44 protein-coding genes (2 of these 44 cut by a window edge) are annotated in these 57671 nt (G+C 47.8%); 9 read left to right on the plus strand and 35 right to left on the minus strand.

Annotation, left to right across the window (positions count from 1 at the left end; genetic code table 11):
• Nucleotides 1-1401, minus strand: the 5' portion of a protein-coding gene (locus GA0116948_RS08425) for a peptide chain release factor 3 (protein WP_089711028.1). Its footprint begins 183 nt before the window's first position; 1401 of the gene's 1584 nt are visible here — the first part of the coding sequence; its start codon is at nucleotides 1399-1401; the stop codon falls past the left edge of the window.
• A 203-nt stretch (nucleotides 1402-1604) separates the two neighbouring features.
• On the opposite strand from GA0116948_RS08425, the gene GA0116948_RS08430 reads away from it, so the two are divergent.
• The 3 genes from GA0116948_RS08430 (at nucleotide 1605) to GA0116948_RS08440 (ending at nucleotide 4752) form a co-directional block, all read left to right on the plus strand.
• A complete protein-coding gene (locus tag GA0116948_RS08430; protein ID WP_089711030.1) occupies nucleotides 1605-2858 on the plus strand; it encodes an ABC transporter permease in 1254 nt (417 codons plus the stop codon).
• Nucleotides 2859-2893: 35 nt separating this feature from the next.
• Complete coding sequence (gene tsaD, locus GA0116948_RS08435; RefSeq protein ID WP_089711032.1) at nucleotides 2894-3892, plus strand: tRNA (adenosine(37)-N6)-threonylcarbamoyltransferase complex transferase subunit TsaD; 999 nt, start codon at nucleotides 2894-2896, stop codon at nucleotides 3890-3892.
• 140 nt (nucleotides 3893-4032) lie between these two features.
• Nucleotides 4033-4752 (plus strand): tRNA1(Val) (adenine(37)-N6)-methyltransferase, encoded by a 720-nt coding sequence (locus tag GA0116948_RS08440; RefSeq protein WP_089711034.1) that lies wholly within the window; start codon nucleotides 4033-4035, stop codon nucleotides 4750-4752.
• Between the two features lie 387 nt (nucleotides 4753-5139).
• Here the strand turns inward: GA0116948_RS08440 and GA0116948_RS08445 are convergent, their stop codons facing one another.
• Nucleotides 5140-6354, minus strand: a complete 1215-nt coding sequence (locus tag GA0116948_RS08445) for an NAD(P)-dependent oxidoreductase (protein WP_089711176.1) — start codon at nucleotides 6352-6354, stop codon at nucleotides 5140-5142.
• A 333-nt stretch (nucleotides 6355-6687) separates the two neighbouring features.
• Nucleotides 6688-7146, minus strand: coding sequence for a hypothetical protein (locus GA0116948_RS08450; protein WP_123891715.1), 459 nt, complete (start codon nucleotides 7144-7146; stop codon nucleotides 6688-6690).
• 361 nt (nucleotides 7147-7507) lie between these two features.
• Here GA0116948_RS08450 and GA0116948_RS08455 point away from each other — a divergent pair, with 361 nt between their 5' ends.
• The gene (locus GA0116948_RS08455; protein ID WP_089711038.1) at nucleotides 7508-10261 is read left to right on the plus strand and encodes a PAS domain S-box protein; all 2754 of its coding nucleotides are present in this window, start codon (nucleotides 7508-7510) and stop codon (nucleotides 10259-10261) included.
• Nucleotides 10262-10335: 74 nt separating this feature from the next.
• Here GA0116948_RS08455 and GA0116948_RS08460 read toward each other — a convergent pair whose 3' ends face one another.
• Nucleotides 10336-10785: a KTSC domain-containing protein gene (locus tag GA0116948_RS08460; protein WP_089711178.1), complete on the minus strand. Its 450-nt coding sequence runs from the start codon at nucleotides 10783-10785 to the stop codon at nucleotides 10336-10338.
• Between the two features lie 142 nt (nucleotides 10786-10927).
• Entirely contained in the window at nucleotides 10928-12199 is a 1272-nt protein-coding gene (locus tag GA0116948_RS08465) for an AfsR/SARP family transcriptional regulator (protein ID WP_089711040.1), read from the minus strand.
• 246 nt (nucleotides 12200-12445) lie between these two features.
• Between GA0116948_RS08465 and GA0116948_RS08470 the strand changes: the two genes are divergently transcribed.
• Genes GA0116948_RS08470 through GA0116948_RS08480 form a run of 3 tightly spaced genes read left to right on the plus strand, consistent with a single transcriptional unit; the run spans nucleotide 12446 to nucleotide 18357 of the window.
• Nucleotides 12446-15649 carry a SusC/RagA family TonB-linked outer membrane protein gene (locus GA0116948_RS08470; protein ID WP_205686066.1) on the plus strand — a complete coding sequence of 1068 codons (3204 nt, stop codon included), beginning with the start codon at nucleotides 12446-12448 and terminating at the stop codon, nucleotides 15647-15649.
• 23 nt (nucleotides 15650-15672) lie between these two features.
• Nucleotides 15673-17457, plus strand: a complete 1785-nt coding sequence (locus GA0116948_RS08475; RefSeq protein WP_089711044.1) for a RagB/SusD family nutrient uptake outer membrane protein — start codon at nucleotides 15673-15675, stop codon at nucleotides 17455-17457.
• A 27-nt stretch (nucleotides 17458-17484) separates the two neighbouring features.
• Nucleotides 17485-18357 (plus strand): endonuclease/exonuclease/phosphatase family protein, encoded by an 873-nt coding sequence (locus tag GA0116948_RS08480; RefSeq protein ID WP_089711180.1) that lies wholly within the window; start codon nucleotides 17485-17487, stop codon nucleotides 18355-18357.
• Between the two features lie 361 nt (nucleotides 18358-18718).
• Here GA0116948_RS08480 and GA0116948_RS08490 read toward each other — a convergent pair whose 3' ends face one another.
• From GA0116948_RS08490 to GA0116948_RS08535, 10 genes are all read right to left on the minus strand, one after another.
• A complete protein-coding gene (locus GA0116948_RS08490; RefSeq protein WP_089711048.1) occupies nucleotides 18719-19423 on the minus strand; it encodes a sulfite exporter TauE/SafE family protein in 705 nt (234 codons plus the stop codon).
• A 7-nt stretch (nucleotides 19424-19430) separates the two neighbouring features.
• The gene (locus GA0116948_RS08495; protein WP_089711050.1) at nucleotides 19431-19853 is read right to left on the minus strand and encodes a FixH family protein; all 423 of its coding nucleotides are present in this window, start codon (nucleotides 19851-19853) and stop codon (nucleotides 19431-19433) included.
• Nucleotides 19854-19868: 15 nt separating this feature from the next.
• Nucleotides 19869-21251, minus strand: a complete 1383-nt coding sequence (gene ccoG / locus GA0116948_RS08500; RefSeq protein ID WP_089711052.1) for a cytochrome c oxidase accessory protein CcoG — start codon at nucleotides 21249-21251, stop codon at nucleotides 19869-19871.
• A gap of 2 nt (nucleotides 21252-21253) precedes the next feature.
• Nucleotides 21254-22267, minus strand: a complete 1014-nt coding sequence (locus tag GA0116948_RS08505) for a cbb3-type cytochrome c oxidase N-terminal domain-containing protein (RefSeq protein WP_089711054.1) — start codon at nucleotides 22265-22267, stop codon at nucleotides 21254-21256.
• Between the two features lie 2 nt (nucleotides 22268-22269).
• Nucleotides 22270-22434 carry a CcoQ/FixQ family Cbb3-type cytochrome c oxidase assembly chaperone gene (locus tag GA0116948_RS08510; RefSeq protein ID WP_089711056.1) on the minus strand — a complete coding sequence of 55 codons (165 nt, stop codon included), beginning with the start codon at nucleotides 22432-22434 and terminating at the stop codon, nucleotides 22270-22272.
• A gap of 2 nt (nucleotides 22435-22436) precedes the next feature.
• Nucleotides 22437-24614: a cytochrome-c oxidase, cbb3-type subunit I gene (gene ccoN / locus GA0116948_RS08515; protein ID WP_089711059.1), complete on the minus strand. Its 2178-nt coding sequence runs from the start codon at nucleotides 24612-24614 to the stop codon at nucleotides 22437-22439.
• Nucleotides 24607-24783 (minus strand): cbb3-type cytochrome oxidase assembly protein CcoS, encoded by a 177-nt coding sequence (ccoS, locus tag GA0116948_RS08520; protein ID WP_240619154.1) that lies wholly within the window; start codon nucleotides 24781-24783, stop codon nucleotides 24607-24609. The genes ccoN and ccoS overlap by 8 nt, the downstream gene beginning before the upstream one ends.
• Before the next feature lie 56 nt (nucleotides 24784-24839).
• Complete coding sequence (locus GA0116948_RS08525; RefSeq protein ID WP_089711061.1) at nucleotides 24840-27260, minus strand: heavy metal translocating P-type ATPase; 2421 nt, start codon at nucleotides 27258-27260, stop codon at nucleotides 24840-24842.
• A 1-nt stretch (nucleotide 27261) separates the two neighbouring features.
• Nucleotides 27262-27801, minus strand: a complete 540-nt coding sequence (locus GA0116948_RS08530; RefSeq protein ID WP_123891714.1) for a hypothetical protein — start codon at nucleotides 27799-27801, stop codon at nucleotides 27262-27264.
• A gap of 99 nt (nucleotides 27802-27900) precedes the next feature.
• Nucleotides 27901-28611, minus strand: coding sequence for a Crp/Fnr family transcriptional regulator (locus GA0116948_RS08535; RefSeq protein WP_089711065.1), 711 nt, complete (start codon nucleotides 28609-28611; stop codon nucleotides 27901-27903).
• 69 nt (nucleotides 28612-28680) lie between these two features.
• On the opposite strand from GA0116948_RS08535, the gene hemN reads away from it, so the two are divergent.
• Nucleotides 28681-30117 carry an oxygen-independent coproporphyrinogen III oxidase gene (gene hemN, locus GA0116948_RS08540; RefSeq protein WP_240619153.1) on the plus strand — a complete coding sequence of 479 codons (1437 nt, stop codon included), beginning with the start codon at nucleotides 28681-28683 and terminating at the stop codon, nucleotides 30115-30117.
• Nucleotides 30118-30251: 134 nt separating this feature from the next.
• Here hemN and GA0116948_RS08545 read toward each other — a convergent pair whose 3' ends face one another.
• The 9 genes from GA0116948_RS08545 to GA0116948_RS08585 form a co-directional block, all read right to left on the minus strand.
• Complete coding sequence (locus GA0116948_RS08545) at nucleotides 30252-30815, minus strand: cysteine hydrolase family protein (protein ID WP_089711069.1); 564 nt, start codon at nucleotides 30813-30815, stop codon at nucleotides 30252-30254.
• A gap of 27 nt (nucleotides 30816-30842) precedes the next feature.
• Nucleotides 30843-32120, minus strand: a complete 1278-nt coding sequence (locus tag GA0116948_RS08550; protein WP_089711071.1) for an MFS transporter — start codon at nucleotides 32118-32120, stop codon at nucleotides 30843-30845.
• Nucleotides 32121-32190: 70 nt separating this feature from the next.
• On the minus strand, nucleotides 32191-32847 hold the full coding sequence (locus GA0116948_RS08555) for a TetR/AcrR family transcriptional regulator (RefSeq protein WP_123891713.1): 657 nt from the start codon (nucleotides 32845-32847) through the stop codon (nucleotides 32191-32193).
• Between the two features lie 171 nt (nucleotides 32848-33018).
• The gene (locus tag GA0116948_RS08560; protein ID WP_089711076.1) at nucleotides 33019-34134 is read right to left on the minus strand and encodes a TlpA disulfide reductase family protein; all 1116 of its coding nucleotides are present in this window, start codon (nucleotides 34132-34134) and stop codon (nucleotides 33019-33021) included.
• A 25-nt stretch (nucleotides 34135-34159) separates the two neighbouring features.
• Nucleotides 34160-35266: a TlpA disulfide reductase family protein gene (locus GA0116948_RS08565; RefSeq protein WP_089711078.1), complete on the minus strand. Its 1107-nt coding sequence runs from the start codon at nucleotides 35264-35266 to the stop codon at nucleotides 34160-34162.
• 15 nt (nucleotides 35267-35281) lie between these two features.
• Nucleotides 35282-36736 carry a RagB/SusD family nutrient uptake outer membrane protein gene (locus tag GA0116948_RS08570; protein ID WP_240619152.1) on the minus strand — a complete coding sequence of 485 codons (1455 nt, stop codon included), beginning with the start codon at nucleotides 36734-36736 and terminating at the stop codon, nucleotides 35282-35284.
• An 11-nt stretch (nucleotides 36737-36747) separates the two neighbouring features.
• Nucleotides 36748-40302, minus strand: coding sequence for a SusC/RagA family TonB-linked outer membrane protein (locus GA0116948_RS08575; protein ID WP_165798359.1), 3555 nt, complete (start codon nucleotides 40300-40302; stop codon nucleotides 36748-36750).
• Nucleotides 40303-40568: 266 nt separating this feature from the next.
• Nucleotides 40569-41699 carry a FecR family protein gene (locus GA0116948_RS08580; protein WP_089711082.1) on the minus strand — a complete coding sequence of 377 codons (1131 nt, stop codon included), beginning with the start codon at nucleotides 41697-41699 and terminating at the stop codon, nucleotides 40569-40571.
• A 96-nt stretch (nucleotides 41700-41795) separates the two neighbouring features.
• A complete protein-coding gene (locus GA0116948_RS08585) occupies nucleotides 41796-42362 on the minus strand; it encodes an RNA polymerase sigma-70 factor (protein ID WP_089711084.1) in 567 nt (188 codons plus the stop codon).
• Between the two features lie 32 nt (nucleotides 42363-42394).
• Between GA0116948_RS08585 and GA0116948_RS21240 the strand changes: the two genes are divergently transcribed.
• Nucleotides 42395-42562: a hypothetical protein gene (locus GA0116948_RS21240; RefSeq protein WP_165798358.1), complete on the plus strand. Its 168-nt coding sequence runs from the start codon at nucleotides 42395-42397 to the stop codon at nucleotides 42560-42562.
• Nucleotides 42563-42824: 262 nt separating this feature from the next.
• Here the strand turns inward: GA0116948_RS21240 and GA0116948_RS08590 are convergent, their stop codons facing one another.
• The 11 genes from GA0116948_RS08590 to GA0116948_RS08645 all read right to left on the minus strand — a co-directional run.
• Complete coding sequence (locus GA0116948_RS08590) at nucleotides 42825-43838, minus strand: glycosyl hydrolase family 18 protein (RefSeq protein ID WP_089711085.1); 1014 nt, start codon at nucleotides 43836-43838, stop codon at nucleotides 42825-42827.
• A gap of 85 nt (nucleotides 43839-43923) precedes the next feature.
• Nucleotides 43924-44703: a LamG domain-containing protein gene (locus GA0116948_RS08595; protein ID WP_089711087.1), complete on the minus strand. Its 780-nt coding sequence runs from the start codon at nucleotides 44701-44703 to the stop codon at nucleotides 43924-43926.
• A 59-nt stretch (nucleotides 44704-44762) separates the two neighbouring features.
• Complete coding sequence (locus GA0116948_RS08600; RefSeq protein ID WP_165798357.1) at nucleotides 44763-46304, minus strand: SusD/RagB family nutrient-binding outer membrane lipoprotein; 1542 nt, start codon at nucleotides 46302-46304, stop codon at nucleotides 44763-44765.
• A 10-nt stretch (nucleotides 46305-46314) separates the two neighbouring features.
• Complete coding sequence (locus GA0116948_RS08605; RefSeq protein ID WP_165798356.1) at nucleotides 46315-49554, minus strand: SusC/RagA family TonB-linked outer membrane protein; 3240 nt, start codon at nucleotides 49552-49554, stop codon at nucleotides 46315-46317.
• 229 nt (nucleotides 49555-49783) lie between these two features.
• The gene (locus GA0116948_RS08610; protein WP_089711094.1) at nucleotides 49784-50749 is read right to left on the minus strand and encodes a FecR family protein; all 966 of its coding nucleotides are present in this window, start codon (nucleotides 50747-50749) and stop codon (nucleotides 49784-49786) included.
• 45 nt (nucleotides 50750-50794) lie between these two features.
• On the minus strand, nucleotides 50795-51352 hold the full coding sequence (locus tag GA0116948_RS08615; RefSeq protein ID WP_089711096.1) for an RNA polymerase sigma factor: 558 nt from the start codon (nucleotides 51350-51352) through the stop codon (nucleotides 50795-50797).
• A 232-nt stretch (nucleotides 51353-51584) separates the two neighbouring features.
• On the minus strand, nucleotides 51585-52742 hold the full coding sequence (locus tag GA0116948_RS08620) for an alginate lyase family protein (RefSeq protein ID WP_089711098.1): 1158 nt from the start codon (nucleotides 52740-52742) through the stop codon (nucleotides 51585-51587).
• 457 nt (nucleotides 52743-53199) lie between these two features.
• Entirely contained in the window at nucleotides 53200-54462 is a 1263-nt protein-coding gene (locus tag GA0116948_RS08630; protein ID WP_089711102.1) for an NRAMP family divalent metal transporter, read from the minus strand.
• A gap of 113 nt (nucleotides 54463-54575) precedes the next feature.
• Entirely contained in the window at nucleotides 54576-55481 is a 906-nt protein-coding gene (locus GA0116948_RS08635) for a hypothetical protein (protein ID WP_089711105.1), read from the minus strand.
• Between the two features lies 1 nt (nucleotide 55482).
• Nucleotides 55483-56790, minus strand: coding sequence for an NrfD/PsrC family molybdoenzyme membrane anchor subunit (nrfD, locus tag GA0116948_RS08640; RefSeq protein ID WP_205686065.1), 1308 nt, complete (start codon nucleotides 56788-56790; stop codon nucleotides 55483-55485).
• 33 nt (nucleotides 56791-56823) lie between these two features.
• Nucleotides 56824-57671, minus strand: partial view of a 4Fe-4S dicluster domain-containing protein gene (locus GA0116948_RS08645; protein ID WP_089711107.1) — the 3' portion only. Its footprint extends 91 nt past the window's final position; 848 of the gene's 939 nt are visible here — the last part of the coding sequence; its start codon lies beyond the right edge, outside the window; the stop codon is at nucleotides 56824-56826.

The following is a 57671-nucleotide window of genomic DNA, read 5'->3' on the forward strand; positions in this document are numbered from 1 at the left end:
TTTGAAGAAGGGGAGGCTATTAAAAACGCAGGAGGCACCGTACTCCTGGAGTAGCCGGTATTGGATTACCTCAAACTGGAGGTCGCCCACGCAGCCGATAATCTTACGGTTGCCGCCATGTTGGGTAAAGAGCTGGGCTACGCCTTCGTCGGTAAGCTGGTTGATGCCTTTTTCCAGTTGTTTAGTCTTAAGCGGGTCTTTATTCACCAGTTCCTTAAACAGTTCTGGAGAGAAGCTTGGGATACCAGTAAAATAGAAGTTTTCACCTTCCGTGAGTGTATCGCCGATCTTAAAGTTGCCGGTATCGAACAGGCCTACTACGTCGCCGGGGAAGGCATCGTCCACTATATTTTTTTCCCGGGCCAGGAAGCTGTAAGGGTTTGCGAAACGTACATCCTTGTTTAAGCGTACATGGTGGAAGAATTTATTCCTTTCGAATTTGCCGGAACACACGCGGAGGAACGCGATACGGTCGCGGTGTCGGGGGTCTAGGTTGGCATGGATCTTAAAAATAAACCCGCTGAATTTGTCTTCATGCACATCGATCTCGCGGGTGTTGGCCGGTCTGTTGCGGGGTGCGGGGCCTATTTCCACAAAGGCGTCCAGCAGGTCTTTCACGCCGAAGTTGTTTACGGCGCTGCCAAAAAACACCGGGGCCAGTTTGCCTTCCAGGTAAGGTTGTTTGTCAAATTCATCATACACGCCTTCTATCAGTTCCACATCATTGCGCAGCTGGCTGGCGTCTTTTTCATTGAAGTATTCATCTACAAAATTGCTGCGCAGGTCGGGGAGGGGAACAATGTCTTCGTCGGTAGCTTTGCGGTTGGGGGCAAAGGCTACGAAGCTTTTTTCATAAAGGTTATACACGCCCCGGAAATCGGTGCCGCCATTAATGGGCCAGCTCAGGGGGCGTACGCGGATGTTGAGTTTTTCTTCCAGTTCATCCAGCAAGTCGAATGGATTTTTACCGTCGCGGTCCATTTTGTTTACGAAAATGATCACCGGGGTATCCCGCATACGGCATACTTCCATAAGGCGTTCGGTTTGTTCTTCCACGCCTTTTACGCAGTCTATCACCAGCACAACGCTGTCTACTGCGGTAAGGGTGCGGTAGGTATCTTCGGCAAAATCCTTGTGACCGGGGGTATCCAGCAGGTTCACCAGGATATCGCGGTACTCGAAGGTCATCACGGAGGTGGCCACCGAGATACCTCTCTGGCGTTCAATCTCCATGAAATCGGAGGTGGTGTGTTTCTTAATTTTGTTGGATTTTACCGCACCGGCTGTCTGAATAGCGCCGCCAAACAGGAGGAACTTTTCTGTGAGCGTGGTTTTACCGGCATCCGGGTGGGCGATAATGGCAAATGTTTTCCTTTTATCGATCTCGAGGTCGTACTTCATTGTTTTAAAAATAGGTGCAAAGGTACTTAAATGTATCAAGTATTAGGTAGGTGGTATTCCGCATGCGGTGGCAGGAGGGGTGGGGGCAGGTTGTTTTTATGCTAATCTTTTCTTGTAAGCCCTTTCTGGCGGCTCATTTTAACCGCTTGCGTAACATAGACATATAACGGGGATACATTATTCATTTTTCAGTAAATTTGGTCATGTTCTCCACCCTGAAGATTTTATCCAGTAGCCTGGTGATGGCTGTGCAGGAAATGTGGGCCAATAAACTCCGCACCTTTTTGTCGTTATTGGGCGTTACGATTGGCATTTTCTGCATTACGGCCGTGTTGACCCTTACCGCCAGTCTTGAATACAATGTGCGCCGGGACGTGGCAGCCCTGGGCAGTGATGTGATCTATGTGCAGAAATGGCCATGGGGCGGTGGGGGAGAGTATCCCTGGTGGAAGTACATGAACCGGCCGGAACCCAAGTATGCCGAGTTAAAAAACTTGCAGGCTAAAGTGTCGGGGGCGGAGGCTATTACTTTCATGTTTTCGGCTTCGGGCAAAAAAATTGAATATGGGGATGCTTATGTAGACCAGGTGGAGATGGATGCGGTGACCCAGGATTTTGACCATATCCAGGAAATGAAAATTAATGGTGGCCGTTATTTTTCTCCAATGGAGGTTAGCAGCGGGGCCAATGTGGTGGTAATAGGGGGCAATGTAAGGGAGGCGTTATTTTCCACGCCGGAGCAGGCCATCGGTAAAATAGTCCGGTTTGCCGGTCGTCCCTGCCGGGTGGTGGGTACGCTGGTAAAAAAGGGTTCCAGCCTGGTAGGGGGCATTAATTTCGATAATTCAGGGATCGTACCTTATTTCTTTGGCCGCACCATCGTAGACGAGCGGCAAAATGCGGATCCTTTTATCATGGCTAAAGCCAGGGCCGGCACGCCGGTGGAGCAACTAAAGGATGAACTACGAGGCACCCTACGGGCGGGTCACCGGTTAAAACCCCGGCAGGAGGATGATTTTGCGTTAAATGAAATATCCACGGTGAGTAGCCAGTTAAATGACATTTTCGGCAACATTAACCTGGGCGGTATTTTTATCGGCGGTTTTGCATTGATTGTAGGCGGTTTTGGGATTGCCAATATTATGTTTGTAACGGTAAAAGAGCGTACCAAGATCATCGGGTTGAAAAAGGCAATAGGAGCGCGGCAGCGTATTATCTTGTCTGAATTTTTGCTGGAATCTATCATGCTTTGCCTGGTGGGCGGAACGCTGGGCATTCTTATTATCTGGGGGCTTACTGCACTGGTAAATAAATTCACCTCATTTGAGCTGATCATGACGGCGGGCAATATTATCCTGGGGCTGCTGGTATCTGTGATCACCGGTATATTATCAGGTTTTATCCCGGCATTTAACGCCTCCCGGCTCAATGCGGTAGTGGCCATCCGGAGCAACTGAGTTCTGGGATACTACATTTTGTTACCTTTGCGGGCATGTCTATTAATATTCTGGCTATAGAATCTTCCTGCGATGAAACCAGCGCTGCTGTGATTAAAGACGGCAGGATTTATTCCAATTTCATTGCCAACCAAACGGTACATGAGCAATATGGCGGGGTGGTGCCGGAGCTGGCTTCCCGCGCTCACCAGGAAAATATAGTGCCTGTGGTGGATCAGGCTTTGAAAACAGCTGGTATTGCAACTTCGGATCTTACGGCTATTGCTTTTACCCAATCGCCTGGCCTTATTGGTTCCTTGTTGGTAGGCAGTTGTTTTGCCAAGGCCATGGCTCTTGCGCTGAACCTTCCCCTTATTGCCGTACAACATATGGATGCCCATGTGATGGCAAATTTTATTGAAGCTCCTACACCTGCTTTTCCCTTCCTTTGCCTGACAGTTTCCGGTGGCCATACCCAAATTGTGTTGTGCAAGGATTACCTGCATATGGAGATCATCGGCAAGACGTTAGATGATGCTGCCGGCGAGGCTTTCGATAAGAGCGCCAAGCTGCTGGGACTACCTTACCCTGGTGGCCCCTTAATTGATAAATATGCACAACTGGGCAATGCCCACCGCTTTAAATTTACCGAACCACAGATACCTGGGCTAGACTTTTCTTTCAGCGGATTAAAGACGGGCATCCTGTATTTTTTACAGGAGAATTTACAAAAGGATCCTTTATTTATTGAACATCATTTGCATGATATCTGCGCCAGCATCCAGGAAAGGATTGTTAGTATTTTGTTGAATAAACTACGGAAGGCCGCACAGGAAACCGGCGTTCGGCAAATAGGCATTGCAGGCGGCGTAAGTGCCAATAGTGGCTTGCGCAAGGCTATTTTAGCCATGGGTGCAGCGCAAGGATGGCAAGTGTTTATTCCTAAGTTTGAATATTGTACAGACAATGCAGCGATGATTGCCATTACCGCGCATTATAAGTATCTGGCCGGAGAGTTTGTTGGGCTGGATGTGGTGCCGAGTCCACGTACCTAATTATGAATTATGAATTATGAATTATGAATTCTTAATTATGAATTGTGAATTATGAATTATGAATTATGAATTGTGAATTATGAATTTATAATTATGAATGTTGGGGGGAGTTGCTGGTTGTTATTTTTTTAGGATGGGTTATGGGCAATCATTATTTTAAGTTTAAGCAGTTTGTGGTAATGCAGGAGCGCTGTGCGATGAAGGTTTGTACGGATGCTTGTTTGTTGGGGGGTTATAGTGCGCGGTATTTGAGGGGAAGTAAGGGAGTAGAAAGGGTGTTGGATATTGGGACGGGTACAGGGTTACTGAGTTTGATGGGGGCGCAGCAAAGCGGGGCTTCTTTTGTAGGGGTGGAAATGGATGCAGTTGCTTGCCTTCAGGCGAAGGAGAATTTTGCGGCGTCGCCGTGGAAGGAACGGCTGGAGGCGGTTTGTGGGGATGTTCGCTCTTTCGTGGCCCCTGCGCCGTTTGATTTTATTGTTACAAATCCACCTTTTTATGAGGATGATCTGAAAAGTGGCGATGCCTTGCGTAATCAGGCCATGCATGCTACCCGTTTACGGTTTCCCGAATTGCTGGGGGTAATAAAATTGCAACTGCGTGCGGGCGGAGCATTCGCGGTGCTGTTGCCAAACATTTCTTTTGCTACATTTCAAGCGCTGGCGATGGCAGAGGGTTATCATTTACAACGGGCTTTACATATTCGGAATAGGATGGGGGCGCCGTTGTTCCGTAGCATTGGAATTTTTACGGATAGGGCCGTGGAGGCGGCAGTAGAGGAGATGGAGATTTACGGGGAAGCCAGGCAATATACGCCGGCATTTACAGATTTACTGAAGGATTATTATTTGTATTTGTAAGTTGGCTTGCTATGAGAGTAAGGATCATGCATTATAAAAGCAGATCTAGTTTTACTGTATTTTTCGTACTGGATCATTTTTAAACGGCGCGCCTGCGCCAACTTTATCCTGTCAAAAACAAAAGGACAATTTTATGGAACAACCACTAAAAGCCAGCGTAGCCTTTGTTATATAAAACCGTAAAAAAAATTGGTAAGATGGAATATTGTTTACCAACTGCTGTGTATGTGGTGCATCGCTGGTTGTTGTACGGAGGTGATGTTTGACCAGGTGAGCAATATTAATTAAAAAAACACTTTTTTCGGTGCAGCTTTATTGCTGGATGTGGGTATAAGTTTTTTATAAAGGTTTACCCTCCAGGGGCTTTTTTCCTGGAGGGTTTTTTTATTACTGGCGGTTTGACAGGTAATCTTGCAGGTAGCTAAACACTGGGGTAAGGCTACCTTTTTTTATAATAGTAGCCCGCTGTAACAATTCTGATTTGGGCAAGAGCAATTCATCAAAAACATATTTCATTAATTGGTCGCCGAAATAGTGAGAGGCATCGCGGGGCAATTCGTTGGGCAGGTTACCTACACACATCATGTCTACGCTGCCAGCCAGGTGGGGAGCGGTTTTGCTGCGTTGCTGGCGGTTTACGCCGTACACGGGTGCATCGATAGTGCCATCGCCCAGGTTGCAGGGAATGGAGCCGCTGGCATCGTCGGTGATGTCGGCGATCACTTGAATGCGGAAGTGAGGGCTTTTCAGGTCTTCCCAACTGAATAATGGCTCCATGCGCTCGTCCCAGTAAATACCGTTGATCAACAGGTCGGCGGCTCGTACGAAGGGGCGGAAGCGGCATTCGTAATTTTCGGGGTGGTGGTGAAAGTCCAGCCGGTTGTAGGTTTTGTCCTTCCTGTGAAGATATAGCTCCCCTGCTTTAAGCTGGGTGTATACGGGGTATTCGAAATCCTGCATGAGCAGGGCATCGGGTGTTACATATTTAATGCCCAGGAGCCCCATAATTTCCAATGTGCCTGCAGTAACGCGGCCTGATCCGGTGATGGCGATTTTCATGGGAGGTAGTTTTACGCCAAAGTAGTGACTGATCAGTTCTTGGAAGTCGTGGCAGGCATGTACCCGTTTGAGGTGAAAGGTGCCGGTGCGCTGCCCATAGGTCATGAGGCCATTGTGTGCGCCTACAACGCCGGCAAAAAAACCGAAACCCAACATGCGCTGTCCGTCGCTGTGGGTGAGGCATTCATAATCGACAAGGGTAATGTTTTTTGATGCGATGGTTTGCAACAGCTGCTGGTTATAAGGTTGTTTTTTCTTAGTGTGGGAAAAAAACAGGTAGGTTTTGCCAGCTATTAGCAGTTCGGGTGGTACTTCTTTTATACCTAATAAAATGTCGCAGTGCTCCATATCGTCGGCTACTTCAATGCCGGCGGCGGTATATTCAGCATCGGTATAGCAACGATGGGGCGAGGGTTGTGCGATCATTTTTACGTGGGGGTAGTGCTGCTGTATCCAGTGGCATTGCAGGGGGGTAAAGGCTACCCGGTTATCTTGTGGAATTTTGGCCTCCCGGATCAGCCCTATGCGAAATTGTTTTTCCATCTGGTAATTTAAGGAGAAAAAGTATAGCATGTATGGGGTACAAGGAAGCAAAAAAGAGGGAGGCATTCTTTCGCCCTTTGAGGCGGAAGAATGCCCAAGGATAACCGGCACTTATTCAATCGTGTAATGTTCAAAATCTGCTTTGGCTAATTGTTTAGTTGTTTTTGTTTTTTTGCCGATCTGTTTAAGGTAGCGATACCCGATTTCGGTGCGATTGTGGAGGTTCCAGTGGCGCACACCGTCGTATTCAAAGGTGGTGTATACTTCGAAGTGCAGGCTGCCGAAGCCGCTTTGCTCGGCCAGGGTGAAAGTGCCATGTTGTATGATAAATTTTCAGAAAGGATCTATACCACTAGCCCCGCCTTCTTCCTTGTTGGCCAGGCAATGGTTGTTTTTCATTACTTCCCTCAGCTTGCCGTTAGCGCCCCGAATGAGTAGTTTTACTGTCCTGGGTTTTAGCGTCAGATCGCGGTAGTTGCTATCGGCTTCCTGGGTATCGGTGAGCAAAATCAGCGCGTCTCGTTTGTTATTGTCTGCGTCGAGGTCGCCGTATTGCCAGCGGGTGATGGTAAAACTGGCTTCATTAAATTGCTGCAATTCGGAAGGGGCGGCTTCATTAGTGTGTGGTGGCTGCCTTTTAACGGCTGTGCGGGGGTTACACTGCTTCGGCTTTTTGGGCGAAGATTTTAGGGCAACAGCATGTTTTTCCTGGAAATCGTAGTTGGACGCATGTGGCCCGGGTTTCATAGCCATGCAATAAAGCAATAGCGGGAACAAGCAAATCTTTTTCATGGTCTTTCTGGTATTTGGATAAAATAAGTTGCTGGCAAATTTAGCTGTGAAAAGAGGGGAAATGGCGTATGTGTATAAAATTATAAGGAAATGTGTAAAAATATTAAAATATATATCAGGTGGTTGTTCAGTGGAAATTGCGGGTTGTAAGGGTTATGGGCTAACCAGCATCCTTCATTTAAAAATCAGATAAATACAGGCATGGAATGGAGCAAAATATTTAGTAATGCCAGGAAGCAGGAGGTGGCGCCGTTGCGAACATGGGCAGCCGTAAAAGCTGGATAGTGGCTATATTCCACGAAACGTGCAGCATAAGGAATAGGCACAGGATTTGGTATTTTGCATTAAATTTTAAATAGACATGCCTGAGAATGATTTGCTGGCTGGTGAAGACCAACTCCGTTATGTGCTGAATGCAGCTGGTATTGGTACCTGGGATGTGGACGTTGCCCGCAATAGAGTATTCTGGGATGAACGCTGCAAGGTATTGTTTGGATTTACTTCTACTGACCACGCAAGTTTCACAGACACCTTTCAATATGTACAAAATGACGACCGGGAAGCGGTTCGGCAAGCTATAAATACCGCTTTGCATCCATCATCTGGCGGGTATTACGACATGCGCTACCGCACTGTAAATCCGGATACAGGCAAAGAAACCTGGTTACAGTCGCAAGGGCGTGCCATTTTTAACGAAAAAGGCGAGGCCGTTAGATTCTCCGGTATTGCGCGCGACATTTCCGAATCCATCCGGACTATGGAAAAAATGGAGATTGCAGAAAGGCACGCCCAGCTTGCGCTGGAAGCTGCCGGTGCAGGTTCTTTTTCTATAGATTTTATGACGGGGCAGATAATGAGTTCTTCTTCTGTTGCCTACCTGCTCACGGGCGATCCGGATGCCGAGGCTACCAGGGAAATGTTCTTTGAACAGGTGCATCCAGACGACCGGTCTGTACAGGAAAAGGCTTATGCTATTGCCATCGAAACTTTGCGGTTGCGCTATGATGCACGGTTTGTGTGGAAAGACGGATCTGTTCATTGGATAAAAGTAGTGGGCCAGTATTATAAAGATTCACATGACGAGCTAACTTCTTTTCATGGCATTGTGATCAACATAGAGGCGGAGGTGAAGGGACGGAAGGAACAGCAAAAATTAGTAACGCTGGTAGAAAAGAGCAGCGACATTATCCTCACGGTGGATCTTCTTTTGAACATTACCTATGCGAATGCCACAGCCATAGAAGTTTTGGGGTTGGGCAGTAAAGAGGAGGGCCTTTCTCGAAACCTTAAAGATCTTTGCCGGGCATTTAAAGGGAATGAGATAGAAGCTGCATTGCAGGATGCAAAGTGGGAAGGTATGCAGCATTATAGCAACCTGAAAACGGGTGAATGTATTCCTGTGCATTCCCATATTTTCAGGCTGGATAGTCCGCTAAACGGCAGGCCTATTGCACTGGCCATGGTGGCGCGTGACATGCGCAGCGAGCTGGCTTCGCAGGAAGCATTGCGCAATAGTGAGACGCTGTTCCGTACTATATTGAAGCAGGCACCGGTAGGTATTTCTTTGCTCAAAGGCCGGGATTTAATTATTGAAACGGCCAACCTGCATATATTGGATTTATGGGGTAAAAATGAATCTATCATAAATTTGCCATTATTAGAAGGATTGCCGGAGTTAAAAACGCAGGGGATCTTTTCCTTGGTGCAAAATGTGTATGACACCGCCCAGCCCTATCATGGTTATGAATCAAAAATAATGTTACAACGTAACGGGGTTCTGGCGGATGCCTACTTTAATTATGTAATGGCTCCTTTGTTAGAACCAGACGGAAAGCCCCGCGGTGTAATGGTAGTGGCCATTGATGTAACCGGGCAGGTATTGATGCGGCATAAAGAAATGGAGGCGCAAAAAACCTTGCAAAGTGCTGTGGAAATTGCGAATTTGGGTACCTGGCAATATCATCCTCTTACCGATAAATTCACGTGTTCTAACAGGATAAGGTCGTGGATGGGTGTTCCGGCATTCCAGGAAGTGCATTTGCAAGACGTGTACCATGGCATGAACGATCCTGGAAAGTTGCAAGAAGCCCTTACCAAAGCTATGAAACCTGGCAGCGACGGACGTGTGAATGTGGAATATGAAATGCATAATATCAAGACCGGCGATTTCTATTTCATGCATACCCAGGGCCAGGCATTTTTTAACGAAGAAGAGCAATGTTACCTTGTATTGGGTACTACACAGGATATAACCATTCAGCGGGAAGCAGAGCGTATGCTGGAACGGGAGGTAGCGGAGCGCACAGAAGAACTGGCCGCATCTACAGAAGAACTGGCGGCATCCAATGAAGAACTGGCGGCCACGAATGAAGAATTGCAGGAAAGCAATGACAACCTGTTGCGGTCTAACCTGGAACTGGAACAATATGCATATGTGGCTTCTCACGACTTACAGGAGCCGCTCCGAAAAATACAAGTATTCAGCAGCATGCTGCTTTCCCGTGAAAACTTGTCTGACGATGTAGAACCGTTGGTGGATAAGATCATTTTTTCTGCGCAGCGCATGGCTTTGCTAATTAAGGACTTGTTGGAATTTTCTCGCCTGTTGAAGTCGGACCCTGTTTTTAAGCCTACCAATCTTACCCGTATTATGATGGCGGTGGAGAATGATTTTGAACTGATAATAAAGGAAAAAAAAGCCTATGTTCATATTGGCAAACTGCCTACTATACGGGCTTCCAGCCTGCAAATGAACCAATTGTTTTACAACTTGCTAAGTAATGCATTAAAATTTACTGATCCAGGCAGGCACCCTCATATTGAAATTCATGGCCGTCCTATTTCGCACGATGAGGTGTCAAAGTATGTGAAACCTGACACGTTATCTAACTACTACGAGATTACGTTTACGGACAATGGAATTGGCTTTGAGGTGCAGTATACCGAGCAGATTTTCGAAGTATTTAAACGCCTGCATGGGCGGGAAATTTACCCGGGTTCGGGCATTGGCCTGGCATTGTGCCGGCGTATAGTGACCAACCACGGCGGGTATTTATTTGCGGAATCAGAACCGGGGCATGGCACTACTTTTCATGTAATTTTGCCAGACCGTTAACGGGTAGGTATATATGAAAATGGCCGGGAACAATTTCCGGCCATTTTTATTGATTACAATTGCTATGATTGGATTTATACTTCCATGGCCTTAGCCACTTTGCGGTAAACGTATTCATGAAATACGTGGCGGCGGCAGAAGCGGCCGGGCGTGTCTGAGTTGATCAACTTCACATAAATGGCTTTTGGCACATCAAAATATTCGTAGCTGCTGCCGTCCTGGAAAACCAAAGTGAGCGTGGATTTAGTGAAAGAGAAGTCGGCCACGGGCGAAGCATTCACCGTTTCGGTGTATTGGGGTAATGCCTGTTCTATGGTTTCTGGAGCTACGCTTACGAGAAAGTTGTAGGCTTCGATCAGTTCCTTGCTTTTGGCTTCAGCTTCCAGTTTGGCGGCTTCTGCTGCGGTGGCAAATTTGTCGGGATGCCATTCTTTCATCAGGTTGCGGTAAATGGTTTTCAATTCCTTTACCTCGGTCGTTTTACTAACGCCCAATAATTTGCGGTATGCTGTTATGTTACTCATGATTTGTTTAATGCCGCGCAAATGTACTGTAAATACGGCAGTTCTCCCAGGCTGGTATGTCAGGAGATGGTAATCCTTTTAAGGGCAGGCTTTTAAAGACTAGCATGCGGTAGTGAAAAAGGAGCCTCTGCCGGGGCTGGCATTATATTTCCCCTGTGAGCGCCTGCGTATATTCGCGCTCAAATTTCTCTCCGTAGATGGCCTGGTATTCTTCCTGGAAATGCTGGTACAGCTTCCGGGCAGATGCGTGTTGGTGAAGCTGCACCAGTGCGCGGCATTTGTATAGGACGGCTTCTTCGCTGAGAGCATCGAAATGCAGCAGGCAGTTGCAGATGTCGATTACAGTAGATGGTAGGGCAGCTGCTGCGTGGAGATGCAGGTAGGCGTCTAGTTGGGTAATGACCTGCTGGTTTATTTCCTGTTTATAGTTATCCAGCCAACTGTATTCCATGCCTTCCAGGAAGAGGCCCCGCTGCAGGAATCTGATGTGTGCCGAGTTGTTTTGATCCAGGGGCGGTAATTGTTGCCAGGCTTGGACGTCTATCTGTATGCTGTCTGCATCAAATAGCAATTGCCACCTTCCTTTTTCCTTGATCAGGCTGCAGTTGCCTATCTTTTCGAGAATGCCTCTTAGTTTAGCGATGTTTACCGATCTGTTATTCTTTGCTGCTGCGGGCGTCATATTGGGCCAAAGTATTTCCGACAGTCTTTCTGAAGTAATGCCTGCATGTCCGGTAATGTTGGGCAATAATAGGAGCAGGAAAAGTTCTTTTACCAATGGGCTGAATAAACGGGTAATGTCTTTTCCTGTATTATCGAGTATGGTAAACGGGCCGAAGAGATGAATAGTAGCTGCCGGCGCGGGCGTATTGATCGCAATGTTATGCACCGCGATGGGGGCTGGCGTAACAGCTTGTGTTATCAATGGTTCCTGCACCGTGGGGATAGGCGGTATGGTATCTGCTAGGGGGCTGGCTATGATCTTGCGCCTACGCAGCAGGTACAGGCCGGCCAGCAGCAGCAGCAGTATTGCGCCGGTGAAGCGCATGCTATTTGGTATAAGCCACCAGGGCCTATTTTGATGGTATTGTTGTAAGATGCTTACCGGCATGAGTAAGGGATACCTTTTTATCTTAATCACCCTGTTATCTGGCGTATAGTAGGTTACCGCTACCAGTTCGCCAGTTTGTGTGCAATAATAAAGCCCTGCATCATTATTGGTGTTAATGAAAGGCAAGTTGATGGGGGCGTTTAGCCGCTGACAGGCCGGGTGTTTCCCGCTTATCTCCAGCGCGGATCGATTTTCGGGAACCCTATTTTTGTCAGAAAATTTTACGCCGTATCCTTCCTGGGCACAGGCAATGACCGGTAGTAGATAATAGAAAATATGGCGGATATAGCTGAAATACTTCACGACTCAAAATAACCGCTTTCTACCTAAGGTTGGGTAGGTATCAATGTTAACTTTACTTTAAGAAAAGCCCGCATCCTCCACCGGTTAATGGGGGTTAACGCCCTGTAAATGGCCACTAGTAAGGGTTTTGTTAGGCGTGTCCTGCGCCTTGTTAATCACCCGTTATCCCTTTCGTTAATACCCTGTTCCTTATTTCGCACCATCAAATTTTTGTTTTTCCAACTTCTCTTAAACAACAAAAGCACCATGAAAAAATGGTTTTGTATGCTTTGCCTGGCTGGCGGTGTGGTAGGCGCGAATGCGCAGATCCACAAAGCCACTGGCAGGGTAGCCGATCAAAGCGGCCAGGGATTGCCCGGCGTTTCGGTAAAAGTATTAGGTACTAATCTTGGCACCAGCACAGATGCAAAGGGCAACTTTAGCATTAGTGCCGGTGCAGGGGCGCAACTGGTGTTCAGCTATGTTGGCTTTACAAATGACACCTTGCCTGCCAGTGAACAGGTAACGATGGATGTGAAAATGAAAATCCGGATTGCTTCCCTCAACGATCTGGTAGTAGTGGGTTACGGCACACAGAAAAAAGCGAACCTTACCGGGGCGGTAGCGCAGGTGAGTGGGGAAGTGTTGAGCAACCGTTCTATTCCTAATATTACCCAGGGACTACAGGGTGCTATTCCCAACCTGAACCTGGTGATGGGCGATGGTAAGCCTATTCAATCTCCCTCGTACAACATACGCGGTAATACTTCCATTGGCCAGGGCGGTAGCGCGCTGGTGCTGATAGACGGTGTGCAGGGCGATCCCAGCCTGATAAACCCGAACGACGTGGCCAGTGTTACGGTATTGAAGGATGCTTCTTCCGCCGCCATTTACGGCGCACGTGCAGCCTTTGGCGTGGTACTCATCACCACGAAGAACCCTACGAAAGACAAAACTTCGGTGACTTATTCTTCTAATTATTCGCTTAAAAGCCCTACTTCTGTTCCTGACATTGTGAGCAATGGGTATGAATATGCCACCCAATTTAATAATGCATGGTCTGCCTGGAACGACTATTCCCAATCGCCGCAAAACATAAATAAAACCCAGCCCATTTCGGCGGCCTACCTCGCGGAGTATAAAAACCGTAACGATAATCCCAACCTGCCCAAAACCGTGGTGGGTACCGATGGTAACTATGTTTATTATGGAAATACCGATTGGTATAAATTGTTGTATAAAAATCACAGTTTCTCTACAGACCAGAACCTGTCTGTATCTGGCAGCAGTGCCAAAGCGAGTTACTACATCACAGGCCGTTATTATGGGCAGGAGGGACTGTTCCGTTACAACTCCGACAACTATAAGATGTACAACTTCCGTGCAAAAGGGAGTGTACAGGTATTGCCCTGGCTACAGGTGAACAACAGCACCGACTTTGCGTCCCGATCTTACCACAACCCGCTGAACGTGGGTGAATCTGGCGGCATCTGGCGAAATATGGCCGATGAGGCGCATCCATCTGCCGTGCTTTTTAACCCGGATGGCTCGCTCACTTTTTCGGCTGCTTACACAGTAGGTGATTTTGTGTATGGTAAAAACGGTATAGACACTACCAACCAGCAAATCCGTAACACCACTGGTTTTGAGGCGAAATTTAACCATGATCATTTCCGTGTTAAGGGCGACTTCACCTTCCAGATTTTCAATAATGGCGAAACCCAGCGCCGTGTGCCGGTGCCTTACAGCACTGCGCCGGGCGTAACGGCCTATGTGGGCACGGCTTATAACGATTTGCAAAATCTCTCTGCCCGTACGCAGTACACGGCCACCAATATTTATGGTGAGTATGAAAATCATTTTGGAGGGCATTACATTAAAGCCCTGGCCGGCTACAATTACGAGCAGTCTGTATTTTCCAGCTTTTCTGCTATGCGCAATGGGCTTGCATTTTCCGGAGCTGATAACCTGAACCTTGCATTGGGTCAAAACATAAACACGATAGGGGCTTACGACAAGTGGGCTATACTGGGTGGTTTTGGCCGCCTGAACTATGCTTATAAAGACCGCTACCTGGTGGAGTTTAACGGGCGTTATGATGGTTCTTCCAAGTTTCCAGCCAACCAGCGTTATGCCTTTTTCCCTTCGGTATCTGCCGGTTGGCGGCTTTCGCAGGAGCCTTTCTGGCACCTGTCTCCGAAGATCATTTCCGACGTGAAGATCCGCGGTTCTTTCGGATCGTTAGGTAATGGTAATATTGCTTCTTATGCCTACCAGGAAGTATTTAATATAGCCCAATCCAGCCGGGTAATCGGTGGTGTATTGCCGCAGAAAACGGCACAGCCAAATGTAGTACCCGATGGACTTACCTGGGAAACCGCCCGCACGGTGGATGCGGGGCTGGACCTGGCTTTGCTGTCGGACCGCCTCACTTTCAGCGGTGATATTTACGAGCGCAAGACCACGAATATGTTTACGGTAGGTCCCACCTTGCCAGATGTATTTGGTACCAGCACGCCGAAGGGCAATTATGCTGATATGAAGACCTTGGGCTGGGAAGCCAATCTTACCTGGACAGATCATTTCCAGGTGGCAAATAAGCCTTTTCATTATAGCGCGGGCGTGTGGATGTCTGACTACCATGCTACTATTTTGCGTTACAACAATGCTACCGGTACCCTTTCTGATTATTATGCCGGCGAGCACCTGGGAGAGATTTGGGGTTTAGTGAACGACGGTTTCATGACGGCCAAAGATGCGGATTACGCCAACAGTGCGCAAACTCAGACCCAATATAAATCTTCCACCACCGGTCATTGGCTGGAGGGGGATCTGAAATTTAAGGATCTGAACGGCGATAATAAGATTAATAACGGGGCCAACACTAAAAGTAATCCTGGCGACCAGCGCATCATAGGCAACAGTACGCCGCGTTACACCTATGGTATTAAACTGGATGCTTCATGGAACAATTTCTCCATCGGTGCATTCTTTCAGGGAGTGGGTAAACAGGATTGGTTTCCAGGTGGAGAAGCAGATGCTTTCTGGGGGCAGTACAACCGTCCTTACAACTATGCGCTGAAATACCAGCAGGGCAAGATCTGGACAGCAGACAATCCGAACGCTTACTTTCCGCGTTACCGTGGTTATGTGGCACAGGGTGGGGGCGAGCTGGCAATCGCACAGAACAAGTATTTGCAAAATGTACGTTACATCCGCCTTAAAAACCTGCAAGTGGGCTACAACCTGCCACTGTACATGGTTTCAAGGGTTCACCTGCAAAGCGCCCGTTTTTTCCTTTCCGGAGAAAACCTGTGGACGGCTTCTCCGCTGTATAAACTTACCCGTAACATAGACGTAGAGAATATTGGTAAATCTGACGTATTACTCACGGGTGGTAGTAACACCGGTAATGGTAATAACTATCCGATCCTGAAGAGCTTTACGTTTGGCTTACAAGTTTCTTTATAACCTACTTTTCAAAATTTAGTGTAATGCATATACCATATAAAAAACAATGGGCTGCCGTGATACTGGGCGCCGCCGTGCTGGCCGGCTGTACGAAAAGCCTGGATCAGACGCCACAGTCCAGTGCTTCCAGCGACGCGGTGTTTAGCAGTGAGGCAGGTCTGAAATTATACACCACCTCTTTTTACGATTTCCTGCCAGACATAAATACCCCTTATAAAACCGATTGTTCGTTGTCTGACTACGGTGCGGTAACTGCTGTGCCGGACTTCATCCGTGCCAACGTGTACACGTCCCGCCTGGAAAATAGCTGGAGTTGGGGTAATTTGCGCAACGTCAATTATTTCATTGTTAACAATAACAATTCCGCGGTGCCGCAGGCCATCCGCGATAATTACCAGGGGCTGGCCCGTTTCTTCCGTGCTTATTTTTATTTCGATAAAATAAAACGCTATGGTGATGTACCCTGGATAGGCCACCCGCTGGCGGTGAACGACAGCGCCCTGTATGCCGGCCGCGATTCCCGGGTGCTGGTGATGGATTCCGTGATCGCAGACCTGGACTATGCCGCCTCTCATATTACGGCTACCGACGACGCTACCCGCAGCACCATTACCCAGGCTGTTGTATATGGTTTTAAATCACGCGTGTGTCTTTTTGAAGGTACTTACCGCAAATACCGCCATGATTCGCTGCCCGGCTCTAATGAACTGCTGCAACAGGCTGCTGCTGCGGCCAAGGCTGTGATAGACGCTGGCCGTTATTCGCTTAACCAGGGCACTATGTCCTACCGCAACCTGTTTATCAGCGCATCACCGGTAGCAAATGAGGTAATGCTGGCCAACATTGCCAGCAGCACGTTGGGAAAAATGAATGATGCCAACTGGTATTTCACCAGCGCAACGTATGGTCCCCGGTTTAGCTTCACGCGCGATTTTATAAACACCTACCTGAATATAGATGGCACTCCATTTACCAGCGTGCCGGGCCATGATACCATGACGCTGGCACATGAGACCCAGCAGCGCGACCTGCGCCTGGGCCAAACCATCCGCCTGGCAGGGTATACCCGTACTAACAGTGGTAAAGTAGTAGCTGGGCCGCCGGTATTTTCTTATACTTACACCGGTTACCAGCCTATTAAATGGTGCCTGGATGATATGTACTATGATGCAGGCGCTAATAACACGAATAGTATTGAGCTCATGCGGTATGCAGAAATATTGCTGAACTATGCAGAAGCCAAGGCCGAGTTGGGCGAAATGGACGGTACTGTTTGGTCGCAGACCATTGGCGCCCTGCGTAGCCGCGCTGGTATTGCCAATGCCAATACCCTGCCCACGATAGTAGATCCTTATATGCATACCCGTTACTATCCCGACATCAATGATCCTGTGCTGTTGGAAATACGGCGGGAGCGCGCCATTGAGCTGGCCCTGGAAGGCTTTCGCTATTATGACCTGGTGCGTTGGGCGCACGGCGACCTGCTACTGAACAAATGGAATGGCATGTATGTGCCGGCCCTGAATGTACCTATGGACCTGAACGCAGACGGTGTGCTGGATGTATGCTTTTACCAGGATACAGCGCCTACCAACCCGGTAGCCGGCGTTACTTACATTAACGTAGGCGCCATGGTGGGCGGCGTAACTAACCCGCAACAACTGGCTGATGGCACCGCTGGAGAACTGCACTGGCAGGATGCCACACTGCGCCAGTTTGAAAACTTTATGTATTTATATCCCATCCCGTATGCTGCCATCCAGTTGAATAGTAACCTGCAACAAAATCCGGGTTGGGAAAATCGTTAATTTTATGTTCTACAATAAATGATTATTATGAAAAAGAGTTTTTGGATAAGCCTGGTTTGTGTGATTTTCGGATGGCAAGCCGCAGGGGCGCAGCAATTTACAGTAGGTACCTACAACCTGCGTAACGATAATAAAGAAGATGTAAACAATGGCAATGGGTGGCAACAAAGATACCCGGTGATTGCCCACCTGTTGCGCTTTCACGGGTTTGATATCTTTGGTACCCAGGAAGGGTTGAAACACCAGTTAGATAACCTGAAAGACAGCCTGCAGGGTTTTGATTACATAGGTGTAGGCCGCGACGATGGGAAAGACGGGGGCGAACACTCCGCTATTTTCTACGACACCCGTAAATTTAAAGTAACGCAAAAAGGCGATTTCTGGTTATCGGAAATCGAAGACCGTCCTAACAAAGGATGGGACGCCGTGCTGCCACGCATTTGCTCTTGGGGCTTGTTTAAAGAAATTAAAACCGGCTACACTTTCTACATGTTTAATCTGCACATGGACCACATTGGAGTAAAGGCCCGTGCGGAAAGCGCCAAGCTGATCTTGAAAAAGATCAAAGATATGACCCACGGCCGTCCTGTGATCCTGACCGGTGATTTCAATGTGGACCAGACCAGTGAATCGTACCAGTTGCTGGCCACCAGTGGGGTATTGTTTGATGCTTATGAAACAACCCTGTTTAGATATGCGTTGACAGGATCTTTCAATGGTTATAAGCCCAACCTGGTGACGAATAGCCGTATTGATCACATCTTCCTGACGAAAGATTTTACCGTACAACGGTATGGTATCCTGGATGACACGTACCGCAGTAAGGAGGGCGATACCGGCACGGTGCGGATGCCTTCTGATCACTTCCCGGTATTGGCCGATGTGACCCATGGTAAGTGAATTTCTAATGAATAAAATAGGCCCACTGTAATTTTTTGCAGTGGGCTTTTTTTATGGGGTTGGGACCTGTAAGGAAAGATCTGTAGACATTGTTGTTTTGTGGCTGTACCTGGCTCAAAGCAAGCCTAATATGAACAATACAAAAGCTGAAAATGAGATGGTTTGCCTGGAACCGTTCTTTTACTTTTAACAAAAAATAGTTCTATGAAAAAAATTGTCATGGCGCTGGCTCTGCTCTGCCACGGCCGGAGAGTGGCATAGAGCAACCTGATGCCAAAGGCTAAGTATACATTAGCAAGGAAAAATAACATCAGGGATTTTGTGCAGATCTGAGTACTGAAAAAGATGGAAGGTTGGAGTATCAGTATCTTTTTTGCGGGGCGCAGGTAATAAAATGCCGCAGCAGGAAATGCGGTGTATCCGGGTACAGCCCGCGGGCAATCAGTAAAGTAGCCAGCAGCAAGCCTGCATAAGGGGCCAACCTGCGGAGGTATTGCCGCCAGGTGGCGCTTATCTTCCAACTGGCCAGGGATAATAATAACAGGGCAGGTAAAGTGCCTGCGCCATATGCTGTCATGAAGATCATTCCATTGGTTAACCCCCCAAGTACCAATGCGCCTGCAATGGCCATGTACACCATGCCGCAGGGGAGCAACCCGTTGAGTGCGCCGAGTACAAGCATGGAAACCGGCCGGGGATGGCGCAACAGCCGGAGGATGAGGGATTGTAAAAAACGTTGCCACGATGGCAGCCCTTGTGTCCAGTGGAACCATTGCGGCAGTAAGGCCGACAAGGCAAACAATAATAAAAGAACACCTGCCACCACGGATAATAGTTGTTGCCATCCGGCCAGGTAAAACTGGGTTCCCACCAGTCCGAAAGCGGCACCCAGTAAGGTATACATGGCTATGCGGCCGCTGTGGTACAATAGTAGCCCACTCATTTTACGGGCAGGGGGTAGTAATTGCAGCGGCAGGGCCATGACCAGCGGGCCGCACATACCCACACAGTGGGCGCTGCTCACAAAACCCAACACCAAAGCGCCTGCTATAATACCTACGTTCATTGTTGCATTAATTGATTTTAAATTCCTGTTCTGTATAATAAAACTGGGTGTCGGTTTTCCATTGCAGCTTTACCCAGCAATGGCCTTTTTGCAATTGTGATTTGGCAATACGTTGTATACCATTAGCCGTTGCAATGGCAAAGTGCCGGTCGTGCTGTGCGTTGGTAGGGTAGTAAAACCAGGCCTGCCCGCTGGGCAGGCTGTCAGGAAATTGCAGGGTAACCGCCTGGTTGTCTTGGGAGATGGTTACAGCAGTGCGTTTGGCCGCATTGCGGGCGCGGTCTATCTGTTGCTGAAAGTGAATTTCATCGTCGTAATATTTTTCAGACACCAACTCAAATTTAGTGTGGGTGGCCTTGTACACGAGGGTGCCTATCAGCAAGGCGAAACCGCAAAAAGCCATCGTTAATCCGTAACCCCAGTTCATCATTGTGTGATTTAAATGTTATTGTACCGGGCCGATAAAGGCCGTAGTTTGTGTGCCAATTTTTTTTCCATTCGCATACATGCCCAGCCGCACCATGGTCTTTTGCTGCCGGATGATACGGGCGGGCAGCACGATAAAAAAGGTGCCGGCACCCTGCGTTTCCGCTTTTACCAGTACGGCAGGTTTGCCGATCATTTGTACCTGTCCGCCAGCAGGACTTTCTACCCGTATGGTGAGCGGCACATTTTGCGTGGTTTTGTTAACGGCAGTGAGATTATACAGATTGCTCACACTGTCTGTTCCCCTTTCCTGGTATAGCAGGCCGGGTGTACGCATGATAGTAGTATCTACTGCCTTGCGGCTGAGTAGCAGGAAGCTATCCAGACAAAGAATAAGCAGGCAAAGCAGGGTGTAGGTTTTCATACGCGGTGTGTACCGCAGTGGAGCATTTTCTGCGATGCCGTATTCCGATGCGTAGCTGATCAGCTTTGTAGGTTTGCCAATTTTTTCCATCACATGGTCGCAGGCGTCTATGCAGGCGGTGCAGCCTACGCACTCCATCTGCAAGCCATTGCGTATATCTATGCCCGTGGGACAAACCTTTACACACTGGAGGCAGTCTATGCAATCGCCAAAGTGGCTGGCAGCGGTTTTGGCGGGTTTGTGCCGGGGTTCCCCCCGTTTATAGTTATAGGCTACGATAAGGCTGTTTTTGTCCTGTAATACGCCTTGTAGCCGGCCATAGGGGCATACCACGGTACATACCTGCTCGCGAAAAAAAGCATATACGCCGTAGAACACGGCGCTGAATAATAGGATAGCCAAAAAGCCACCCAGGTGATCCGACAGGGGAGCGGTGACGATTTTCCACAGCGCCGGCAGTCCGATAATGTAGGCCAGGAAGAAATTGGCAATGATAAAAGACAACCAGAAAAACACGGTATGTTTAAAGATCATCACCTTTATTTTCCGGGCGGTCCAGGGTTGTGCGCGGAGGGTGCGTTGCTCATTGGCATTGCCTGCTATCCAATATTCCACGCGTCGAAAAAGCAGTTCCATAAAATTAGTCTGCGGGCATACCCACCCACAAAACAAACGTCCGAAAGCAGCGGTGAAAAGAATGATGAAAAAAATAAACGTGATCATCAACAATCCCAGCACAAAAAAATCCTGTGGCCAGAAGATCTTGCCAAACAGGATAAAACGGCCTGCGGGTATGTTGATCATTAAAAAGGGCTGCCCATGCACTTGTATAAAAGGCAGCCCCAAAAAAATCAGGAAGTAAACGTAACTAAGTGTTTTGCGATAACGATAAAAACGGCCCTTGGGTTGCTGCGCAAAAATCCATTTGCGTTTTCCCTGTTCATCCATCGTGGCGAGGTGATCCCGAAAACTTTCCATGGCTATTCGTTTGTCAATGTACCCTGCGGTTCCTTTGGTGCAGCGGGTTTGCTACCATGCAGCGATTTTACGTAACTCGCAATTTGTGCTATTTGCTGGGGCGAGTAATCATCTTTCCAGCTTTTCATGCCCTTGTCGGGCCAACCATATTTAATGGTTTTAAAAATAGACTGTAAGTCGCCGCCATGCAGCCAGTAGTTGTCGGTCAGGTTGGGGCCTACGCCGCCGCCGCCATCTGCGCCATGGCAGGCAAAGCAGGTAGTGGTGAATACCTTTTTGCCTGCGGCGAGGTCGCTGGCGTCAGTAAGTAGTTTCACGGTATTTTCATCTACCTGGTTAGCGGCTTTGGCAAGGTAGGCTGCTTTTGCTGCTGCGGCATCTGCCACGGAAATCTGGTATTCTTCTGCACTTAAGGGAGCGTTGTGCGATACGTGGTAGCGCCATAAATACGCCATGGCGAAAACCATGCAGGCATAAAACCCGTACAGCCACCAGCCGGGCAGGCGGTTGTCCAGTTCACGAATGCCATCGTAGTCGTGGCCTGTATCGAGCGTGGCCTCTTCCTGCATGGGTTTAAATCGGTTTATCTTGAACCATAGTTGCTTCCATTGGTGGGCTGGCACCGGTATGGCTTGTTTTATTTTTTCTACATGCAGGAGGTTGCGCAGCAAAAACAACAATACCAGCACTACCCCTATTTCAAAAGCGATGACCAGCACCAGTGTATAATAAATAAAAGGCGGAAGGCCAGAAAAGGAATGCACTATGGGGGCGGGTTCTGCTACATCAGCCAGGATGGGAGCCAAGAGCAGCAGGGCTGTGGGCGGAACGTTGCCGGCGGCTGCTTTTTCTTTTTGTTTTTCATTTTCACGGTACACCTCAGCCGCGCCGTTCAGTACATAGGCCAGCAGTACGATGATGAGGCCAAGGGCCATGATCACGCAGGTAAGCACTACCCCCAGTGGATTGTGCAGCGCATCGGCCGATAGCAAGGGTAATAATAATGTAGGTCGCATGCTTATTGATTATCGAGCGGTAAGGAATTGATCTTGGTAAGGAGCTGGCGGTCGGCTTTGAAGGCCCATATGGCCATCACTATAAAAATGGTAAAAAAAATACCGAAGGCACTCATCGCATAAATATCTACACCGGTAATTTTTTCGAGGTAGTTGATGAATTTCATGATTAAGGTTTTACAGATTTGATATCGGTACCCAGGCGTTGCAGGTAGGCGATAACGGCTAGTATTTCTGCATTGGGTGCAGTTTTGATCTTGTCCTTTGCCAACTGTTCGCGGATGCCGCGGGCCTGTGTTTGCAGGTCTGTATTGGCCAATGCATCATATCCACTGCGGTAAGGCACACCCAGGGATTGCATGGCCCTTATCTTGGCGGCGGTGGATGCCGTATCAATTTCATTGGAGAGCAGCCAGGGATAATTGGGCATAATGGAACCTGGGCTCATAATGCGGGGATCCATCATGTGGTTATAGTGCCAGCTGTCGGGGTATTTGCCGCCCTCCCGCGCCAGATCCGGACCGGTGCGCTTGCTGCCCCACTGGAAGGGATGGTCGTATACAAATTCTCCTGCTTTGCTATAATCGCCATAACGGGCCACTTCATCCCGGAAGGGGCGTATCATTTGCGAGTGGCAGTTATAGCAGCCTTCGCGGATATAAATATCACGTCCCTGTAGCTCCAGTGGGGTGTATGGTTTCACGGCAGCGATGGTGGGAATGTTACTTTTAATTAAGAAGGTAGGTACCATTTCCAGGATACCGCCGATGGCCACGGCCACTAGGCTAAGTACCAGCATTTGCACAGGTCTTCTTTCTATCCAGCGGTGCCAGTGTTCTTTACCATGGGTGGTGATCGCCTTGGGCAGTGGGTAGGCAGAGGTGGCTTCATCCTTAACAAGGTGTCCGGCCTTTACGGTTTTATAAAGGTTGTATACCATGATTAGCACACCGGAGAGGTAGAGAGTGCCGCCTATGCTGCGTGTAATGTATAGGGGGATGATTTGCGTAACTGTTTCCAGGAACTGGTATTTTAATTGTCCTTCTTCGGTGAATGACTTCCACATCATACTTTGCGTAAAACCTGCCCAGTACAGTGGTACCGCATACAGCACTATGCCGATGGTCCCAAACCAAAAGTGGGTGCCTGCCAGTTTTTTAGAATAGAGCGGGGTGTTGTAAATACGGGGCAGTATCCAGTACAATACACCGAAGGTGAGAAATCCGTTCCATCCCAGTGCGCCAATATGTACGTGTGCAATGGTCCAATCGGTAAAGTGGGAAATAGCGTTCACGCTTTTCAAACTGAGCATAGGTCCTTCTAAAGTGGCCATGCCATAACAAGTTACGGCTACCACCATAAACTTCAGGATAGGATCTTCCCGCACTTTATCCCAGGCGCCGCGCAGGGTAAACAATCCATTGAGCATGCCGCCCCAACTGGGAGCAATGAGCATTACGCTGAACACCACGCCCAGGCTTTGCGCCCAGTCTGGCAGGGCGGTGTAGAGCAGGTGGTGAGGCCCGGCCCAGATATAAATAAAAATGAGTGACCAGAAGTGAATGATGGACAGGCGGTAGCTATATACCGGCCGGTTGGCAGCTTTGGGCAGGAAATAATACATGAGTCCCAGGTAGGGCGTGGTCAGGAAAAAAGCTACTGCATTATGTCCGTACCACCACTGCACGAGCGCATCCTGCACGCCGGCATACCAACTGTAGCTCTTGAACCAACTGAAGGGCCGTTCAAATGAATTTACGATATGTAGCATGGCCACCGTTACCCAGGTGGCTATATAAAACCAAATGGCTACATAGAGATGGCTTTCCCTTCTTTTTAAAATGGTGCCAAAGATATTAATGCCGAAGATTACCCATATAAAGGTGATAGCGATGTCTACCGGCCATTCCAGCTCTGCATATTCCTTACCGGAAGTATAACCTGCCAGCAGCGATACGGCACCCACTACGATAATGGTTTGCCAACCCCAGAAATGAATGCGGCTCAGCTTATCGCTGAACATGCGCGCCTTGCAAAGCCTTTGCAAAGAATAATACACGCCCATAAAAATACCATTGCCCACGAAGGCAAAGATCACCGCATTGGTATGCACCGGCCTTACGCGGCCAAAGGTGGTAGCAGGTAAATTAAGGTTTGCACCTGGGTAATATAGTTCTACGGCGGCCAGTAAACCAGCCAGCATACCGATGACGCTCCAGAATATGGTGGCAAAAGCAAAGAGCTGTACTGACTTGTTGTCGTAGGAGAATTGTTCTACCTGGAGGGATTTGTGGCCCATGTCTGGTGGCTGCGACGGGCTGTCGGCAAGGGATACATTTTCATTCATGATCTAAAATATTGTCGGCTGTTTTAGAGGAAGGATCAAAGAGGATTCTTACGGGTGGACTATCTGCATCGTCGTATTGGCCACTTTTTACACTCCACAGGAAACCCGCCAGGAATAAAGCGGCAACGCTTATGCTGGACAAGAGTAAAAGAATAATGACACTCATCATGCACTGATTTAGGGCGTAAAATTAGCCTGTTGCAGCACGGAGGGCAATGAGTTTATTTATGCAGCTGTATGACTTTCGTCAGTTGGTTTATTGAGCAGTGTCAGGCGGGCCAGCCCGTTGCTGAAACCTGCCGTAATAGCTACGATGCTGATGCTGCTGCACGGCATAAGTATGGCCGCAATCATAGGAGAGAGGCGTGCCGTAACTGCAAAGTAAATGCCGGCGAGGTTATAAAGGATGGATATGAAAAAAGCAAACAGGATGATGTATCGGTTGGCCCTGCAAAGCCGCAGTAGTTGCGGCAGGAGGGGGAGCGATGCAGCGGCAATAATGGCATCGCTGGCGGGTGTAAAGTTGTTGTGATGATCGCTTACCGAAATGCCGGTGTGGGCCTGCTTGAGCGCACCTGCATCATTAAGCCCGTCGCCCACCATAATTACCTGGTGTCCTTTGGCCTGAAGGGATTGGATAAATCGCAGTTTACTGGCTGGTGTTTGACGAAAACGTATATCCGTTCCCGTGCCTAGCAGTTGTTGCAGTGGATAAGCTTCGCCGTTGTTGTCGCCACTGATTACAGCCAGGCGGAAATTTTTTTTGAGTTGCAGCAGGCATTGGTCTATGCGGATACGGTATTGATTATGTATGCGGAAGCATCCTAACAAATGCCCACCTATGGAGGCGTATACGGAGGTGTTGGGGTCGGAAGGGGTGGCGTCTCCCACGATAAATTTGCGCGCGCCCATGGCTACCTGTTCTTCACCGCGTCCCATGAGCATGCCTTCTCCTGGGATTTCCAGGAAACCGGTTATGGTGCTGCGGGCAGGCATATTTAGATGAGCCACAATGGCCCTGCTAAGTGGATGGCCCGACTGTGCAGCCAGGGTGGCGAGTTGTAGCTTTTGCTGGTAGGTGAGTTCATCCCCTTCGAAGTGTACCTGCTGCTGCCGCGTATCCGTTAGTGTACCGGTTTTGTCGAATACGATGAAGTCGCTCTTGGCCAGGTTTTCTATCACCTGTGCATTGCGCAGGTAAAAGCCATGATGACCCAGCAGGCGCAGTATATTACCGTTGGTGAAAGTATTGCTCAGCAATAACGCGCAGGGGCAGGCCACGATAAGCACTGCGGTAAATACATTCCAGGCCTTGGCGGCATTATGCAGTTGCCAGTACAGGGCGGCGGCAGTGGCAATGGCAAATACTCCTGCGGTAAAATATTTACTGAGCAGGTGTACGAATGATTTTTGGACAGGGGGTGTTTCCTTCATTTCGGCTTTGTTCCACAAGCTGGTAAGATAACTTTGGGCTACGGGTTTTATGACCAGCAGTTCTACTACACCTCCCATGGATTTGCCGCCAGCGTATACGATCTCCCCTGCTTCTTTCAGCACGGGCATGCTTTCGCCGGTTACAAAACTATAATCGATCTGGCTATTGCCAGACATGATGATGCCATCGGCGGGAATGAGCTCTCCATGATGGATGCGCAAGGTGTCGTTTACGTGGATGTCTGGCAGGGCTACGGCTCTTTCCTGCCCCTCACTTAGCCGGGTTACCGCTACGGGGAAATAGGCAGTATAATCTCTTTCAAAATTAAATTGCTGGTAGGTTTTATCCTGCAATACCCGGCCCACCAGCATGAGGAATACAATGCCGCTCATAGAATCGAAGTAACCGCCGCCGGTTTGGGTAAATACTTCATACAGGCTGCGCGCGAAGGTAACGATGATGGCTGCTACAATGGGCAGGTCTATGTGAAGAAATCCATGGCGGAGATTTTTCCAGGCGGTCACATAAAATTCGGAGGCGCTGTAAAAAACAACGGGTATGCTCAAGGCCACGTTCATCCACCAGAACAGGTGGCGCAACTGTTCGTCATTGCTATCAATGCCCAGGTATTCCGGGAAGCTAAACAGCATAATGTTGGCAAAGCAAAAACCCGCCACACCCAGTTTATACCGTTTAGTATGGTCTATAACGGGCTTGGACTGCCCCTGTAATTGCTGTAAGCTAATGGCGGGTTCGTATCCAATGTGGGAGAGTAGTTCTGCCACTTCGCGTAAACTGATCTGCTGGTGATGGAAAATAATGCTTGCTTCTTTCCGGGCAAAATTTACGCGGCTGCTGGCAATACCGGCATGGAGCTGGTGCAGGTTTTCCAGCAGCCATAAACAACTGCTGCAATGTATTTGTGGCAGGTAAAGGACGATATGGGTTTCCTGATCGTCGTGATACTGTAGCAGCGCCTGCGCAATAGATGCCTGGTCCAGAAAGGCAAATTTGTCTTTACGGACTTCTTCTTTTTGGGACATGCCGGGCGCATTGGCCAGGGTGTAATAATCTCCCATGTCGTGCGCCTGCAATAGCTCATACACGGTTTTACATCCCTCACAGCAAAAAGAGTGGTCTTGTATGCGTATGGGAAAGTGGCCGCAATTGTCGCCGCAATGATAACATTTAGCCTGTGTAACTACCGCCATCTTATAATTTTGAAGCTGTGATACAATACATGGAATCTAACCAGGGAAAGAGCAGGGTTTGTTCTATATACATCCACTGGCGGATGTCGGCCTCCATTGCGATGAACTGGTCGCGGCAGGTTTTCAACGCTGTGTTTTTTATATACAGCATATCGTCCAGCAGCAGCAGTCGCTTAATGCGGTTGAGCAGGGAAAGTATTTGCATTTGCTGGTCTGTAATGGTTTGGATAACGGTGTATTTAGTGCAGCGCGGTGCATTGCAGGAATCGTTGCCGGCAAAGTGTTTGCGGATGCAGGGAAATAAAATACCGGATTCTTTAAGGAAAAGGTGTTTAAGCTCGTCCTGCATTTTGGCGAAGAGCAGATGGGCCAGTTCTACGTTAGTGTCGGGTAGGGAAAGAATGTAGGTATTGTGCAGCACGTGGTCCTGCAGGTGCATGCAGGCCTGGCTAATGTGGGTGTGGTATCTTTCTGCGATCAGTTCACAAAGCGATTCGGTAGAGTATGCTTGCAGTTCATGATCGGCGGGCGTCATTTGCATAAAAGGGAATTTATTGCAAAGTAGACTGATGGGCGGCGGCGCGGAAGGGTGGAGGTTAGCAGCCGGTATGATTTTTATCATACCGGACTATGATCATGGTCAGTCCTGGAGGTTGGCGGTTTTTACGATGGCGTTTACGTTCATGAAGCTGATCTTTTTACCATCCAGTTCTATCAGGCCGTCTTTCCGGAATTCAGATAACAAACGGATGGTGGATTCTGTAGCGGTACCTACCAGGTTGGCGATTTCCTCACGGGAGAGGCGTACATTGAGTGTAGCGCCATCTGCTTCATAACCATAGGTTTCCTTGATAAATAATAAGGTCTCCGCCAGCCGCTCCCGCACCGGTTTCTGGGCCAAGTGGGTGATTTTTAGCTCGGCGCGCTGTAGCTCCGTACTGAGTAGTTTCATTACTTCAAACGATAATACGACATCGTTTTTCAGGGCGGTAATGAATAGGTCTTTCGGAATAAAACATACCTGAGTATCTTCCAATACTACAGCAGAAGCATTGTACCGGCTGCCACTCAGCAGGGCGCGGTAGCCCAGCACATCGCCTCCCCTCAGCAGGCGGGTAATGTGTTCCTTGCCATCGTCGCCCTGGCGGGAAAGTTTGATTTTGCCGTTGTTAATGCAATAGATACCAAATGGATAGGCCCCTTCGTTGAAAATTACCTGTCCCTTTTTATAATGGCTGCTTACTTTTTGCAGATTAAACAGTTCCAGGTATTGCTCGCTGGATTTGCACAGGATGGAAGTGAGGTGCTGTTCGCAGTGCTGGCAGTCGGATACAACGCAGTATGTTTTCATATAATGAGCGGTTGTGGGTAAGGCGCTATATGCACCGCCCAAAGTTGGCGGATTTAATCATTTGAAAATATGACGAAAATCATTGAGCCACCTTTTTGCCTGGGCTATGTTTGCGATACATACCTTAATGTTATGATCGCTGCGTTAGACTTGCTGCAAAAATATAATGTACCCGTACCCCGTTACACCAGTTATCCTACGGTGCCTTACTGGAAGGAAGGTATGGCTACCAGCGACTGGAATGCTGCGTGGCTGCGCTGCTTTAGTGAGGTGAATGCCAGGGAAGGCATTGCCCTGTACCTGCACCTGCCATTTTGTGAATCGCTGTGTACCTATTGCGGATGTAATAAACGGATTACCACTAACCACAACGTGGAGGAAGAATATATTTCCGCCTTGCTGGCAGAATGGGCACTGTACCGGTTGCAAATGCCTGACGCGCCAGTGGTACGCAGCCTGCACCTGGGTGGGGGCACGCCTACTTTTTTCTCTGCGCAACGGCTGGAATACCTGCTGGATAAGCTGCTGGATGGATGTGAGTTACACCCGCAGCACGAATTTAGCGTGGAGGCCCACCCGCTCAATACAACGGTGGCCCATCTCCGGGTATTGTATAATAAGGGTTTCCGGCGGCTGAGCCTCGGTGTGCAGGATAATGATCCGCTGGTGCAGCGCATAATAAACCGCATGCAGCCTTTTGAAACGGTGGAACTGGTGACCCAGCAGGCAAGGGACATCGGTTATACTTCTGTAAATTATGACCTGATCTACGGCCTGCCCCTGCAAACGCTGGATAGTATGGCCCATACGGTGCTGGATTGCATTAGCCTGCGTCCAGACCGCGTGGCTTTTTACAGTTATGCCCATGTACCCTGGACCGCAAAAGGGCAGCGACTTTTCGATGAAAGCGACCTGCCACCGGCGGAGTTGAAGCTGGAGTTGTACCACCTGGGCAAACAATTATTCTTGGAAAATGGGTATGAGGATGTAGGCATGGATCATTTTGCCCTGCCCGATGATGAGCTGTGCATGGCCAAAATAGAGGGACGTCTGCACCGCAACTTTATGGGCTACACGGTGTCGGATAGCCCGCTGTTGCTGGGGCTGGGCGTGTCTGCTATCAGTGGCAGTAATGACGCCTTTGCCCAAAACGATAAAACGCTGGAAGGATATTACCGCTCGGTGCGCGAAAATATCCTGCCCATCCGCAAAGGATATTTACTGGACCATCGCGATTTGTCTTGCAAAAAATATATTCTGGATATTGCCTGCAAAGGCCGTACCCGCTTGCTGGGGGCAGACCTTGACTGGTTAAAAGAATATACCTTGCCGGAATTGCGCGGGTTGGAAGCAGATGGCCTGGTGACCCTTCAAGGAAATGTACTAACGGTAACGCATATAGGAAAACAATTTATCCGGAACGTGTGCAGTGCCTTTGATATGAAGTTGCAAGCGCAGCGGCGGGAAGGCGGTGGCACCCGTCCTATGAATGCCCGGGCGGTGTAGGGCTTTTTTTACAGGGCTGATGTGTTGCGTGAAAAAGATTTTTTTGTAGAATGGCTTCTGGCGCTGTTTTTCCGGCGTGCGTTCATCCCATCAAAGCCTTACCATCCGCTGGGGATATTAAGATTATGAAGGCATTATTGCAGCCATTGCGCCAGGGGAAGTACGTCTGCTTGCCATACAAAGACTTTGGTCGTTAAAACCCGGTGTACTTCTTCATCCCAATCATTACAACAGTCTTCCAGTACTGTAAGCTGGTAATCTTTGTCGGCGGCTTCCCGCAGGGTGGAGAGTACTACGCCGCTGGTGGCATATCCCGTAAGTACCAGGTGCTGTATGTTGTTGGAACGCAATATTACTTCCAGGTCGCTACCAGTGAAAGCACTTACCCGGCGTTTCACCACCATTATGTCTGCTGGCTGTACCGCCAGGCCTGGATGAATTTTCACATGCTCCGTTGCAAACTCGGGCGTCCACTGCTCTTTTTGTAAGAAGGTAGAAAACCCCTTGTTGTTGGCACTTACTTCAGGAAGTCCTGCCCGGAAACTCACGGCTATAAAAATGACAGGTATGCTGTGCTGCCGTGCGTGTGCAATGGCTTTCGATACATTAGCCACCAGGGTAGGGGCGTTTGCATGATTACTCAATACCGACGATTGCATGTCCATGACCAGTAATGCTGTTTTTACAGATGGTTCCATTATTCGAATTTTATTTGATGAATTGATTTATACTTTTTCAATGATAGCTTCCTCCGTTTCATCTGCCTGCAATGCAGGGATATTAACCGCCTTGGGTATACGGAGTATATTAAAAAACACGGCGGCTATTACCAGCCCTATGATTCCCTGGCATAGCAGGGTATTGGGCGCGCCAATTTTTTGTGATAATGCTCCTACCACCAGGCTTCCTATCGGCAGCATACCAAACATGGCCATGATCATAATACTGATAGCCCTGCCCCTCATTTCATGGGGGCTTTCCGACTGAATAATTATATTGCTCAGCGTACCCTGGGCCACGGTGCCGAAACCCGTAATGGTGGCAAATAACATAGCCAGTGGGAAATAGCTGGTATGGGAAAAAGCGATCAGTCCCAGTCCCAGGATAACAATGCTTACCAGCAAGTGCATTTTAAGATTGGCTCCTTTTTTTAAGAACGACATAAGGATGGTGCCGCACACAGCCCCTACGCCGATAAAACTGGTGATATATCCAAAAGTAGCTGCATTGCCTTTGAAAATTACTTTTGCATATACCGGTATCAGCGTATCGTACGGCATCACCAGCAGGCTTACAATGGCCAGCATTAAAATAACCAATCCTATGGAGGGGGTTTTTACAAGATAAGCAAAACCCTCGTACAAATCTGCAAATACCTTCTTCTTGATGGCAGGTGGCTTATAGGCCGGCAATTTCATCAGCATAACAGAAATCATCACTCCGCCAAAACTAGCCGCATTTAACAAAAAGCAAATACTGGCCCCACATTTTTCAAGGATGATGCCGGATAGGGCAGGACCTAGCAGTTTGGCCAGGCTGGCCATGGCAGACGTTAAAGAAAGTGCATTGGGCAAGTCGGATTCCTCATATAACACCTCGTGAATGAGGGCCTGCCGGGCAGGAATATCAAATGCATTGATAATGCCCAGTAAAACGCTCAGGGTAAGAATTTCCCATATCACATAATGCCCGGTCATAACCAGTACAGCCAGCAGGGCAGACTGTATCATGGATACAACCTGGCATAATTCAATAATGGTATAACGATTGTACCGGTCGGCAGCAATGCCGCCGAAAATAGAGAGGAAAAAGGAGGGAAATTGCTCGGCAAATATGGTAAGTCCTAGCATAAAAGCAGAGTGGGTAAGCGAATAAATCACCCAAACCACCGCCGTGCGCTGCATCCAGGTACCAAACTGGGAAACTGAACGTCCCCAAAAATATAAGGTGTAATTAGAGCTTCTGAATGCCTTAAACATGCTCATGTTGCTTAAACCTGCCATATAATAAATCCTTTTTTATGAACTATCTGACAATAATTGATAAAATGTCAGTTTTGCTGCAAAAAAAATTTTAACCGTTCAGCCACTTCATCGTCATGGCCGTCAGCACATCTACCGTTGGTTTTAAATGGCTGAAATCTTCTTTGTTCCTCATTTCCCGCCGTATGCCCCGGATGCCGCTGAGCAGGATAAAGATAAGGGTATCCTGTTCCATGGCTGTTAACGGACGGATTTCCCCTTTCTGCATGCCTTCTGCAAAAACCGCTTTGAGCAGGTCTGATTCTGCATTCATTAATTGAATATGTATATCATTAATGGTTTTGGTATGCCTGGATATTTCATCGGCGTTCATGCCGGATTCCATGGCTGCAAAAACTGCTTGTTTGTCTTCCGACACTTTAATTTTTACCAGGCCAAATGCGCGTATTTTACCCTGTATAGACCTGGCCTTGTCTACCGCCTGCTTAATCTCCGCTACTACGTTACGGATCAGCATTTCCATCACGGCGTCAAATATCTCGTCCTTGTTTTTATAGTAATAATAAAGAACGCTCCGGCTTTTGCCGATCACTTTTGATACGTCATCCATGGTTACCTTCTTCAGCCCATGCTTCAGGTATAACTGCAGGGTGGCCTGGAGAATTTGTTCAGGAAGGATTTCATCCTGTATGTGCAGGGTAGATGCCATAAAAGTTTCGCTTTCTGCAAAGATAGATATTACTGACAAAAAATCAAATTTTGTCAGGAAGTTTATTGTTAGTTGTGTTACTAAAGAAGGTTTAAAACCAGGCGCAGTGGGGGCATAAAAAAGGCCGCTGTGCGGTGTAAGGTACCGCAGCGGCCAGTAGTATGGGTTAATTACATTGAAATATTATTTACCTTGTCGATGCCTTCCTTATTAGTTAATCAATTTTGCAAGCTGGCTATCTAGATCCTCGCCTCTCAGATTCTTGGCAATAATAACCCCTTTGGGATCGATGAGGACATTCTGCGGAATTGCCGTAATACTGTACTTAATCGCAATCTCACTTTTCCAGCCTTTTAGGTCGCTTACCTGCACCCAGGGCATTCCATCCATAGCTATTGCCTTTAGCCAATTGGCTTTTTTCTCGTCGAGGGATACGCCTACTACTTCAAAATTCTTATTCTTAAGCGCCTGGTAAGCTTTCAGCAAATGTGGATTCTCTGCACGACATGGCGCGCACCAGCTAGCCCAAAAATCGACCAAAACATACTTGCCACGTAAGGAGGAAAGCTTAAACAGTTTTCCTTCCGCATCTTCCTGAGTAAAGTCGAACGGCTGGCCAATGAACAGTTGCCGGGCCTTTTCATACTTGGCCATCAATTTTTGCCCTGAAAAGCTCGCCAGCACCCTTTTGCTGAGCACATTATAAAAGGGATCGAAATTTTTCTGGTCAATGACAGATGCTTTTTCGGAAACCACCAAGTCAAGGCTTACATAAGAATCCGGATGGTGGAAAATAAAAGAATCAATCGTGGCATTTATCTTAATGCCCAGGGGCTTGCCTTCTACTGCTATTTGTTGCAGTGTAGCAGTATCTTTCTCAGCTCTTGCCTTATAATACCGTGCTGTGAGTGCCTTGTATTGTGCGATCAGCGTATCTATTTCACTGGAAAATAAAAGATAGTCGGTTTGAGCTTGGGCACCTGTAATTTTTGCTGTGGCAATACTGTCTGTGCCGGTTACACGATACTTACCCTTCTCCAGATAGAATGTCTGTTCATCTGATTGCCTTTGATGGGTAAGGCTGTCCTTAAGCGGTACCAAAGCGAGATACGACTTATTGCCAAACGCTGTGGTGCCAGCGATCCTGAACGTATCGTTTTTTAATACTGCACTATCTTTTGCAATTTTTCCTTCACTATTTACGTAGGTCAACATCACCATTTTATTACTTCCTGCATGCAGAAATTTGCCTGATATTTCAAATTTATCCTGAGCGGCTACCCAACAAGGTATCAGGCTAAGTATTGTTATAAGTACTTTTTTCATGGCCGTATTTTGCGCCTAGCAGGCGTTATTTGATTAAAGCTGATAATTTAGTGATAAGGTCTTCGCCGTGAAGATTTTTCGCAATAATTACCCCCTCCGGATCGATGAGCAGGTTTTGCGGTACGGCAGTAATCCCATACATCTCAGCAACTTCGTTCTTCCATCCTTTCAAGTCACAGACGTGTATCCAGGGAAGCTGGTCTGTTTTCACAGCATACTCCCAGGATTTTTGGTCCTGATCGAGGGATACGCCGACCACTTCAAAGTTTTTCCCCTTCATTTGCTGATACGCTTTTAAAAGGTTGGGGTTTTCGGCCCGGCATGGCGCACACCAACTGGCCCAAAAATCTACCAATATATATTTCCCTTTCAATGAGGACAGTTTAAAAGGTTTACCATTTATATCAAGTTGTGTAAAATCGGTTGCTTTTATGCCTGTTTGGCGCCTTTTTGCGATCTCGATTTTTTCGAGGGTGCGTTTGCCCAGTGGCGACGATTGGAGGGCGGGTGAAAATTGATGAAATAGTGGTGCTGCCGTTGCCGGATCGAAATGAGCGTCAAGGATATTAATGTTAAAGGTGTATAAACCCATAAAAGAATTAAGGTGCGATTCGACAAATTTTAACTGATTGTCTTTGATTTCTGCTACCAATCTGCTCACACTGTCGGAGGCTTTTTTAAAGGCTTCATCCTTCGGCTTCCCCCTGAATGCATGATTAAGTTTACTAATGGTTTGGATTAATGGCATGATCGATGCTTCCAATTCCCGTTTATCTTTATTGATTACTGAGCCGCTGATGATCGCGTTTTTAATGGAATCGTTACCAGTAATGGAGATATTCGTATTTTCCAAAAAAAAACTCAACTGATCGTTCTGCGTGGCGGGTGTCCCCCCGCTTTGCCGGATAGCGATTAATGCTGGTTCAGGCTCCGCAACCATTCCAGTAAAGCGAAATGCGCCATCTTTAACTTCCACCGAGTCTTTGTCTTTGTATGCACTGCCTTGTACCGTGGCAAGATAGGCCATTGCGGGTACGTTTAATCCGGACAATTTACCGGATATGGTATATCCGCTTTGCGCCATTCCTGCAAGCGGCAACAGGCCAACCAATGCTAAAATTATTTTTCGCATGAATACTTTTTTTAATTATGGATTATTTTCAAGGCCAGGGTTCTGATCCATTAGTTTTTGCGGAATGCGTAAAACAAGCCGCTCTGGTGATAGCTGAAATTGCGTGGTGTCTCCAGTTTCAGCATATAAAACATGTGTATAGGTTTTTCCCTGGAAAAGGGGGTCTACTGATAGCCTGCGCATATCAAACCACCGGAAGCCATCCACGGCAAATTCACGCACACGCTCGTCGAGTATAAAATTAAGTAAAGGCATTTGCGCACCAGCAATGGCAGCAGGAATCATGGCGTCTGCGGCGGGCATTCTTTTCCCGCGCAACGTTTCCACATCTGCTTTAGCGCCTGCCAGGTCATTGGTCCTGCATTTACATTCGGCCCTAAGTAAATAGAGTTCCGGCACCAACACACCGATTTGTGTCTGAGATGATTGCTGCTTTCTCATTAGTCCGGCGACCGGGTAAGGCAACCTTGAAGAATAGGTGGAGCTAGCATAAAATTTCAATCGTAAATCAGTAGCACCAAATAAAGCAGCAGTTTGTGGGCTAATCACAATTTCATTATTATTGAAGGTCCAGGGATTAACAATTTGTTTCGCATATACATTCTCGTAATTATTCGGCAGCAAAGGATAGGAAGGGCCCGTTATAAGGCTAATCGGTAAAAAAGTGCCCCCGGTATTAAATTCCACGTTATAATCGTACAGCCTTACCGGGATGGCCTGGTTATCCAGATCAGTAATAGCAGCGTTTAAAAGTGGCAATGCGTCTTTAAAGCGGCCCATGAAGGTATATACTTTCCCCAGAATGGCCTCGGCTGCGGCTTTAGACATACGGGTACGGTAAGTTATCTGCGCAGGCAAGTTTGGGATAGCCGTTACCAGGTCGTTAATAATAAAGTCGTACACCTGCTGAACGTTTTTTCTGGTGAAGGTAGTTGTGGTAACGTCGGCTGTTTGTATAATAGGAAATCCTGGATCTGTTGCTGCGGTAGAAGTACTATAAGGTTTTCCATAGTAATTAATCAGCAAAAAATAGGTCCACGCGCGGCCGGCCATGGCTTCTGCTGCTATGGAAAGTTTTTGCTGGTCGGTGCCGCCGGAAGCGCCAGGTAACTCGGTTATTATTTTATTATAAAGGTAAATGTTTTGCAAGGGTACCACTGTTTCACCACCATCATCAGAGGGTTGGTACAGCATTGGCTCCCACCGGAAACTTGCCTGCGTTTTTAATACCGATGCGGTAAAATAAGGCTCTACCGCCGCTACCTCATCGCCCATGTTGATTTGTGCATTTGCACTAAGAACATTTAACAAATTGAGCGTATTTAAGAGCCCGTCATAGTCAGATACTGTCTGGGCCACTAATTTCCCTTTGGGCACGGTCTCCAGAAAGCTTTTTTTACAGCCGGTGCAGGAAAATACCGCCAGCATTACGATGAGCGCAACTTTGCTATATAGATGATTATGTTTCATTCCTGATTATTTTAAAATCTAACATTTAAACCAAACGACAATGCGCGCTGGCTGGCTGGCATCGTTCTGGTGCCGCCACTTGCATATTGAAATTCCGGATCGATATCATATTTGTTGGCCTTCCAAAGCATCAAGTTGGATATTCCTGCGCGGAAGGTAATCTGGTCTGCATTAATTTTTTTGAGTAAAAACTGCGGCAGGCTATAGGTTAAATTAATATCCCGCAATTTTATAAAGGATGCACTCACCACATTAACGTCTGCGCGGGTATAATAGGCAACATCGCGCCGGGAATCACTCAAGGTGGAATTGGCTACAAACGATGGCACGTTAGTAAAAGATTCGTCCCCTGGCTTTTGCCACCGGTTGTTAAATTCGGCGCTAACATTGCCGGAGGTAAAGCCGGCCCCAAGCGTATTGTGCGATAATCTTCCGGAATAAAAATTATTGACATCCCTCCTCATCACATCTCCCAAATTGAAAATAGCGTTGATGCTAAGCCCAAAAGAACGATAGTTGAAGTTGTTGGAAAAGCCTCCACTCCAAGATGGCTGCGAGCTGCCCATGTATTTAACGTCCGTTTTTGTGGGTACATTGGGCGTTTTAGTAACCGTACCATCTGTCAGGAAAACTTGTGGATCTCCCAGGTTGTCCAAGCCTGCAAATTGGTAAGCAAATAATGCATAGCCAGGATAGCCCGTCAAAAACTGTTGGGATATCATTTGACTGCCCGTGGTTATCGGAGAGGTATTGATGTTTAAACTGGTGATCTTATTTTTGTTATAGGCAACATTTAGCATGGTAGACCAGCTAAAATCTTTATGCTGTATGTTTACCGAGTTCAGGCTAACTTCAATCCCCTTATTTTGAAGGTTGCCCAGATTGCCAAAAACGTTGGTATATCCTGTAAATCCATTAATCATTACATTACCCAATAAATTATCTGTTTTCTTGCGGTAAACGTCTACCGAGCCACTTAAACGATTGTTCAGTACGGCAAAATCGAGTCCCAGGTTTATCGTAGCGGTGCTTTCCCAGGTTAGCTTCCTGTTTGCCGGGGTGTAAATGTTCAATCCTCTGCCATTTGGTAGAAAACTGCTACCAGACGCGCTTATAATATCATAAGAAGCGGCGGTACCCGGAGTGGGGGCATTGCCTGTCAGGCCATAGGTGGCGCGCAAGGCCAGATTATCTACCCATTTCACCCGCTTCATAAATGCTTCGTCGCTGATTAGCCATTTGGCGCCTGCGCTCCAAACTGGTTTGTTTTGTGCAGCTGCATCCAGGCCAAAGTTGTTGCTCCGGTCTACCCGGTAGCTGCCGTTGGCGGTATATTTATGGTTAAAGGTGTAAGCGGCATTAGCATAATAAGAAGAAAACCGGCTTTGCGTTTCTGACTGGCCTACGGTGTAAGGAGTACTCAGGTAGCTATAGCTTGCTACGTAATTGGGCCAAACCACGCCGCCAATGGCCGAGGCCAAGGTTTTATAATCTACCAGCCCACTTGTTTGCAGCGATGGATTCCAGCCGTATACGGTGCTGACATTGGTAACACTATATTGTTCCTGCGCTTCCTGGCCTACCAAAACAGTCAACTGATGTAACCCGTTTCCCCAATTTTTATTATAATCTAATTGGTTGCGCACAGTCCAGTTCTGCTGATTCAACATCGTCACCGAATAATTACCACCGGTTGCCGGCATATTATATACTGGTGTGGAAGCAGCCGTGGGTGCTATGGTAAATTGTACCACCTGCGACCTCACCTTAAAACTTTTGTCGCTATCATAGCTACGCGTACGGGTATTGCCTTTAATATAACCATAACTGCCTTCAAAGGTCAGCCCGTCTATTAGTTTCACATTAACGCCTAAGATATTACGGCTGGTTAGCATATCGGTCTTGGTGTATCCGTAATTCACTTCATTGAGCGGGTTATAGTCCAGGTTAATGCGGCTGCGCGTCTGGAAATCGATCCTGGTGGCCTCGGGCAACGATGTCATAAAAGGCATTGATAAATTGTTGCCTGCATTGTCCCGGAATAACTGGTATGGATAAAACTGATCGGTAGGGCTGATGTTACGTGGCGTGCTGGTAGCGTTCTCGGTGAGGTCGGTGATCAGATTAAGTTGGATACGCCTGCCAACGTTAAAATCCTGCCGCAGGTTAATTTTATAAGTATTATTTGTTTGCCCGGGACCGCTTAACTGATTATCTGTATAGCTCATGGACCCATAAAACCCATAATTATGCTGGCCGCCTGAAACAGAGAGCGTATGGTTCATCAGCAACGCATTGCGATAAAACAAGTCTTTGATCTGGTGGTTATTGCTGATAGCCGCCAAACTGTCGAGGCTCTTATTGGCCTGTGCAGCGCTGATGTTGCCCAGATACTGGTTATATAAGATATCCTCGTGAGGGGCCAGTCCGGCACCTGCCGATGGAAAGGAGGTAACAGTGGCATAAGGAAAAGCAACCGGATCGAAGGTTTCCCTGGCAGCCTGTATAAATTGCTGGCTATTTAATACCGGGAAATAATTGATATCTGGCTTGCCCTGTATATTAACAAAGGCATCATAAGAAACCTTAAGCTTACTGCTCCTGGTTCCTTTTTTGGTAACGATAACAATTACACCGTTGGCTGCCCTCGATCCCCAGATAGAAGCCGCCGTGGCGTCTTTCAGTACAGTAATATCCGCAACATCCTGCGGGTTGATGTTGGAAATGTCTGTGAGGGGAATGCCATCCACTACGTACAAAGGGGCCGGACTGATGGATACGCTTGTTAAACCCCTGATCAAATAAGGGGTTTGTCCCGGGGCGTTATTAATCGTTAAGCCAGGTACTAATCCGTCTAAACGCTGTAAAATATTCATACTGTTGGAACGGTTTTCGATGATGCTCATATCTGGTTTGGCAAATGAGCCGGCGCTTCGTTCCCTGGCGATGGTTTGATAACCGTTTGATACCACGGCGATCTCCTGAAGATTGCTCGTATTGGCTTTCATAACAATAGTAACGTTAGCCGCGTTTTCACGGGTCACTTTTACCTGTTGCGTAACGTAGCCTACAAATGAGATTTCTAACACCGCTTCAGGCGATTCATTGGTGAATTGAAACATTCCGTTGCTGTCTGTGATCACGGCATGCTTGTTCATCTTATTGATAACGGTGGCGCCAACGAGCGGTATGCTCCTAGAATCGCTGATTACCCGCCCATGGATATCTATGGGCAGGACATATACATCGCTGAATTTTTCCAGCACCGTTTTGGGTTTTTGTGAAACAACCACCGATTTATCTTCGATAGAAAATTCCAGAGATTGTCCTTCAAAAATCTGCTTTAGCACATCGTTCAGATCGCCGTTCTTCACCGTAATGGTTACAGGCTTTGCGCCTTTTAGTAAAGAGGTGGTAAATAGGATGTCGTAACCGGTTTGCACCCGTATTTTATAGAAAACCTGTTCTAAAGGGGCATTCTTTTCCGATAAACTAACTTTTTGTGCGTGCGCAGACCCGCTAACCTGGAGGATGGCCGTGATCAGAAAAAGGATAGTTAACTTCATAGTCAGCATAATTTGACGGGTACAGCCGGGCGGCTGCACAAAAATCCTAAGATAAGATTTGTACATTTGTATAGAGTGAGTTTTGCGTATTGCCTATGCATTGTCCAGATGAGCGGCTTAACGCGGTTCTTAAATACTTAAAGTTATTTATGAAGACTCCTTACAAGTCATTCCGGGTTGACTCGGAATGACTTTTTTTATTTGTCAATTTCGGCGGGGCACAAGATGCCCTTCGTCAAGTTTTATAACTCGCCGGCCCAATAATTTTACTGGGTAATAGTGACCCTCCTTCCTTCTATTTTGAAATGAACGACTTTGGTTTTCTCAAGCATCTTTAAAACTTGGCTGATATTTTTAAACCTGGATATTGCACCATTAAAACCCTCTTCAGAAACTTTTCCCTCATATTGGACATCAATATTGTACCAGCGGGAAAGCTTGCGCATAATACTTGCTATCTTTTCATCCTTAAACTGGAAGTACCCATTTTTCCACGCTACCGCTTCGTCAAGGTCTGCCGGACCAACGGTTATTCGACCACTCCGGGTGGTTGATTGCTGCCCGGGTTTGATAACCACGCTATTTTTTCCTGCTACAATTTTCACCGATCCTTCCAGTAGCGTTGTCTTAACGTTTGCTTCGTCGGGATAGGCATTGATGTTAAAGTGTGTTCCTAACACCTCGACAACCTGTTCGTTAGCAACAACGATGAAGGGTTTAGCCGCATTATGCGCCACCTCAAAGTATACCTCACCGGTAACTTCTACTTTTCGTTCTTTCCCGGGGAAAGCTGTAGGATATTTGATGGAAGATGCAGCGTTTAGCCACGCCTTGGTGCCATCTGCCAGTATCAATTGGTATTGGCCACCAATGGGCGCGCTCATCGTATTATATTCCACTATATCGATGGCACTTGCCTGGCCCGTAGCTGGCCGGTAGGTTACGTTGCCGTCTGCAGTCTTATGTATACTGGTTTGGCCCTCTAAAGCAAGTTCGCCATTTTTAGCGCCGTACAAATTAATTTGCCTGCCATTGGATAAAGTGAGGATCGCCTTATTTCCACCCGGTGCGATATCGGGTAGCTGAGTGGTCTTTACAACGGATATAGTTGATTTAGTTGAAAAAATATAGGCTGCAATGCCTAAACAGATTAACAAAGAGGCAGCCACCGCAAGACGCGGCCATATTTTTAGAACAACAGTGTATTCGCGGGTATGTGCCATGATGGCCTGACGCGTTTTTGCATTGGCCCGCTCTATACTTTGAAAGGAAGGCATAAAATCACTTTGCGACAAGTCATGGATATGCCAACTTTCAACAAGGGCTTTCTCCTCCTCGTTGCAGGTTCCTGCTTGGTAACGTTTAATTAATTCTTCGGGTGAGTATTTTCGTTCCATTTACCTCCTTCCGTAAAGACGATTTTGATATATGTAGGTTTAAAAGGAGTGAGGGCCCAGCTCAAATGCTGTTTTTTTTAAAAAAATAAGTATGGGTCAAAACAACCACGTAAAGAGTGTACTCAACTTTACGCGAAGCTCTTTTAATGCGTTATTGACTTGATTTTTTACCGTTTTTTGAGAAATATGTAAGATTTCAGCGATTTCTCTATGCGACAAATGGTGTTTTCGGCTAAGTTCAAAGACATTCCGCATTTTGTCGGGCAAGCATGCTATTTCCTTTTCAATAAGCGCTGAAAGTTCTTTTTCCCGCAAGATTTGATCTGCCTGGACTGGAAAATTTTCTGTGAAGTTTTGGAAGGAGGCGCTATAATTTGTTCTCACTTTTTTGTGATCCAGTAAATCAAAAAATTTATACCTGACCGCGCTATAAAGATAGGCTGACAAAGACTTTTCAAATATTATTGTTTTTCGTTTATCCCACAGGTACACGAACACATCCTGTACAATATCTTCGGCTTCGCTTTCTTCCTTTGTGATTTTGCAGGCATAAATATATAACAGCCCGTGGTAACGATCGTAGATTTGGGTGTAAGCACCTTGGCTGCTGTCCTTTAATAAGGACAGCAATTGTTGATCGGTATATTGTACAAAGTTCTCCACCTGTTAAACAATGGAAGTTACGATAAATCGTTATGAATTTAATACTAACCATAGATAAAATAATAAAAAGGGGTTGTCCGGATGGCTCCTGCCAGGTCATTTATTCCATCCTGACCCCCATCTGGACGCTGGCAGTAAATGCCTGCATTGTGTTTAACCTGACCAAACAAAACGGCCCCGATATATCCAGGCCGCCATAGCATATGGGCTAGTATTTCCTGAAAAAATAACCATGTAGTAATATAATGAATGCTCCCTATGTCGCTAATACTTCCGCAAAATGTGAACAATCCGGTGGCAAAACTATTTAACTGCTTTCGGTGCAAAGTAATTTTAAGGATGGAAATTCGTTGTCCTTGATAAATTTATCCGGAATAACGGATTTATAAATAACTTATTTATATGCAATATCCTTTTATAAAAAATCATTAACGGTACTTAAAAATGTGCTAGTTAAAATGCTTAATGTATTGTTCGATAGATGCCCGATAGCAGTGATTTTGTGTCGCTGGCAGGTAAATCTTGCTGTAGTTCCCAGATCATGATACCGGCTGCACCCTGCGCTTTGGCATAGGCCGCTTTCTGTTGGATGGTGGGCAAGCCATTGTAGTAAATGGTACCCTTACCTGGCACTACCACGGTATCCAGGTTTTCTGATCCGGGGAAGTTATGTACAATGTCGCGGTAGGTGAAGCTGCCATCACTGTCTGGCGACGGATAACCCGGGCCAAACGCGTATCCGTAAAAGGGTACACCCAGTAGTAGTCGATGAGCCGGGATACCGCGTGATCTAAAAAACTGGAAGTCATTTATCGCCAGCGTATAGCTTGAATGTTGCCCAGGTTTTTGGGTATTCCATACACCGGTGGAGTCGTACGACATAATGTTGATATAGTCGAATTGCTGCAAAGTGGCTGTGGCAATATATCTGGGACCACTACTCCATGTTACCAGTGCCGCAGAAAGTAGTTTGTGATGGGCTTTCAGTGCGGCCGATACCTCGCGTATAAAACTGCCATACCTTGCGGTATCGTCTGTGATCAGGTTGTTTTCCAGGTCTACATCTACACCGTCAAAATTAAGGTTGTTGGCTAGTTGTATAATGTTGTTTATAAAAGCGGCCCGGTTAGCCGGGGTAAGCTGTGAGGCCAGTGTAGCGGGTGGATTGCCGCCGCCTATGGCGAAGTACACCCTGATTTTTTTTGCATGGGCAAGTGCTACTACTTTTTCTAGGTTTTCGAGGTTGTAGTCGCTAAAAGTGCCGGCTGTGTTGGGATTTAAGAAAGCGATGTTCAGATCTGTCAGTTTGGTGAGATCTAACCCGCTGATATTTTCATACCAATGGTTGTCGCTGTTATAGTAACCCAGTATACGCATACTATCTGTGGGTGGATAGGTGGCATTGCGATGCATACCTTTAGAGCAGGCTGTAGTGGCCACCAGGAGAAGTGTAAAAAGAAGGCAGGTATTTTTCATCTGTACATGTTGAAGAGTTCAATAAAAGAAAACGCTATACCGTAGGCGTGTATAGCGTTTTCAGCAAACGGATATTTGTTCTCTATTACTGTGGTGTAAAGGTAAAGTTATGAACGATCAGCTCTACAGACTGACCATTGGATGGTGCTGCACCATCTACCAGCCATAGGTTCATGTGTATGGGGAGTGACAGGCTGCTTACCGGGAAGCCGGAAGGCGTGGTCCAAGGGAAGAAAGCATTGGCGGCGGCATTGGTAAAGCCGTGGTAACCTTTGAAAGATACCGCAGAGCTGGTGCGGGTGAAAGTGTGCGTGGTATAAGTGCCAGAGAGTGATAACTCATTAGTGGCGGATACCGACGCTGGCGTGTGCGTGGTGGAGGGGTACACGGTGTAGTTGTAATTTGGATAGCTGGAGTTACCCCAGCGTGAAAATTCAATATCCACTTCGTGAAATCCATCTGCTCCGGCTTTGTAATTAAACAGGCCAAATACCAGGTTTTTATCGAGGAGGTCTACACGGCCTTCTACCTGCCAGGAATAGGTACCGTAGCCAAAGGTAGAATTAGAGTATACTTCTGCGCAAAGCCAATGTCCGGTGGAGGCATCTTTGCGTAGTTTCAGGTGTAGCCAGCCATTTTCATCCACCCATACACTGCTGGAGCTGTTACTCCAGTAGTTGGGGCCAGGGCCGCTGGTTCCGCTTTCGCTGCGAACCGTCCAGGTAATCCCACTAAAGGAAATCGTACGGTCCGTAAGCGCAGCGCGGGGGGCTGTATTATTGGAGGTTTCAGTGGTCTTTGTTGATTCTTTGCTACAGCTATAGCATGCAGCGGACATCAGCAATATCAATGCGAATTGCTTCATGGATAATGGATTTTAATGAATGAGAATTGTTTTAGTCTATTGGGCTATCCGTTTGCTCGTTATTGTTTGTCCCACCACACCGGTTGCATCCAGTCATTCTTCCCGCCAATGCGGCCTATCGCATCGTTATAGTTGTTCGTATTGTTATACGCTTCTGTACTCGGGTAAAACAGTCGGAGGAAGGGTTTTCCACCGGTTTCCGACTCACCGCCTACGTCTTCAATGGGTGCCAGTACGGGGTACCCGGTGCGGCGTTGGTTGGCAAAGGCTTCATATCCATTGGGGAATAGGGCTACCCATTTCTGCATATTAATTTGCTCAATTGCCGTAGCCGGGTCCAAAGGGTGTGCTGTTACGAAAGCGTCAACTGCGGCGCTGTTTACCGGTACCATGCCAGGATATATTTCCAACTGTTTCATCGCGGCACGGATGCCCAGTTGGTAGTGGTCGTTGGCGTTGTCGGATATCCATCCACGGGCGGCGGCTTCTGCCAGTAGAAGTTCTGTTTCTGCATATCCCATATGCAGGAAAGGAGCTTGCAAGGCATAAAATGGCGATGCTATCAGCGTGTATTTGTTGCCCTGGGGAATGGAACTGCCGTCCGGCGCTACATAATCAGACCAGTTATCCCACCAATATAAGCCGGGGGTTATGGACAGGTAGTTTGTTTTGGCGGTAATATCGGCTCCGTTTGCGTCTTTGTTTACGAAGAAGGAAGCAATACGGGGATCGTTTTCTGCCTTCAGGTAATCCACGAAGGTGCTACAGCCAATGGTATAATTATAGGTTTGTTCTTCCTGTAAGGCTTGGCTCAGTCCATTGCCGCGCAGGTCGGGGAAATTGTAGGCTTCGTGAATAATTTTGAAGTTGTCGTCTGCACTGGCCATTACGCCGGCGTCGAAAGCCTTCTTTACCTGGATGGCCGCCGTAGCCGGATCGCGTTTGCTAAGACGCATGCCCAGGCGCAGGCGCAGGGAATTGGCCAGTTTTTTCCATTTATTAATATCGCCATCATACACGATATCATTTGAAATAGGATCGCTGCTGTTGTTGAATTGAGCGGTGGCTTCATCGAGTTCTTTAAAAAAATCAGGGTAAATATCTTCTTGCTTATCGTACACTGGCGTGTATACCTTGTCGTAGTATGCCATGCCGGCTTGTTTGTAAGGAATGTCGCCGTAGTTGTCAGTAAGTACGGAGAAGATATAAACCTTGAGAATACGGCCTGCTGCAACATAGTTCACCAGGGCCGAGTCGCCTTTTATACGCTCGATCATGTCTACTAATTGTTTGACGCTTTTGCCGTAAAATATTTCCCAAATTCGTTCGTCGTAAAAGTCGTCGCGAATATATTTACTACCCGAACGCATGCCCCAACTGCCGTTCAGGTATTGTACCCTGGGCAGTAAAAGGTAAAGGTTGGGATACCCCATTTCGCGGCCACCGTTCAAATAATAAGCAGCGGAGGCCAGTTGCTGCCCGGGCGCAATGCTGCTGCCTTTGGTAGGGTCGGTATTGATGGAATCGAAGTTCTTGGTGCAACTGCTGAACAACAATGCCGTAGCTATGAAGAGGAAAAGCGTATACCTGTTACGTCTCATTGTTATCATTTTAAAATTTTGCAAAAAGGTTGATGCCATAAGATCTGCGGGTAGGCAAGGATCCGTATTCGAAGCCCTGTCCGTTGCTATTGTTGTAGCTTGATTCCGGATCTACGTTGGGAATGTGTTTGCTGATGGTAAACAGGTTGCGGGCCACCAGCGAAAGCGAGATTTCGCGCACCACGGTGCCGGTAAACATTGATTTGGGGAAGGTATAATCAAGGTTCACCTGGCGTATTTTTACAAAAGAAGCGTCATAAATAAATGGTTCCGGAATATTGTCGGTAACACGCTGCCAGTAGGCCTGTGGGTTTACAAAGCCGCTTACATCTATGTAAGTGGGTTTGCCATTTGCATCGGTACCAGTTTGCTGCACGCCCGTCACCGGCAGGCCACCCGTTGCGGTCCATGCTTCGGAGGTAGCACCTGCGGCCAGCCTGGCATTTTCTGAAGCGGCCCAGCCTTCGCGGCCTTTCAAGGTGCCTTTCTGCCTGCCATTGGCGTAAGCCAGTAAGTTGGTCATGGAGTAAATGCTGCCTCCCTGTTTGATATCGAGTAATATGTTGAGCGAAATATTTTTAAAGGTGAATCGGTTTGATATACCGCCAATCCATTTGTATTGGCCATTACCCAGCTTTGCATCCACCGGATCGTACTGGGGCAGGTTGTTGGCATCGAGTATCATTTGGCCTGCATCGTTGCGCAGGTATTTGCGGCCCACAATAATGCCGTATTCATCGCCTTCTTTGGCTACTATGCTGGCGTTGGCCCAGCGGGCAGAGGCCAGGGTGTAATAGCCGGATACCAGGGGGCTTAGGGCTACGATCTTATTGCGGTTACGTGCATAGTTGGCGCTCAGGTCCCAACTGAAATTTGTGGTAACAATGGGTTTTACTTGCAGGGTTACTTCCAGTCCTTTATTTTGCACGTTGCCGGAATTGATCACTGCGGTAGAATACCCGCTGGTGGTGGATATGGGGGCGCTCAGGATTTGATTGCGGGTATTAGACTGGTACCAGGTTACATCCAGGTTTATCCGGCTGTTGAGGAACACCAGGTTGGTACCCACTTCGTAAGACCTGCTGATGCTGGGCTTCAGTTCGTTGAACGGTACCTTGTCTACCGCCACGCCCCCAATGGCGTAGCCACCCACAGTAGGCATATCCGGGTTGCTGCCATAAGTAAGTTTAAGTTGGTAAGGATCAATAGCGTCTGTACCCGTTTGCGCCAGGGAGAAGCGTACTTTACCAAAGTTCAAAATGTTATTCTTCCGGATCAGTTCAGAGAATACAAAGCTGGTGGATACAGAAGGGTAGAAAAAGGAGTTATTGTTTTTAGCCAGGGTGGAAGACCAGTCGTTTCTGCCCGTAATGTCGAGGTAAATGAGGGTTTCGTAAGCAAGGTTCAGTGCCCCGTACACCGAGTTAATGCGTTTGTGATTCAGTAGTTCGTTACTGAGTTTCGTTTGAAAGTTGTTGATACTCTTTACCCCCATCACACTGATATCACGCCCGGTAGTATTCAACAAGTCTTCTGTATAATCCATGCGGTTGGTGCCCAGGTTGGCGCCTATCCAGATCTTTTTGACCTGCTTACCGAAGTTCAGCATCAACTCACTGTTGGTTTCGCGCAGGGTGCGATCTTTGATCGCGATAGCACCTGTCTGGTTAAAGGGGGTAGAGTATTCCATGAATTCGCGGAAGCTGAATTTGGAATAATCTGTACCGGTGCGGCCCTGGATAGATAAGGTGGGCAGCAGTTGATATTTTAATAGTACAAAACCATTCAGGCGGTCTTGCTTACTGCTATTGGGCTGTTCATTAATGGCCCAGTAAGGGTTTACCTGGTAAGAGTTATTGTTCCAGTTAATATAATAGCCGGTAACGGGATCTTTATAATCTTTGAGCCAGTTGATGTCGATATTGGGTGCAATGCCACTCAATACATATCCTATGTTATTCGGATTGTCTGACAGTGCGGGGCGGTTGTCTACGTTTTCGTTGAGATAGGCCAATTTAGCGTCTATCGTGAACTTGTCGGTAAGCTGGGAAGTACCGCGGATGGAAAAGTTATGGCGGATAAGACCACTCTTTGGTACAATATCGTCATTATGAATGTTGGTATAAGTAAAGCGCATTTGCGTTTTATCATTGCCGGAGGCAATCGCCAGGGAGTTGGTGAGGGTAAGCCCATCGCGGAAAAAGTTTTCGATATTGTTATGTGCGTTTACATAAGGTACCTGCTTTCCATTCCATAGCCATACCATGCTGTCGGCATTGAGTTTGGGTCCCCAACTTGCCTGCGAATAGCCGCGGGCGGTAGCTACGTCCCGGGGTAGCAGGCCATCGCGGCCACTACCATATTGGTCTTGGAAGTCGTAACTGTTGTTTAGTTTTTCTACCACAGCATTGGAGGTAAATTCTAATTCAAATCCTTTGTGACTGCCCTTTTTGGTGGTAATGAGTATTACCCCATTGGCTGCGCGACTGCCGTAAAGAGCGGCTGCGGCACCGCCTTTGAGTACCGAGATAGTGGCAATTTCGTCAGGATTGATGATGGAGGAGCCGTCTCCCAGGTCATACCCACCGTAGGTATCTGCCTGCCCGGGCGAAGAGTTGTTGATCGGAATACCGTCTATAACATAGAGTGGTTGGTTGTCGCCGCCAATCACCTTTACGCCGCGCAAGGTTACTTTTACGGACCCGCCTACGCCGCTGTTGGTTGTATTCACATCGAGGCCGGCCACCTTGCCGCTGAGAGCTTCCATGGGATTGGTTTCCCGTACTTTGGTAAGCTCGCTGCCCTTTACATCGGTAAAGGCATATCCCAAGGATCGTTCCTGGCGACCAATGCCCAGGGCCGTTACCACCACGGTATTCATGTCGATGGTGCGGGGCTTGCTGGTATCAGGCGTATTGGAGGTATGTACTTCCGTTTGTTTAATAATGATGTTTTTACCAATAGCTTTAATGGTAAACTGGTTGGCTGGAAATAGTTGCTGCAGCACCGCACTGATGGCAATGTTTTTTTGACGAATGGAAAACGTATGCTGGTTGGCCACTACCGAGTTAGGATAGGCAAAGGAAACACCGGCCTGTTTTTCGATTAGTTGTAAAATGTCTTGTGCCGGTTTGTTTGCTACATCAATAGAAATCTTCTGAGATAAGGCGTTGGCCTTATCCTGGCCGCGCAATGGCAGCAAGGTGCACACCATCATGCAGAGCATGAGCATACAGGGGAATAATTTCATTTCGCTTGGTGTTTTAATAGTCATATAAAGCACTCATTACAGGTATGCCATACATCCTTATCCGGCGTGCAACAGGTAGGCCAAAGCCTGCGGCGCGACTTAAGTTACAGATGAGCAATACAATGCAGACCGGCTTATGCCGTTTGGTTGAAAAACATCGATAAATGCGAATTACGCGATAGATCCTTGGTCGTTGATTCTTTTACAGGTGTACCTTTTGAGGGTACTATTATTTGTTAGTAAACAGATATGCGTGTGTTGTTAATGGCTTGGCTTGCAGGTCCAGCATTTCGCCCATTACCAGTAATGCTTCGGGCAGTGGTAATTGATTGAAACGTATAGTAATGCGGTTATGGAGCAGGCTTGTGTCCTGCAATTGCAGCCGTACCTGGTAATATTGTTCTAATGTTTTTAATACGGTGCTTACTGGTTGGTCGGTGAAGGCCAGGTCGTGGCTGGTCCATCCATAACGGTAACTATAGTCGCCCGGTTGTTTGTGCACGCTGTGTTGTGCTACAACTGCCATGTTGCCTGCAATAAGGATCACGGGTGATTGGTTGTCTATGCCCACACTTACCTTACCATCGCGCACGGTTACGTCGCTGTAACCGGGCGCTGTTTTTACGTTGAAAGCGGTGCCCAGTACGGAAATGGTAGCATCTGGCACCTGCAGGCTAAAAGGATGCTGTTCGTCTTTGATAACGTCGAAAAAAGCTTCGCCGGTTTGCAATTTTACCTGCCGGCTTGTTCCGTGTAAGTTATAGGTCAATGCAGTGCCAGGTTGCAGGTATACCACCGATCCATCGGGGAGGTGCAGGCTATCTATGGTGTTGCCTTTGGCGGTATAGGCCTGCCATTGTTCCTGCTGCCGGTGCAGCAAAACATAACTGCCCAAAACCAGCAGTGGCAGTGCTACGGCAGCTATACGCCACCACTTGTTGCGGGTAGCTTGCAAAGGATAAACTTTGTGGGTAGGCGCCATCTGCAGTTCCCGGCGTAGTGTTTCCCACTCCGTAGCCTTGTCGAAACTTAAGGACGGTAACTGTGTGCTGGCATCCCACACGGCTTTCAGTTCGTTATACAAGGTGCAGTTATCTGCGGATTCGTCTAACCATGCTTGTAAAGCGGCTTGCTTTTCCTGGTTCCCAGGATCACTAAGATGATCAATGACGATGGTATACTGCTCGTTTTCCATATGCTTATACTATTATGACATGCGGGGAGACCTAAACTTTGATGTTTATTCCAACTTTTTTTTGGGGAGCAGGAGCGGGCGTAGGGTTTTAAGGGCTACGGATAGCTGGAAATAGATGGTATTCAGGGTAATACCAAGTTTTTGCGCGATTTCCTGAGGTTCTAACCCATGGATGCGGCTCAGTATAAATATTTCCCGGCAGCGGGGTGGCAGGGTACGCAGGTGTTGTAACAATTCTTTCTGAAGGAGAATATAGTCGGCACTTTCATAGAGGGAGGCCGGGTCGCGCTCAAATTGCAACAATTCTTCGCCCAGCTGGCGTTGCTGCCGTTTTAGTTCATTAATACACTGGTTAGTAATGGCGCGGAAAAGGTAATGGCGGACATGCCCTGTAATGGTAAGGGTGGTGCCCTTTTCCCAAAGATGTACGAACAGGTTGTGAACCATATCCCTGGCCAGGCCGTTATCTTTCAGCCAACGGTAAGCCAGGAGGTAGAGTTCCTCGCTACAGGCATTATACAGTTGCTGAAATACAAGCGGATCGCGGTGTTGGAGCGCCTCCGTTACCTGTGCCGCTGAAAGAGAAAAAACGTCCTGTCCCATTCATTAAATGTCTGTGGTAGCCATATAAGGGCGATATGTAATGATACAAAATTTATTTTTTGAATGGGAAATTTTAAATGGTGGTCCGGTGGAGGTAACCACCCTTCATCATAACAAAGGCGGCCCATCTAAATGGCCGCCTTTGTATAGCAGATCTTTTTTAAACCATGCCGCAAGCATATTGGGCTCGCCTTTTAGGGCCGCCCAATGTGCAAAACAGGTTAGTTATTTTTTAGAAATTGCTTACGCTCACGTTGTAGTGGGTATAAGTAGTGAAGCCCAGGAAAGTGCGGTCGTTGGGTATGCCCAATGGGGCTTGCAGGCCGCGCAGGTAGTTCAGGTTTGCCGTATTGTAGTGATGGTTGGCCACTTCGGTGCCGGGAAATACCGGGCTGGATGTAGCACATACCCCGCAATAAGCCCCGGTATAAGCGGTGCGCATAAAGTCGTAACCCGCGCTGATACGGCTGGAATTGGCCGTCCAGATGGAGTTGTCGCCTTGTATGGTGGCTATTTCTGCGGCATAGGAAAAGGCGGTAAGGGAATACTGGTAGTGTACACAGTCGTTGCGGTCGCACATTTCGCCAATGTAACCACTGCTGTCTATAATAATGGGCAGGTATTGCAGCACGGCAGCCTTTCCATTTTCATACACAGACACGCTGTTCAGGAATACGCCAATGGCCATTTTGGCGTAGCCCATGGATGCGTTCCAATTGTTGTTGTACACGGGCATATTGTTAATGTAATTGTTCTTCACATTATTCAGGTAAACGCCAAACTGGTCGATGTCGGCTTGCGACCATCCGCTGCCGGTGGTGCCGTTAATTTTATAATAGCGCATAATCTCGGCGGCAGCTACAAAGGTAGGCGTGGTCCAGGAGGCTTCCAGGCCGGGTTGGTAAGCGTTGGTGCCGGCATTGGGTACCAGGGCATAGTTCTGAAAGGTATAAGACCAGCCATTCAGGATTTGTATGCACTGCTGGGCGTAGGTGGCCGACCCGGTTTTGGCCCAGCGTAAGGCCAGCGCATAAGCCAGTTCTGCATCCCGGCGGATCTGGTCTTTGGAGGCAGTGCTCACACCATTAGAGCCTACGGTAACGGTGGCGTAGAAAGTTGTAGGCACCGTTTGCCCGTTTACATAATCCAGTACTTTTTGGTAGGCAGAAAGGCGGGCAGTGTTGCCGCCATTGGCCTGCGCGGCAATGAGGTCCAGGCTGGCCGTGTTGTTTAATACGCCCGGGTGGTTAAAAGAGGTGATGGCTGCGGGCCGCGCTACTTGCGACCCGTTGGTGGCTGCCGCTTCTTTTTTGGAGCAACTGGTGTACACCACGCAGCATATGGCTAGCAGGCCGCTCGTAATAAATGCATAAAGGAGGTTCCTTTTCATGATACTGGAATTTATGGTTTGAGGGTGTAAGCAATACAGGTCTTTACCAGGCCAACGGGTTATGATAATAGTGGTAGCTATCTGTTACAGGTAAAACGGGCACGTCATTGCCCTGCGCGTTCGCGGGAACGTGGTGGGCGTTTGCAGTTTGTGGTAGTTAATTAGGCTGATGCTTCGTTTTGGGCTAGCGGAAAATGTATTTAGGCGGATATGTATTTATTAAGCATACGTGGGTATGCATTACGCAGACAAATAACGGCCAGTACGAGAAGATTAACTAATATTTGGCAGGGTTTATTTACGAAATCGTTTTCGGAAATCTTTTGCTGGCGAGGGGTTTTGGGTATGCTATCGTGAATGCTTACGGCAGGGGTATAAAGTGGGGGCTTATCCTGCTCCGGAGAAAAGGCCGGCACCGGAATGGATACACAGCGGATAGCCACCGGTATGGCTGCTATCAGGTAAACTGGAAATACAACAAGGCCACTGCCGCCGCTGTCATGATGAGGAAAGTAAGGCCGCCCAGGATGTTTGATAACGTACTGTTGGTTTTGTCCTGCATGATCTTTTTGTTGTTACCGATGTGCAGGATGATACCGATGAGTACCGGTGCGGTAAGGCCATACAGGATAGCGGTATACAGGAGGGACTGAATAGGGCTGATGCCGATGAAGTTTAACGACAAGCCTACCAGTAAGGATAAAATAATGGATATATAAAAAGGTTTTGCCTGTGGAAATTTTTCGTCCAGGCCGGCCTGCCAACCAAAGGTTTCTGCCAGCATGTAAGCTTGGGAGCCTGCCAGCACCGGTATGCCTAAGAAGCCGGTACCAATAACGCCCACGGCAAATATCAGGTAGGCAAACCTTCCTACCAAAGGCTCTAGTGCTTTGGCTGCCTGGTCTACTGTATCCACCTGTCGAATGCCTGCCGGGAAGAGTACACTGGCCGCTGTAAGGATAATGAAAAACATTACCACGTTGGACAATAGCATGCCAATATTTACATCCTTGCGCATGTCGTCCAGCACTTGCTTGTCTACCATGATCTTTTTACTGTGCTTCCGGTCTTCTGCTTCCATGGTGGCCTGCCAGAAAAATAAATAGGGAGAAATGGTAGTGCCTAAGATGGCTACAAGAATGGAAAGAAAATCCTTATTGAAATGGAGGGTAGGGATAAAGGTATTTCGCGCAATCAATGCCCAGTTTTGTTTGATCATAAACGGCACGATCAAATACAGCAATAGGGAGATACAAAGCCATTTCAAGATGGCGGCAATGCGCTGATAGGGGAACAGGATGATGATGAACATCAGCATGCCGGTAAATAACACGCTGAAAACACTCACTGGTATTGTAGGGAATAGCATGTTGGCCACGGCACCCATGCCCTGGATATCTGCGCCTATGTTGAGCGTGATGGCGGGAAATCCAAACAAAAGCATCAGGTACAGTACAGGCTTGGAATAATGATTTCTTAAAGTTACAGTAAGGCCTTGGGAGGTTACCAATCCTATGCGGGCGCACATGCCCTGGATAGCGGCCATGAGGGGGAAGGTAATGAGGGCCGTCCAAAGGGTGGTGTAGCCAAACTGGGCGCCGGTTTGGGTGTAAGTGGCTATGCCAGAAGGATCGTCATCGCTGGCACCGGTAATGAGGCCGGGGCCTAGTATTTTTAAAGTGGATTTAATTTTCGAAGAGAGGGTGGCTGATCTTTTCATAGTTCCTGTATGCGGTGTACTTCAGATAAATGTTGCTGGCCGCCTGCTTGCAATGACGGTTATTTGTGGAGCAAAAGTTAGCGTAAATATCTGAAGAACACCCCATATTAATTTCAAGAAGGGGCTGTTTCGCCCAATTTTTTTATCCGGAAAATCTGGAATACCAGGTAGATGATTATACCCCATACGGCCAGGATCATGGTAAATGCTATGATAAGCAATGCCAGTGGTGCCTTGGCGCTTACTGCCCATAATGAGCGGGTATTAAACCCGAAATGGTCCAGGCTTTTTGCCCTCCCCCATGGCAGTGTTTTCAGTACGCTGATGTTGCCATAGCTATCATTGTCTTCTATTCTTGCACCCAGCACAAGATTGCCTTTGGCATCGCCGGGCAGGCTGTCGCGGGCAAAGGTAGCGGTGGCAGTGCCGGTAGAATCGGTGGTGTAGGAAGCGTCATCGCCAATGGGCAAGAAGGAGGCCTGGCGTTGTACGCCTATCTTTACTTCTACGTCCTTTACATTCACGGCACTATCGCCCTGCAATTCCTGTACAGTAACCAGCAGTGTGCGGGCACCGTCCTGGCCAGCTACAGTGTCTAAAATTAAACGGGCTTTGGTGATTTCAATGATCTTGGTTTGCGCCCCGAAAGAGTGGGTGGGGGTGCTGATAGCAATGAAATTTAGTTTGTCGCCCGCGTTCCAGGCCGCTTGCAGGGAGGGCGGCAGGGTGGCAAAAGCTTTCCCGGCCTCGTTGGTCACTACACGGCCAATGCGATTGGCCGGCACGCTGTCGTTTAAGTACAGTTGTACGGGCAGGGCTTTCAGCGGCTCCAGCTTGCCGTCTGCCTTTTCCGTGGCTGTTACTTGCAGGTAGGGAACACTGTTGGCATTGTTGAAGTAATCCAGCTTAAGCAGCAATGCTGGTGGTTGGGCCTGGGCCTGGGCCTGCGCTGCTCCAGCTAGTAGCGAAAGCAGCAACCCGCCTGCCAGGCGGCCATATAAGATGCATATCTTTTTCATATCAGTTTGCTTTCTTTTCTACCATTGTTTCATGAATCGGTACGATCGGGAATATCCGGACCAGCAGGGTAATCACCAGCATACCGCCCGCCAGCGAACCACAGGCGATGGCCCATTCTTCCCAACTGGGGAAATAACTTTTGTAAGACAGCGGCACATCATGCATAGGCAGGAAAGGATGGAGCATAGAAGGCACTACGATAATGTATCGCTTGAACCAGGCACCGGTTACGATCATAATACCGGCTATGAACATGGGCAATGGTTTTCTGCCGCTTTTAAATAACAATAGCAGCATCGGCAGGATCATGGATACCAAAATGGTGGTCCAGAACTTTACGGCCCAATCGCCGACAAAAAGTTCTTTCAGGTGGGCTTCTTCGTCTTCCTTCATCTTAAAGGCAGGCAGCAGGTATTCGCTGATATTAAAGTATAGGTACACCAGCGCCAGTAACACCACTATTTTGCCCATCTTGTCGAAGTGGTCGTCGGTAATGTAATCATCCATCTGGTAGGCCTTCCGGACTACAAACATGGCTACTACCACCGCGCCGCTGCCAGCCAGGAATGCGCCGGAAATAAAGTAAGCGCCAAAGTTGGTGCTATCCCACCCAGGACGGAAGGTGGTGGCAAAGAGCCAGGAGGTAACGGTATGGATACCGAATGCCACCGGGATGATGGTAATGCAAAGGATATTGATGGCCTTATCGCTGATAAGCGTTTGGGCGTAGGTACCTTTCCAGAAAGATCCCATGACGCGGTACAACTTCTGAAAAGGGCGGGTAGCGGCAGATGGGCTGCTAAGCAGTATTTTAATATCCGGCAGCAAGGGGAGGTACAGCAACAGGAAGCTGATGAAAAAATACGTGGTGATCACCACCACATCCCAGATAATGGGCGATTGAATACGCCCATGTACAAATACATTAAGCAGCCTTTCCGGCCGGCCCATATCGATGATGATGATGAGGGCGGCAAACATGATGGCGGCAATGGCAATCATTTCTGCTATCCTGGTGAGCGGTGTGCTCCATTTTACATTGGCCAGCCGCAGGATAGCAGTAATTAAGGAGCCTACCAGGCTAATGGCTACAAAAAAAACGAAGTTGGAAATATATAATCCCCAGGAAACATAATCCCGCATGGCGGTTACGCCTAGTCCATACCGCAACTGGCGGTAGTAGGCATATACGCCCAGCAGGCAAATACACATCAATAGGCCCACCCATAGCTGCCCCGTTTTACCAAATTTACGGGGCAGGAGGTCGGCTATGATCTGTTCGTCGGGTATTTTTAATGCTTTTTCCACAATAATACTTTTTTAGTTTGGTGGCTGGCCGGATTATCCTTTATCATTTTCTTCTCCTGCTTCAATCGGGAAATTCCTGTTTACCGGCGGCAGGTAATATACATTGGGTTTGGTACCCAGGTCTTCCATCAGGCGGTAGCCGGCTTTATCTCTTACCAGGTCGCTGAAGCGGAATGTTTCTGCGCCATTGGTTACGCTATCTTCATTCAGGTCGCCAAAAAAGAACACCCCGTTCGGGCAGGCAGACACGCAATGGGGCAGCTCGCCCTGGCGGGTCATGTCCGGGCAAAAATCACATTTGCCCACAGTGCCTTTTTTCTGCGGTACGCTGGTTTCCGGGGAATAAGGTGTTTCTGCTATTTCTTCCGGCAGCACTGGCTCGTTCCAGTTAAATACGCGGGTAGAGTAGGGGCAGGCAGCCATACAAAAGCGGCAGCCTATACAGCGGTCGCTATCGATGAGTACAATACCATCTTGTCTTTTAAAAGTAGCATCTACGGGGCATACCTTCACGCAAGGCGGCTCATCGCAATGCATACAAGTGGTGGGCTGCCAGTAAGGGGCCGTGTAGGCAGACTCCTTCATCTTCTGTACCTTAATCCAGTTTTGTCCATCCTGGATATGGTGCATATGATTACAAGAAGCCTGGCAATGTTTCAGGTTTTTACAACGGGCCAGGTCTATCACCATCACAAACTTTTTACCGGGTATGCCTATCCTGGCTTCGCTGTTGGACACGCTGGGCATATGGGGCACCGGTTTTAGAAAGGCCTTGTCTACTTCTATCACCTCCCCGTTGACCGACAACAATTTTACCTTTTCGCCCGTAGGCGCCACCTGCTGGTCTTCGGCCTGGGTGGAGAAAGGGTCTTTAAGACCGT

The organism is Chitinophaga costaii, from assembly GCF_900094705.1.
GTDB lineage: Bacteria > Bacteroidota > Bacteroidia > Chitinophagales > Chitinophagaceae > Chitinophaga > Chitinophaga costaii.

Excerpts from the sequence above, each read along its gene's own strand:
- ccoG (WP_089711052.1), bottom strand. The coding sequence starts at position 21,251 with ATGGAAAGTTTTCGGGATCACCTCGCCACGATGGATGAACAGGGAAAA.
- GA0116948_RS08530 (WP_123891714.1), bottom strand. The coding sequence starts at position 27,801 with ATGCAAATGACGCCCGCCGATCATGAACTGCAAGCATACTCTACCGAA.
- GA0116948_RS08595 (WP_089711087.1), bottom strand. The coding sequence starts at position 44,703 with ATGAAGCAATTCGCATTGATATTGCTGATGTCCGCTGCATGCTATAGC.
- GA0116948_RS08605 (WP_165798356.1), bottom strand. The coding sequence starts at position 49,554 with ATGAAATTATTCCCCTGTATGCTCATGCTCTGCATGATGGTGTGCACC.
- ccoS (WP_240619154.1), bottom strand. The coding sequence starts at position 24,783 with ATGATGAGTGTCATTATTCTTTTACTCTTGTCCAGCATAAGCGTTGCC.
- GA0116948_RS08600 (WP_165798357.1), bottom strand. The coding sequence starts at position 46,304 with ATGAGACGTAACAGGTATACGCTTTTCCTCTTCATAGCTACGGCATTG.
- GA0116948_RS08480 (WP_089711180.1), top strand. The coding sequence starts at position 17,485 with ATGAAAAAGAGTTTTTGGATAAGCCTGGTTTGTGTGATTTTCGGATGG.
- GA0116948_RS08525 (WP_089711061.1), bottom strand. The coding sequence starts at position 27,260 with ATGGCGGTAGTTACACAGGCTAAATGTTATCATTGCGGCGACAATTGC.
- GA0116948_RS08610 (WP_089711094.1), bottom strand. The coding sequence starts at position 50,749 with ATGGAAAACGAGCAGTATACCATCGTCATTGATCATCTTAGTGATCCT.
- GA0116948_RS08445 (WP_089711176.1), bottom strand. The coding sequence starts at position 6,354 with ATGGAAAAACAATTTCGCATAGGGCTGATCCGGGAGGCCAAAATTCCA.
- tsaD (WP_089711032.1), top strand. The coding sequence starts at position 2,894 with ATGTCTATTAATATTCTGGCTATAGAATCTTCCTGCGATGAAACCAGC.
- GA0116948_RS08550 (WP_089711071.1), bottom strand. The coding sequence starts at position 32,120 with ATGGCAGGTTTAAGCAACATGAGCATGTTTAAGGCATTCAGAAGCTCT.
- GA0116948_RS08470 (WP_205686066.1), top strand. The coding sequence starts at position 12,446 with ATGAAAAAATGGTTTTGTATGCTTTGCCTGGCTGGCGGTGTGGTAGGC.
- GA0116948_RS08560 (WP_089711076.1), bottom strand. The coding sequence starts at position 34,134 with ATGAAAAAAGTACTTATAACAATACTTAGCCTGATACCTTGTTGGGTA.
- GA0116948_RS08495 (WP_089711050.1), bottom strand. The coding sequence starts at position 19,853 with ATGATGAACTGGGGTTACGGATTAACGATGGCTTTTTGCGGTTTCGCC.
- GA0116948_RS08490 (WP_089711048.1), bottom strand. The coding sequence starts at position 19,423 with ATGAACGTAGGTATTATAGCAGGCGCTTTGGTGTTGGGTTTTGTGAGC.
- GA0116948_RS08590 (WP_089711085.1), bottom strand. The coding sequence starts at position 43,838 with ATGAAAAATACCTGCCTTCTTTTTACACTTCTCCTGGTGGCCACTACA.
- GA0116948_RS08535 (WP_089711065.1), bottom strand. The coding sequence starts at position 28,611 with ATGAAAACATACTGCGTTGTATCCGACTGCCAGCACTGCGAACAGCAC.
- GA0116948_RS08545 (WP_089711069.1), bottom strand. The coding sequence starts at position 30,815 with ATGGAACCATCTGTAAAAACAGCATTACTGGTCATGGACATGCAATCG.
- GA0116948_RS08510 (WP_089711056.1), bottom strand. The coding sequence starts at position 22,434 with ATGAAATTCATCAACTACCTCGAAAAAATTACCGGTGTAGATATTTAT.
- GA0116948_RS08575 (WP_165798359.1), bottom strand. The coding sequence starts at position 40,302 with ATGAAGTTAACTATCCTTTTTCTGATCACGGCCATCCTCCAGGTTAGC.
- GA0116948_RS08630 (WP_089711102.1), bottom strand. The coding sequence starts at position 54,462 with ATGAAAAGATCAGCCACCCTCTCTTCGAAAATTAAATCCACTTTAAAA.
- GA0116948_RS08450 (WP_123891715.1), bottom strand. The coding sequence starts at position 7,146 with ATGAAAAAGATTTGCTTGTTCCCGCTATTGCTTTATTGCATGGCTATG.
- GA0116948_RS21240 (WP_165798358.1), top strand. The coding sequence starts at position 42,395 with ATGAATTTAATACTAACCATAGATAAAATAATAAAAAGGGGTTGTCCG.
- GA0116948_RS08635 (WP_089711105.1), bottom strand. The coding sequence starts at position 55,481 with ATGAAAAAGATATGCATCTTATATGGCCGCCTGGCAGGCGGGTTGCTG.
- GA0116948_RS08430 (WP_089711030.1), top strand. The coding sequence starts at position 1,605 with ATGTTCTCCACCCTGAAGATTTTATCCAGTAGCCTGGTGATGGCTGTG.
- GA0116948_RS08580 (WP_089711082.1), bottom strand. The coding sequence starts at position 41,699 with ATGGAACGAAAATACTCACCCGAAGAATTAATTAAACGTTACCAAGCA.
- hemN (WP_240619153.1), top strand. The coding sequence starts at position 28,681 with ATGACGAAAATCATTGAGCCACCTTTTTGCCTGGGCTATGTTTGCGAT.
- GA0116948_RS08570 (WP_240619152.1), bottom strand. The coding sequence starts at position 36,736 with ATGAAACATAATCATCTATATAGCAAAGTTGCGCTCATCGTAATGCTG.
- GA0116948_RS08565 (WP_089711078.1), bottom strand. The coding sequence starts at position 35,266 with ATGCGAAAAATAATTTTAGCATTGGTTGGCCTGTTGCCGCTTGCAGGA.
- GA0116948_RS08475 (WP_089711044.1), top strand. The coding sequence starts at position 15,673 with ATGCATATACCATATAAAAAACAATGGGCTGCCGTGATACTGGGCGCC.
- GA0116948_RS08460 (WP_089711178.1), bottom strand. The coding sequence starts at position 10,785 with ATGAGTAACATAACAGCATACCGCAAATTATTGGGCGTTAGTAAAACG.
- GA0116948_RS08615 (WP_089711096.1), bottom strand. The coding sequence starts at position 51,352 with ATGGGACAGGACGTTTTTTCTCTTTCAGCGGCACAGGTAACGGAGGCG.
- GA0116948_RS08455 (WP_089711038.1), top strand. The coding sequence starts at position 7,508 with ATGCCTGAGAATGATTTGCTGGCTGGTGAAGACCAACTCCGTTATGTG.
- GA0116948_RS08505 (WP_089711054.1), bottom strand. The coding sequence starts at position 22,267 with ATGCGACCTACATTATTATTACCCTTGCTATCGGCCGATGCGCTGCAC.
- GA0116948_RS08440 (WP_089711034.1), top strand. The coding sequence starts at position 4,033 with ATGGGCAATCATTATTTTAAGTTTAAGCAGTTTGTGGTAATGCAGGAG.
- GA0116948_RS08620 (WP_089711098.1), bottom strand. The coding sequence starts at position 52,742 with ATGAAAAGGAACCTCCTTTATGCATTTATTACGAGCGGCCTGCTAGCC.
- ccoN (WP_089711059.1), bottom strand. The coding sequence starts at position 24,614 with ATGAATGAAAATGTATCCCTTGCCGACAGCCCGTCGCAGCCACCAGAC.